Origin of the sequence: Prosthecobacter sp., from assembly GCF_046154365.1 — a bacterium.
Classification (GTDB): Bacteria; Verrucomicrobiota; Verrucomicrobiia; order Verrucomicrobiales; family Verrucomicrobiaceae; genus Prosthecobacter.
Genome location: NZ_JBJXFV010000101.1, coordinates 1 through 41,404, shown reverse-complemented (window position 1 = coordinate 41,404; position 41,404 = coordinate 1). Strand labels below are relative to the sequence as shown.

Here is a 41,404-nt window from a genome sequence, read left to right as displayed (position 1 = left end):
GCGGTTACCTGGTTTTAACCGCAGAGGATGGACGGTCGCAGAGGGATCATTGGTTTTCCCATCGTTAGATAAGAATGCGGTCAAAGATGGGGCCGGGGTCAGGATGTCAGAGGTTAGGAGTTAGGTGTGCCATAACTCTTAACCCATAACTCATCGCTACCGCCGCAGCGCCAGAATCAGCTCATCCAGCTTGTTCACGATCTGCTGCATCTCCCCTTGCGTCGGCGGATCGCTCACCGTCATGCCCAGCGTACTCACCATATTGCTGAGATTGCTCGTGCCGTTGATCGCCGTGGTCAGTTGCGCATTCGTCACCTCGCCCGGCGCTCCCTGTTGACCCGCTTGCCCCTCTTGACCTCGGGGTATTCCGAAGCTCAGCCGCACATTGCTGCCGTCAAAGCTCACGTTCACCGTTGCGGGATCACCAGGGTTGAGTGTGCTCACACCATCCACGACGAAGTTCGTGAACGGCGGCCCCTGCGGCCCCGGCTCCCCCTGCGCACCCGTGCCACCGTCGTTGCCGGTAAAGCCACGCGGCAGGTTGAAGATCATCCGCACCGCGCTGCCATCAAACGTCGCCTGCGCCGACGCGGGATCAGTCGGGTTCAGCATGTTCACCCCATCGACGATGAAGTTCGTAAACGGCGGCCCTTGCCCGCCATCGTTGCCGTTGCTGCCGTTGCTGCCGTTCGTACCGTCATTCCCACGCGGAATACCGAAAAGGAAACCCACACTCGCTCCATTGAAGCTCGTCTGCACCGTGGCCGGTTCACCGGGATTCAGCGTGCTCACGCCATCCACGATGAAGCTCGTGATGGGCGGACTGCTCACGCCATCCTGACCTCTGGGTATCCCAAACGTGAACCGCACATTGGCCCCGTCCCAGCTCACGCTGGCCTGCGCCGCATCGCCGGGATTGAGCGTGTTCGTGCCATCAATGATCGCACCGCTGACGCTCGTCCCATCGCTGCCGTTTTGGCCCGGCGGCCCGACGGGAATGGTATCAATGAGGTCTTTGAGACCATTGAGTTGGCCGCGCATCTCCGCAGCGGTCGCGGTGGTGTTGTCGGTGGGTTTATTGGGATCGAACATGGTGGTCTGGATGTTTGATTCTCGATACTGGATTTTCGTTCTCGTCCTCGTTCTCGTTCTCCTCCTCGTCCTCCTCCTCGTCCTCGAACTCGTCCTCGATCACAGCGCATCAATGAAAGCCAAGACCATCAAGCAACCCTGAAGCGTAGTGATCATGGGCTTGGTTGTCATGAGCGTCAGCGGAGCGTCAGCATCGAGGACGAGTAGGAGTAGGAGGACGAGTAGGATTGAGGCGGTCATGGGGCGATGATGCGCGCAGCATGAATCGTCCTCGTCCTCCTACTCGAACTCGTCCTCGATCACAGCGCACGCATCGAAGCCAGCAGAGCCGAGCTTGCCAGTAAGTGCCCTTGGCCTGGGTTTGGTTGTCATGGGTGTCAGCGGAGCGTTAGAATCGAGGACGAGTAGGAGTAGGAGGACGAGTAGGAGTAGGATTCATCCTTCGCAGTAGCTGCTACGGAGAATGGAGGACGAGTAGGATTGCGTCTGCTACGGCTAAGTCACCGTGATTTGCATCTCCGGGCTGGGTGGGGCATCGCCGCCGTCGTTGAAGGCGATGATGCGGATCTTCACCACTTGACCCACCGTGAAGCCTTTGAGGATGACCTCCAGGTCCTTCGCGCTGGCCTTGTTCTGCCACTCGGTGTCCACCCCCACGATGAAGGTCTCCACCCGGTAGCGCGTGGCACGGGTGGCATAGGGCCAGCTCACATCCAGGCGGCTGTTGCTCAGGGTGCTGGCTGTCACGCTGGCCACGGACTCAGGGGCGCGTGGGTTGGCCGGGATGCTGAGACCAAAGTCCTCCCAGCGTGCATCATCCGCCGGGAGCACGATGGTGAGTTCCTCGATCAGGCCACGGACGCGCTTGCGCAGCGCATCCTCAGCCGTAGCACGTGTGGCAAAGGCCTTGGTCTGCTCACTCTCCGCGTGGTCCACTGCGGCTTGGGCGTCAGTGATGGCGGTGTGCTGGGCCAGACAGAGGGCAGCGGTGGCACCCATGTCCACGCTTTCGTCCGCAGGCTTCGCCGTGAAGTAGTTCTTCAGCGCGTCCAGCAGTGTCAGGCGGGTAGGTTGGTCATCGGGAATGCCGGTGGATTGATTCGGAAAGCCCGTGGGCTCCCAGTTCACATTCCAGCGCTGGCCGTACAGCTTGGCGATGCGCAGCTTGCAGTCCGTCAGCATCGAAAAGCCGGCGTTGTCGGCGGCTTGCAGCGCATCGTAGGCGGCGGCCACCTCCTTCTTGCGCAGGCCCAGCGCCGTTTCAGCGGCGGAGAGCCCGCCGTGGGCCGCCAGCATCACGGCCTCCGTGTTTTGTTTGATGCCGAGGGGGACTTCATGCATTTTGCAGCCCTTCGCCATACGGGTGCAGAGGGCGCGCAGGATGTCTGGATTATCAGGCGTTGGATTTGAGGCCATGGTGTGTCGATTGATTTTCTTGCGTTGCGTTATCAGTGGGGGAGCCGGATCATCCGGGCTATCCCAGACAAAGTGGTCCCAAATCGTGGATGGAGATCCCCAGCGCATCAGGTCAGGCGGCGGGGGGGCGCGGCGGCCCGCCGCGCCGGGTAGCAGCGCCTGCGGCAGGCCAGGCGGGGATTGCGTGCGGCAGGCGGGCCGCTCTGCCGCCGTGGTGCGGCATGCGGCAGCGCCTGAATGAGGGTCTGTTTCTCCGTGCCGGATGCCGCCGCAGCTCCCGGCAGTCTCCCCCGACACACGCCGGATTCCGGCACTGAAAGGTACCCAGTGGCGCAGGCCACGCCGGAATCCGGCGCAGCAGGTGCGGAAGTACCCCGCGCCACGCCGGCATCCGGCAGCGCAGGTCCGCGAGTGGCACCACCCACGCCGGAATCCGGCGTCACCTGGGGAAGCTGGGACCATGCCACGCCGCCATCCGGCGTCACAAGTGCCAGAGCCCACCCTGCCGCGCCGGTTAGCGGCGTCACAAGTCCGAGAGTAGCACCCGCCACGCCGCCATCCGGCACGGCAGTGCCGAGAACGGCCCATGCCACGCCGGAATCCGGCGTCAGCTTCCCGAGACTCCCCCGACCCGTGCCGGAATCCGCCACCGTGAATCCGCGGCGGCCTCCCGCCGCGCCGGAATCCGGCACGCCAGCATCGAGGCCGGGGCAGGGCAGTTGGAAAAGCAGCGTCGCGTTCATGGGCGCAGTGTCCCCCGATCCCGGCAGGAGTCGATGACTCTATCGAGACACTTCAGCGCGCAGGGTAAAGAAGCCCAGCAGGTAGAGTTCGATGGCCTGCAGGCCAAAGGCAGCCGCCAGCCGGGCCACAATGCGCGTGGAAGGTTCCTTCTCCATCAGGAGGATGCCGTGGATCATGGAGCGCGCCACGCCGGTCAGCTCATGCAGGCACTTGATGCAGCAGTGGAACTCCGTCATCAGGTCCAACAGCGCCAGCGCCACCCCCGCGTCCAGCAGCTCGCGTTCCTTGGCCAGGCAGCGCGGCACCACCGCCTCCCGCCGGATGGGAAACTCCGGCGCCCTGCGTTCCCACAGTGCGCAGGTAAACACCGTCCCCCCGCGCGGCAAAGGCATCCGGTGTCGCTTCGATTTCATGGGGAAAAAGAGGGTGGACTAGGGATAAAACCAGATTTCCGCGCCGAACGGAAGCAAAAAAAACAAAATCTTACGCAGGGCAGGCGCTCAGAAGGCCAGAAGATTCTTGCCGCCATCAGGCGCAGTCCCTATCATCACCCCACTATGAACCGCATTTACCAGGGCAGAGTCACGCAGGTGCAGCAGCGGCAGGCAAAGCCAGCGGAAGAAGCGGGCGACCCGCCCAAGGCACCTGCCCGCAGTACTACGCCGAGCACAGGCGTTGCAGGCGGGCGAAAGGGCACGGAAACAGAGTGGGTGAAGATCGAGGACGGGGAAGCCCTGCTCTGGCGGCATCATGAGCTGTTTCAGGATGCAGTGAATTATTACACACTGTGTTTGGCAGCCATGGCGGAGGGCATGGATGATGAGTCGTTTGTCGATGTCGCACTAGAAATCGCGAGGAAAAAAGCTGCGAGTGATCCAAAGCACCAGACTGAGGCAGCACGAATCAAGGCTGTTACTGATGCGGCGGAAACAGCGAAGGCAATGCTCACTGCTGTCAAGGGATGGCGAGACGCTGTGAGGGAGATTTGGATTCAAGGAGAGCGGCGTGGAAAGAAAATCGCAGGCGGTTACGAGACTGTCGCGCCAATCTTGAAGGTGCCTGTTGTCAAGACTGATGATCACGGTGCTGCGTTTGCCAAGTGCGCGGCCGCGGCACTGAAAGACAGCCGTGCATCCAAACAGCAGCGGGCAGCCGCACTGCTTGAGTTGCTCGAAGAAGCAGCGGTTAATTCCGACCTCAGTGTCCTCGTCAATGATCGGCTTGGCTGGTTCTGCTCGCCGAAAGGGATGAATGACAAGACACCTAAGAGCATGTCATCTTCACAGGAGGCGAAGCGCCAGCGCCTGGCATGTGAGATTCGGGACTTGCCGGATGAGCTGGCGATTGCACACGCTTCAACACTTGATCTCGGCCTGTTCCTCACCACGCCGCCGAAGGAGGAAATCATTGGCAAGGATGCGGAAAAGACTTTGAGGGAGTATTGGGCAAAGGCATTGAAAGCTCATCCAGACATAGCCAGCGCCACCAAGTTGCTGGATGTGATCGCTCCTGAAGTGACAAAGGGAAGGAAACCACCCGCACAACAGGCTGCTGAATGCGGTGAACCTCTCCGCATTCCTGCTCCGGGCCGCAAGCCGAGCGGGCTTTATCCCGTCGCCGCCGTTTTTAGGTTCCTTCCGTGCGTTGAAACGCTTGTGGCTTTTCGCGCGGCAACCGCGCCACTGTGCAAGGCGAAGGAGAAACAAATCGTGGAAGACGCCATCGCTGATGCTCGTGTCGATGACACGCCGCACTTTGCTTATTTCACCAATCTGGCTTTTCATCGGGATGGTGATGCGAAGCAGCAAGCCGCATGGAAGGAATTCGACAGCGCGGCCTTGGTGGAAGCGGTGAAGTCTCCGCATCGCTATTATCAGGACACTCAGAAGAGGCTCGCGGCGGCAACGGAGCTTGAGCAGGAACTCAAGATGATGGAGAGCAAGGGGCGCGCTGGCGGCGCGGATGAAGGCGAGGGTGGAAAACACGGGCTTGATGGATTCGCTGACGATCACCGGATTGAGCGATTGATTTCCGTGCTGTACAGCGACCTTGGACATCTTGGCGAGGTGGATTCACCTGATGACAATGGACTGGAGCGAAAGTTCATCACGGCCACGATTGCACGTCTCGAACTCAAGCTGCCGGAGCACTCCCGCGAGTACACGCTGCGCGAACGAACGCTGCGAAGCTGGCGCGCCGTGCGTGATGCCTGGCGTGACCTTGCGCAGACCATGAAAGATAAGGGAAAGGGCGAGCCGACCCAGGAGGAGCTTTGGGCGGTGGTCGCCAAGGAACAAGGGGAGCACAAAAAGGATTTCGGCAGCGCCCGCTTCTATGAAGCGCTCACGGAGCCTGCGAATCAATGTATCTGGAAGGAAAGAGGAAGCAGTGACTTCCATGCGGACGATCCTGTTTCTGCCTGGGCCGAGTACACCGAGTTGCGACGCGAACTGCGCGACAAGCAGCGCGCCATTCGCTTCACGCCAGCGCATCCGACCGAGTCGCCACGCTTCTTCATCTTCCCGAAGAGAGCCTCAGCGGGTGGCAAGTGGGGGTCGTCCCATGAACTTGCAGCCGAAAGCGGTGCCATGACCGAGGAGATGGCTGGAACACTCGCCTTCACGGCAGGCATTGCGATCAACGAGGGCGAAAAGTGGCAAGCCGTCATGACGCGAATCATTTATCATGCCCCGCGGCTCCGTCGTGACGAAATGCGGCGTGATGGAGAGACCAGCCTTGAGTCCGCGCCTTGGTTGCAGCCGATGGTGAAAGCACTCGGGTTGGCGGAGCCGCCCATGCAGGACTTCGGCAACTGCCGAATCACACTCCAGCCCCGTCCTTTTGAAGACAAGGACGGCAAGGAGCGATACAGCGTCCAACTCACTTTTCCCGTGGAGGTTCAAGCGGAGGCTTTGATCGCGCAGCTTGGAAAACAGAGTCTCTGGGCCAAGCGCTTCAATCTCACCCCTGATGGAGATAAGTTTCGGGAGTCCACGCTCCGCCGAAAGCACGAGAAGCAGCCCAAAGACCCGCCGCGACCGCTTGAGGAACTGGTGCAGCGGTTCACCTTTGGCAGCCTTGATTTCGGACTGCACGCGGATTCATGGGCGATGCATGAGGCGCGGCTGGATGGCATTTTTAGCGACACTAAGAAGGGCAAGCCGATCGTTTCCCGTGCCATCACAACCGGGGATGAAGCACCGTGGCGGCTGGCGACGCGTGAATTGAGAAAACTCCGCCTGCCGGGCAGCGATGCCAAAGTGTGGCGCGCGCGCAGCAAGAAGGATGAGGACGAGAACGCGGGATTCGACTGGCGGGAGGAGCTTTCCGGGGATCGCGGACGTTCAGCCTCTTTGAAAGAGACTGAGGAGTGCAGGGAGTTGATGTGCGAGTTGCTTGGTGATCCGTCGGCTTGGGAGTTTGCCAGCCATCAGACTGTCACTGCCAAGAGTCCAATGCCTGATGAATGGAAACGGCAGATGGATTTGTTGCTCCAGAAGTTTTCCTTTCCTGAGCAGAACGACAAACTGATCGTTGTCGCCCGCCGGGCGCAATCACGGCTCGCTCGTGTCGCCCGCTGGCGGTCAGGAGCGGCGGACGATTCGCGATGGGAAGCCGTCCTGAAAGAGCTTCGTCAGACATGCGGCCTTGAGGACGAGGAAGGGAAACCATTGGAATCGAAGCCCGACGGTGGACCGCTCGGGGAACAGTGGATTCCCGCAACCATCCGAGAAGCTGTGGGCGCAAAAGACAGGGCCGCTTTGAAAGCGGAGACGAGGAAGGAGCAGTCGCGATTGATTGAGATGCTTCCACCGCTCCTGGTGCGAACCGCAAACCGTGTGCTGCCGTTGCGCGGACGCTCCTGGAACTGGCAGACGGTCAAGGATCGTGAGAAAGAGGGCCGCTTGCATGGCCTGGAGCAGACCGGCCCCAAGATCACCGACGTTATGCTGGCCGGACAGCGCGGTCTTTCAATCATGCGCATCGAGCAGATCGAGGAACTGCGCCGCCGTATACAATCCTTCAATCAGACGGAGCGTCGTCATCATGCGGCGGAGCAGGTGGAGGAAGGTGTATGGCAGGCGGACTTTGCGAAGCATTGGGTTCGGCGTGACTTCACCGATCCCTGTGCTGACGTGCTGGAGAAGCTCGACGAAATGAAGACGCAGCGTGTGAACCAATCGGCGCACATGATCCTCGCGCAGGTGCTCGGCGTTCGGCTTGCTAAACCACCGGAGAACAAAAAGGCACTGCGCCAAGATCGGGATCAGCATGGGGTGTATGAGAAGTTCCGCGAGCCAGTGGACTTCGTTGCCATCGAAGACCTGTCACGCTACCGCGCTTCCCAAGGCCGCGCTCCGCAGGAAAACGGCCGCTTGATGAAATGGTGCCATCGCGCTGTGCGCGACAAACTGCGCGAGCTTTGCGAGCCTTTCGGCATCCCGGTGCTCGAAGTGCCTGCCGCATACTCGTCGCAGTTCTGCTCGCGCAGCGGAGTCATCGGTTTCCGAGCGGAAGAGGTTACGGAAGGTTTTGAGAAGCGCGCACCGTGGCTGTTTCGTCTACGCGTGAAGGATGGAGAGGAGGAAACCCAGGAGCAGCGCGGGATGCTCAAGCTGGCGACGGATCTCTGTGATGCACAGCTCATCATGGAAAAGATGTGGCGTGAGAAACACAATGCCGGCCAGCCGCCGAAAGTTACTGTCGTGTTGCCGAAACAAGGAGGTCAAATCTTCGTCCCGGTTGTGGCGGCAGAAGCGAAGGGGAACCGGCTTGCCGCCAAAGTCGCTGACGCTGATCTGAACGCCGCCGTCAACATCGGTCTTCGAGCCGTGGCTGATCCCCGTATGTGGGAGTTCTTCCCCCGGCTGCGAACCACGCGTATTTCTGGCGAAGTAAGCCACAAGGGACGCATAAAGAAACCAAAGCCAGAGGCAAAGGCCGATGAGGTTGCCTCAGTCGAAGTGAAGATTGCACTTCGCGCTCGGGAGAAGAGGAAGTATGGCGAAACCGGGCCTGATCTCGATCTCTCGCTTGGTGAACTTCCCAGTGGCAGTGCTGCCCGTGAAACAAAGCAGCCAAACTACTTTGTGGATTACGCCAACATTGCCAAGTGGGACAAGGCATGGGTTGATGGACCAGCCAAATCAGGCCGTGTTGAGGTTGTGAGTGCCAAATCACTTTTCAAGGCACTGCGAGATATCCAGTGGCAGCGCTGTCAGGAAATCAACGCCGCCCGCATCGCGGCTTGGAAAGCGAAGGCTGCCAAGCTCGATCCCTCCGACGAGATTCCCTTCACTTGATCCCTGCCTTGCCAATCCCAATGCATCCCCTATTCTATGCCGCATGAACTGGAAGGAGAACATCGCCCGCTGGCGCAGCCTGCCGCCGGAGGAGAAGCTGCGCCGCAACTGGGAGGCGATTCCGCTGGATGTGGCGCAGAGCATGGCCTTCGAGCGGGAGCCGGTGCCGATGACCCGGATAGCCGCGACACTCGCCCGGATCGAGCCACCCGCTTTGTTGAAACCACGCAAGGCGTCCTGAGTTACGCGGAGCTGGCACCGCTGCTGGCAGACCGGGTGACGGTGGTGGAGGCGGCGATCCTGGCCGGGGACTATGCGGCGCATCCGCTGGATGAAGCGCTGGTGCTGGAACTGCACCGGCGCGTGTGCGCCGATCTGGTGCCGGAATGGGCGGGGAAGTGGCGTGACATCGAGGTGAGCGTGGGCCGCCTGCAACCGCCGCCGCCCTTTCAACTGCCGATGCTGATGCGGGATTATGTGAGCGATCTTCAGGCACGCTGGGCGGCGGCAGCGGCGGTGGTGGGTGAGCTGACGCTGGAGTTTCTGGCCTTTGCGGAGGGGCGCTTCCTGACGATCCACCCGTTCCGGGATTTCAACGGGCGGACGATCCGCCTGTTCCTGACGGAGTTGCGGCGGCGTCTCGATCTTCCCCGCGTGGAGTTGGCCCCGGAGGGTGATCCGGAGCGAGCTGCGTACTTTCTGGCGCTGGAGGCGGCAGACGGGCTGGACTGGGGACCGCTGACGGCGCTGTGGCGGGCGCGGTTTGATGCACGATCTACCGCCCATGAATAAAGCCTTCCGACTCGTCGATACCGCTGCCTTTGATGCCGCAGGGGCTATGCGCGCTGGAACCCACCGGGTGCGGACACTCATGGGCGTCGAAAGATCAGCGCTGATCTTTGGACGGATCGGGACGGGCGGCTGGTGGTCCGTTTTTCCTGCGTGCGTGCCAGCCTGCGTTATGTGGATGATTTCGAGATCATTTCGGCCAGCGGGGCTGCGATGGCGGCAGCACAGGAGGATGAGTTCGTGACATGGTTGTCGGACAAGCTGGCGGTCTGGAGCGTGGAAGACTTTGAAGCGGAGTGCGTGTGGGACGACGAGATTCCGATGACTTGATCCCTGCCTTGCCAAGGCAGCATTTGAGATTTCAGGATTTGAGATTTCAGAGGCAAGGCTCCGCAGACGAGATATCGATGGGGGGGGCGCAGGGCGGCGATTTGAGATTTCAGGATTTGAGATTTCAGAGGCAAGGCTCCGCAGACGAGATGTCGATGGGGGGGCCGCAGGGCGGCGATTTGAGATTTCAGGATTTGAAATTTCAAAGGCATGCTCCTCGGACGAGATGCCGATGGGGGGATGATTTGAGATTTGAAATTTGGGATTTGAAATTCTGAGCCGCTGGCGAAGTTCGGGGCATGACGTACCAAACCTTTGAAGACCTGCCGGTCTGGCAGGAGGCGATCCGGCTAGCGGAGTTGTGCGAGGAACTGCTGGATGAGGCAGGCGATGTGATCCGGCGCGGGAAGCAGGATCAACTGGACCGCTGCTCGCTGAGCGTGAGCAACAATGTGGCGGAGGGTTTTGAGCGGGGCTCGACGAATGAGCTGCTGGCGTTCATCTACATCGCCCGAGGTTCGGCGGGGGAGACGCGGAGCATGATGCGGTTCTTTGCGCGGAGGCCGAGGATGAAGGCCTGGCTGCCGCTGATCGAGAAGACGGCGAAGGTGGCGGAGTCGTGCTCGCGGCAACTGCGGGCGTGGGCGGACTCGCTCCAAAATTCGGACATCAAGGGGCCGAGGCATCTGAACGACAAGAGCCGCGAGGAGTATGGGAAGCGGAAGGCGGCGGAGGAAGGACAGAAGAAGTATGAGGCAATGGAGCGCGCGGTGCTGGCGAAGATGCCGGACGGGCATCCCTTCAAGGAGTCGATGCGAAGGAAGGGGAAGATCTAGGATTTGAGATCTGAAATTTGAAATTTGAGATACGGAGGCTGGGGAGCTTGACAGGTGCGCTTATAGTACCCGCCGTCATGAATGCCGCTGCCCCGATTCAAACGCAGGATGATGCCATCGCCGTGCAGCCGCCGCTGCCGGTGCGCCGCCTGCACAACTTTATCTATTGCCCGAGGCTGTTCTACTACCAGTGGGTGGAGAACTTGTTCGAGGAGAATGCGGACACGGTCGCGGGGAGCACGGTGCATCGGAATGTGGACAAGCCGTCGGCGTTTGCGGATGAGAAGCAGGCGGCGCTGGCGGAGGGACTGCCGGAAGGGGCGCGGCTGCGGAGTCTGAAGCTGGAGAGCATCGCGCTGGGGCTGGTGGGGGTGATTGATCTGATCGAGGGCGCGGGGGATGATGAAATCCCTGGTTTGGATTCGCCACGCTCCGTGGAAGTTGTCGATTACAAGAAGGGCAGCGCGAAGCGCGGGGCGAACGGGGAGCGGGTGGCGAAGGAAAGCGATGCGGTGCAGGTGATGGCGCATGCGCTGCTGCTGGAGGAGGAAGGGACGCGGGTGACGCGGGGCTGGATTTATTACACGGAGGACAAGCGCCGGGTGCCGGTGGAGCTGACTGCCGAATTGCGGGAGCAGACCTTGCAGTCATTGGCCGCAGCGAAGGCGCAGGCGGCGAGCGGGCACTGCCCGCCGCCGCTGGTGAATGATCCGCGCTGCCTGTATTGCAGCGCGTATCCGATCTGCCTGCCGAATGAGAGCCGCTGGTGGGCGGCGGGGTTTGCGGAGAAGGTGGATCACGATCAGATGGCCTTTGTCTTCGCGGACGTGGCCGCGAAGACGGATTTGAAATCTGAGATTTCAGATTTCAAATTGCCAGCGGAGCTGGTGCCGCCGCGACCAGACGGGGACGCGGGGGAGATTCTGGTGGTGCATACGCCGGGGGCACAGGTGGGCCAGCGCGGGGATATGTTCACGGTGAGCATCAAGGGCGAGGTGGTGCAGAAGATGCCGGGGCATCAACTGCGGGCGATCTATCTGTATGGCGCGGTGCAACTGACGGCGCAGGCGGTGCAGACGGCGCTGGAGCTGGACATTGATGTGTCCTATTTCTCGCCAGCGGGCCGCTTCCTGGGACTGCTGCGCGGGCTGCCGACGAGCGGGGTGGATGCGCGGATGGGCCAGTATGAGTTTTTCCAGAAGCCGGTGATCCGCCTGCGGCTGGCGCGGGAGATCATCCGGGCGAAGATTCATAACCAGCGCGTGCTCCTCATGCGCAACGGCGATGCGCCGGACAGCGTGCTGAAACGCATGGCAGAACTGCGGGACGGTGTGGCGGAGGTGGAAGACCTGACGGTGCTGCTGGGCTATGAGGGGATGGCGGCGGCGTTTTACTTCGAGCATTTCACCAGCATGCTGAAGGGCCGGGGCGAGGCGTGGAAGTTTGACTTCCAAGGGCGGAACAAGCGTCCGCCCCGTGATCCGGTGAACTCCTTGCTCTCGCTGGCTTACTCGATGCTGGCGAAGGAACTGACGGGCGTGATCCATGCGGTGGGGCTGGACCCGTTCCTGGGCTTCCTGCATCAGCCGCGCTACGGCAGACCGGCGCTGGCGCTGGACCTGATGGAGGAATTCCGCCCGCTGATCGCGGACAGTGTGGTGATCTCGCTGATCAACCGGGGCGAGCTGGGGGTGGATGATTTTGTGCGGAGCGCGAACGGCACGTTCCTGAAGGATGCCGGGCGGCGTGCCTTCTGGGAGGCGTACTTCCGCCGCATGGATTCCGAGGTGAGCCACCCGGAATTCGGCTACAAGATGAGCTATCGCCGCATGCTGGAGGTGCAGGCCCGGCAGCTCTGGCGCTACCTGCGCGGCGAGGCGGCGGGGTATCATGGCTTTACCACGCGCTGAGGCGCGTGGATTTCAAATTTGAAATTTCAGATCTCAAATCACCATGCGAACACGATTCCTCGTCAGCTATGACATCTGCCATCCCAAGCGCCTGCGCCGGGTGGCGAAGGCGATGGAGGGCTACGGCGTGCGCCTGCAATACAGCGTCTTTGAATGTGCGCTGGATGAGAAGCGGGTGAACAAGATGAAGGCGGAGCTGCAACCCATCCTGAACCACGACGAGGACCAGGTGCTGTTTGTTAGCCTGGGGCCGGAGGACAGCGCCCACGGCCTGCGGATCGAAGCGATGGGCCTGCCGTATCTGGTGCGCAGCCGGGTGACCATCGTCTGACGACGATGATTTGAGATTTCCAATTTGAGATTTGAAATGCCGCGAGGATGCGGCAGCATCCGTCCGGCCATGTGCCACCGACCACCCTTCTTCCGCCATTGGAACGGGCAAACTCTCCAAAAACGTGCTCCGGCACGGATCTTTGACATCGTGATGACTGATGAGCGGCCCTCCTCGCGAGCGCGGAAGTGCTGAGCCTGTGCTCACACCGCGCTCGCGAAGGGCGTCACACCCTATATTAAGCGGCGATGCCGGGCGGAAACCCGCAAGGCCGCCAAACTCCACGCCAACTGCCCCAAATAGACCGCACCTCGCACCTTGGCTCAAGACTGTTTGAGCCGCGAGGAGCGGCTCTTGGGGCGTGCCGAGGGGGTGGACAAGGTCTGTGCGTTCTTGCACGCCCCAAGGGACGCTCCGAGCCGAAATTTTTTTTGGAAGGGGAGGGAAGGAACATTGAACATTGAACATTGAACTTTGAACTGGCGGGCGGGAAGGGTATCTTGGCACCAGGAAGACGCTGGAGGAGCTGCCGATCAAGATCGACCGCCTCACCGAATACCGCCCCACCAAGCCAGCCTTGCCACTCCGCCATGAGCCGCACACGCCACCAGCCTTACCGGAAGAGCCGGGCGTTTGATCGGTCCTGCCGCTGCCATGGGAGCTGCGGGTATTGCCTGCGGAACCGGATGCACCGGCACCACCAGCGGGTGCTGGATGTGGCGCAGCAGGTGGGGGAGAACGACACGCCGGTGGCATTTGGTGCGGCGATTGGTGGACGCCATGCGCCGAGACGGGTGCGGCAGGTGCGGCGGAAATGAACCCCAGTACCCGCCAAGACGGATTGATGATTGCACGAAGCCCGATCTCTTTTATTTTATGAACGATGAAACTCCGCCTCGATCTGCTGAAGCACCTGACCACGGAAGACGTGATGGAGGAGGCGGTGGCGACGGTTCACCGTTTCAAACCCGAGCCGCTTTTCTCCACAACTGGGACTGGCAGTCTGTCGTCCGCATCAACGCAGGAACGTGCGCGCGAGGAGGCGCACAGCATGGAGTTAATTCAGAGGCTGGAACAGCGTGCGCGGCAGTCTGGGCAGAGCGGCACGGACAAGAAATGACGTTGGCGGCGGCGTTTGACATGCTGCGGGAGTTCCACAAGCGCGCTCCGTTCCTGTTCTTCAATGGGAACACCTTTGCGGCCATCGGGCGGGAATTGAGCTATGTGATCTTTGGCGATCTGCCCATGTCACGGAAGCGCGAGGTCGGCTCCGCGACAGCCCACTACATCGCGGGGGTTTTGGACCGGGAGGCGATGGTGCAGGTGGTGGAGAGCCTGTGCGCCTCTGCCGATCTAGTGCCGGGGACGCGGGTGAAGACGCTGCGTGGCAGCACGCATGGCGTGGTGCTGCGGGTGCTGGAGGACGGGCGCATCGTGTGGCGGACGGAAGGCGGGACGGAGCTGATCGCGCTGCCGGAATCACTGGCGGTGGGGGACTGACGAATGGGGATGCTGAAAAACAACCGCAGACCCCAGCCAACCATGGCCGCTTCCACCGCCTACGCCGCCACTTCGGCTGCGACTTCCGCGAGCGCCACGCGGCGCTGGCCGGCGGGGATGCCGTGGGGAAAGTCCACTGGGAAGGTCTTCACGCGCTCATCCACCTTCAGGGTGATACTGGCGACCATGGGCCGGGCGTCCTCGATGAGCGCTTGCTTGAGGATGATGAAGTCCGACCCCATCTGGGCCAAGGGCACATCCTGCGCTCCGAGGTGGAGAACCATGCTGACCTGGGCAGAGTGGGCGGGACGGGAAGTGAACATGGAATCCAAAAGGCTATGAACTTGGGGAGCGGGCGAGTCAATCGGTGGTGGCAGAAACGGGTCAGGGGGCGATTCCTGAGTGCAGGCAGGAGGCAGGAGGCAGGAGGCAGGAGGCAGGAGGGGGGACGGTTGTCGGTGGGCAGTGAGCGGTTGACTGAATACTGACGCACTGATTGCTGATCCAAGCTTCGAGGAAGAGACGAGACGAAGCGGTCGGGGGATTGGGTTGGAGACCCCATGGCGAATGGGGCCGCCGCTCCGTAGTCTTGCGTTGGGAACACTCCCAACCTGTCAGCTACCCCAACCCTCTACCTCCACCCTGATGAAAACTTTTCCTTTGCTCGCTTCCAGCCTGACGATCGCTTGTGCACTCGCATCCTGCGGCTACGACAACCGCCCTTATGGCTACACGCCTGCGGGCTACAGCTCGCCGGGTTACGTCACCACTTACCGAGCTGCCGCCGTTCCCTCGTACTACGGCAGCGGTTACTCTGGCTACAACGCGTCGACGTACAGTTATCGGTCGTCTTACCCAGGCACCTACACGTCGAACCGCCACCTGGCGCCCGGGTACACGCAGACGTATGTTTCGGGCTATCCGCAGGACCGGCACATGTCGGTGGGCGGGTACGGTTATGTGCCGCCAGCCCCACGGCCGGCTCCTTGGCCGCTGCGGTAAGGAATCACTGATTTAATCAAGCTTTCACCCTCACCCGGGCTTGTGCTTGTGCTTGTGCTTGTGCTTGGCACTGAGCACTGAGCACTGAGTTCGAGGACGAGGACGAGGACGAGAACAAGACGGCTTACTTGGCGGCGGCAGCGGTGACGAAGGGTTTCACGATGGCGGTGAGCAGCTTGTAGCCGGCGTCGTTGAAGTGCAGCATGTCCGCGACAAATAGGTCGGGGCGCACCTTGCCATCCAGGTCGAGGCTGAGGGTGCGGGTGTCGATGTAGGTGATGCCGGTCTGCTCTTTGGCCCAGGCGGCGATGAGGTCGTTGAGCTGGTTGCCAGCGTCGATCTGCTTGAGGCGTTTGATCGTGGGGCTGAGGCCGATGTAGTAGATGGGCACGTTCGGCAGATGCTCGCGCATCTTGGCCACGAAGGTCTTGAAGTCATTGAACACGTCTGCCACCGGCCACCCGGCATTGATGTCATTGCCACCGGCACGCAGGAAGATGGCCTTCGGCGCATAGGGGAAGATCATGCGCTCGGCATAAAAGGTGGAGTCCTTGATTTGATTGCCGCCGAAGCCACGGTTCAGCACCGGCACGCCGGGGAAGTCTTGGCTGAGGGTCTTCCAGCGCACGATGGTGGACGAGCCGACGAAAAGGAGGCTGCCCTTGGCCGGGGGCGTTTTCTTGTCCGCCTCCTCGAAGGCCGCGATGGTTTTCTCCCACTTCTGATAGTCGTGTGAGGTTGGCTTGGGCTTCGGCCAAGTATCGGGGGCGGCTGATTTTTTCGCCTGTGCCTGGAGTGCGGCAGGCGCGGTGAGGCAAAGGACGGCGAGGAGACGAAGGAGAGTGGAGCGATTCATCGTGGACGCATGGAACGTGCGGCCACGGGCCGTATTGCACCGAACCCGTTGCCGTGGTGCTGAAACGTGACGCGGAGGAACCCAAAGTACTTGGCCTTGGCGGCGTTCTAAGGTGTAATGACACCCATGAGCCAGAACATCATCGCCGCGCCTGCCTTCGCCCCTGTGGCGCAGCGGGTGCGGGTGTGGGTGACGCTGCGGCGCTGGCTGGCGGTGCTGCGCATGACGCTGATTCCGGCGTCGCTGGTGCTGGTGCTGCTGATTCTGGCCACGCTGCGCGGGACGAGTGCGGTCTTCACGCCGTGGCTTGGTTTGCTCATGTGGCTGGCGGGTGGGCTTGCTTATGCGTGGTGGCAGCGTCCGGGTGCGTTCAGTGCGCTGGCGCTGTGGGATCAGGCGGCGGGACGGCGTGAGGCGTTCGCTTCCGCGTGGTGGTTTGAGCAGCGTGACGAGGGCGGTGATGCCGCCCTGGCGCACATTGCCGCGCAGCGCGAGGTTTTGCCGCAGGCGTTGACGGCCTTGAAACAAGATCTGCCGCTGCGGCCGGATCGCTGGCTCGCGGTGCCGCTGCTGATTGCGATTCTCGGCAGTTTTATCAGCGTCGTTACGGCACCGCCATCCGAAGTGGTGGCGATGGATGCGGAAATGACCCGCAAGGCCGCTGAGGAGGCCCAAAAACTCGCACAGACTGACTGGGAGAAGAAAAAACTCGCCGGTCTCAATGAAGACGAGAGCAAGCAGGTCGAGGACTTGAAGCAGAAGCTGCAAAAGACCGCCACCGACCTCGCCAATGCGGGTGGGAAAGATGCACGCGATGTTTTGGCTGAACTGGAGCGCCGTGCGCGTGATGCGGAGAAGCTGGCGGATGATCTTGGCAATGGCAAGGAGGCCTGGGCGTCGGAGAAACTCATCGAAGCCCTGCGCAAACATGCCGACACCGCCGATCTCGGCGACTCAGTGGCCGCAAAGAATGCGCAGTCCGCCGCGAAGGCCGCTGACACGCTCGCCAGCCAGCTTAAATCGCCGCAGCTCGGTGCGGAGGCGAAGGAGCGCATGAACGAAACGCTCAAGGATGTGCAGCAGCAGTCGGACAAGGAAGATCGCCAACGCACCGTCGGCCAGAGCGTGCTCGCGGCAGGTGATCAAATGCAGCAAGGCAAACCGGCAGGTGCGGGCGCAGAATTTCAAAAGCTTGCCGACAAGATGCGCGATCTCGCGTTGCGTGAGCAGTTGCGCAAGGAGCTCCAGCAGCTTGCGCAGCAGTTGCGGGATTCAGGCAGCAACATCGCCGGGCAGAATGACAGCGATGGAGCGATGCAGCAGATGAGTCAGGCGGGTCAAAGCGGCCAGCAAGGACAGCAGGGCAGCACGCCGCAAGTCGGGCAGGCGCAGAATCCGCAGCAGCAGCTCAGTCCGCCCGGCATGGGGCAGCCGCAGCAGGGCCAGCAGAATCAGATGCAGCAACCACAGGGCGGTCAGGGACAAGGACAGCAACAAATGCTCACGATGGGGCAGGGGCAGCCAGGTCAACCCGGACAGCAGGGGCAGCAAGGCAGCGGCCAGCCGATGCTGCTTGCTCCTGTACCCGGTGCGGCGAAGCCGGATAACAATGCGCCCGTCGTCATCATGCCCGGCGATCCGAGTCCCGATGACGCCAAAGGTCCCACGATTGCCATGCCAGGTTCAGGCCAGGAGCCCGGTGTCGGCAAGGCCGACCTCAATAACACGCCCACGCCGAAGTTGGAGCGCGGCAATCAGATCGTCGTGCAAGGCCAGCAGAACAATGAAGGTCAGAGCACCGTGCGCAGCGTCGAAGGTGGTGCCCGTACTGAACAATCCACCCGCACTGCCACCCAGGCCGCTCTGGAGTCCATTCAAGCCGAAGAAGCCGCGCTCGACGAAGCCGCCTTGCCTCCCGCACGTCGTGAGCAGGTGCGGCGTTACTTCAATGAGTTGCGGAAGCGGTTTGAGGCGAAGTGAGGCGCTACTTCTGATAAATCGGCAGGAAGTGATGATGCACGGAGAGGCTTAGCAGCGCGAGCGAGGTGGCATAGACGGCACCGGCGCTTTTTTCGTTGCCGTTGCGCGGATACCAACTGCCGTCCTGTGACTGGGCGGCGATGAGGGTTTTCTCCGTTTTCTCGCGTGCGGTGGCGGCGTGGTCACCACCGCGTTGATACATACCCTGCGCGTAGTAGTAACAGCCGTAGTAGAACCAGGGTTCGTTCAGTTCAGGCGGTGATTTGAGCAGCCACTTCGCGGAGCCGATCACTTCGGGTGCTTCATACTGGCCGCAGACTTGCAGTGAGAGCAGACCAGCCGCCGTGGTCGAGAACGTCTGCCTGCCGCCGTAGGGTTCGTAGCTGAACGCAGCGGAATCGCTCTTGGGATTGCCGTTGGAGTCACGCTCGACGCGGTAGCTGCGTTTGATGTAAGCGATGGCGTTGTCGATGGCCTCCTTGGGCACTTCAAAGCCCGCATTTTTCGCGGCACGCAACGCCATGACCTGCCAGACACTGACGGAGATGTCGCTGTCGCTTGAACTCGGCTCGTAGCGCCAGCCACCGCGATTTGCCTCGCTCTTGGGCACCTGCTGGGAGCGGATGATGAGTTGAATCGCCCCCTTCAATTGGTCGCGCAGGCGTTTGTCGGTCGCGTCATCCGGCGAGTGGCCGATCATCTCGCCCAGCATCAGGGAGATGATGCCGTGACCATACATGCGGGAGCGGTCACTGCGGCCGAGATAGCCGTTTTCATCGGCCTCGACGCCTTCCACGACGAAACGCAATGCTTTGCCGCAGGCCTGGCCTTCGGGCGTGGGATCATCCGGCATATGACCGACTGAAGCGAGCCCCATGAGTGCCAGCGAGGTCATCGCCGCGCTGTGGGAGGGGAGATCGCCACGCTTTGGCTTTGCGTCCGATTTTTCATCCACGATGTGCCCGGCGGACTTCTGCTGCCGCATGAGCCAAGCCACAGCCTTTTCCACCGCTGCTTTGACCTGAGGGGAGATCAGTTCGGGTTTCGGCGTCTGGGCGGTGAGGGAGACAGTTGCCGTGAGGAGGATAAAAAGTGGCCGAAAAATGCGCATGTGGGACAAAAACGGACCCATGCACCCTCATCGTGCGTTCATCCATGGAATTTGCGGCTCATGGCGCAATTGCTTCCAGTTGTTCCAGGCCAGCATGCCAAAAAAGATCAGCGTGAACATGCCGCCACCGACACGTGTGCCAGCACGAATGTCGAGCAGTCTCAAAACACTGTTCTGCAATCCCAACCAGAGATCACGCTCAAATGAGATTGCAGCCATGGCTGCCGCGCAGACGAGGCTGATCGTCAGCGCCTGCCGCTGTTTTCCTGGCCCGAGCCAGGCCAGACAGAGCCTGCCGCCATCCAGTGGCACGATGGGCACCAGATTGAGCAGCGCCCAGAACAGACTGATGACCGTGAAGGCATCGAGCATCTCATGCAGCCACGGCGAGGACACTCGCCACAGCGTGATCGACCAGCCCACTGCGAGCCCGAAGAGAATCTGCAAACCGGGGCCGGCAGCGCTGATGATGAGGTCCTCTTTGCGCGTCAGCATGTTGCTGCCCTGTGCCAGACCGCCGAACGCATACAGCGCGATGCTCACACGCCGGTCGCCGTAGTTTCGCATCGTCAGCGCATGGCCCAGTTCATGAATGAGGATGGACAGAAACACCGCCACCATCCAGCCCAGCAGTCCGCGCAGTTGTTCCGGTGAGTTCGCACTCAGCGCTCCGCCCATCAGCGCCGTGTTCAGCCAGAAGATCCAGTGGATGAGAATGGGGAAGCCGAAAAGTGTGAAGCGCAGCATGAATGGAGTTTAGAGGTTCAGGGTTCAAAGTGCAATGTTCGTGGTTCTTCACCGGAAATCTGTTTGCCGAATGAGCGCGGGCGGTTACTATCGCGCCCTCACGTTCCTGCCTGCATAGCTCAGTGGTAGAGCAGCGGTTTTGTAAACCGCAGGTCGTCGGTTCGACCCCGACTGCTGGCTCCATTTTTCGCATGTCTGATTTCATGAAAATCGGCGCTTATTTGGATTGTTGCCGCATCGCTGGAGAAAGGATCGAATAACGATCCATGATGTGGTGAAAGTATTTCAGCCCGAAGGGGTCAATCTGGGTCTGCTTGGTGTCGTGTTGGCTGATTCTGACGTGAGGTTTAAATTACAATTATTCTGGAGAGCGCCATTAATAATAGAATATCCTCGTTGTGACCCTTTAACAATCAATGCAAACATGTATGCGTGATATTTCACAAAGTCCGATGAAGCTTTTTCTCTGCGCCTTTCTGCTTGTCCTTCTTGGACATGGCTTTGCGGCTGACTCGAATGGTTCGGTTTCGATTGCCGTTGGCAGTGTCACCCTCGTTCCAGTCGGCGGCGGTGCTGAGGTTCCTCTCAAAGTGGGTGATGCTGTGCCGGTGGGTTCGACGGTGAAAACGGGCGTGGCCTCCCGGGCGGTCATCAAAACGACGAAGCAATCCGCCGTCAGAATCGCCGAGAATTCCCAGGCCATCTTCATGGAACTGGTCGATTCAGATGCGACACCCAAAGTGCTGATCGATTTGAAGGCAGGCAGCATGGGGGCGTTGATCCAGCCACAGGCGCAATCGGTGATGGACTTCAAGATTAAAACTCCCACTGGCATCGCGGCGGCACGCGGCACGATGTATGCGGTGTCGGTCGAAGACGGCAAGGGCTTCGTCAAAGTCGAGCATGGCAAGGTGGATGTGATACCAACCAATGTGCAGAAGCAGGTGCCCGAGACCGGCAAGGTGACAGTGGTGGTGGGCAAAGTGACTGAGACTCCAGCCGGTGAGGCCGAACATCCGTTGAAGGAAGGTGGCATTGTCACCTTGGGCAGCACGATCAAGACCGGTCCTGAATCGCGTGCGACTGTGACCATGACGACGACGTCTGCGGTTCAAATCGGCCCCAATTCTGAAGTTGTCGTCAATGAGATCGTAGAATCCAAAGATGCACCCCGGGTGCTGCTGGACCTGAAGAACGGCACGATCGGAGCCTTGGTGAATCCTGGGGCGAAGGGGAAAACGGATTTCAAGATCAAGACCCCCAGCGGTATCGCCGTGGCAAAGGGTGCCTTCTATTCTGTCGCAGTCGAAAATGGCAAAGGTTATGTGCATGCCAAGGAAGGCGAAGTGGTCGTCGTTCCTCTTGCCACCACAGGTGCCGCCCCGTCCGCTGACAAGCCAAAGCAGTAATCAATACTCATGGCACCGGGGCGTCCATTTTTGTGGAGAGTCCATGCCCCTAGCTGGGTATGTACGTGGATTTGCGCCCTTGGTGTGCAGATTTCGTGTCCTGCAAATCCCATCGGTGGTGTCGTGACCCTCGGTGATGCGCAGATTCAAAACAGCGTGCCCGGCTTGACGACGATTGTGCAGAGCACCGATCGTGCAGTCATCGACTGGCAGTCATTCTCGATTGGAGCGGGTGAACGAACGAATTTCATCGTTCCTGATGCCACCTCAGCGACGTTGAACCGCGTGCTGGGTTGTGATCCTTCGATCTTGAATGGAACGCTGACCTCCAACGGTCATCTTTTTCTGCTCAACTCCAATGGCATTATTTTCGGCCAGGGATCGACGGTGGATGTGGGCAGTCTGACGGCTTCGACCCTGGATCTCGATAATGGCGCGTTCATGGCCGGTGGTGAAATGGTCTTCAAAGGCTCTTCGGAGGCGGCGGTGAAGAATGCAGGCATGATCAATGCCTCCACGGGGGATGTGTTCTTGATCGGCTACCAAGTCTCCAACTCTGGCACCATCAGGGCTCCCAACGGCACGGTGGGACTAGCGGCGGGTTCTGAAGTGCTGATCATGCCGGTGGGTGATGAACGCGTGGTGGTGCGCAATGCCGCAGGCTCCAGAAAAAAGACCGGCGTGAGCAACAGCGGAGTGATCGAAGCCAATGTGGCTGAGATCAAGGCGTACGGCGGCAATGTGTATGCGCTTGCCATTCGCAACACCGGACGTATCGCCGCTACTGGTGTCACCAGGCAGGGCGGGAGAATCTTGCTCAGTGCCAACGGCGGAAAAATCGAAAACAGTGGTAGTTTGGTGGCCCGTGGCACCTCGGGCAATGGCGGGCAGATCAAGGTCAGCGCTGGAAGCAAAGGCAAAGTGACGATCAACGGACGCGTGGATGCAGACGGCCCCGATGGCTCTGGCGGCCAGGTTTCAATCACGGGTGAACAAGTCACGATTCGGCGTGCCATATGGGTCAGTGCCGATGGAGCAACCGAAGGTGGTCGCGTTAGCATCGGGTCCGATGCTGAAGCTGGCACTGATGAGGCAGCGGCCTCGAAAACGGTCATCGAAGGAGTCATCAGTGCCAACAGCAGCCAGGGAATGGGCGGAGAGATTCGCTTGGGCGGCAACTCACTCACACTTGAGGGAGAATCTGTGATCAGTGCGAGCGGTGCGTTGGGTGGTGGACGAATTTTCGCTGGCGGCGGCTTTGATGGCAGTCTGGTGAATTCGACCTGTGTCTTGGTCGAATGCGGTGCGCTGCTTACTGCGAATGCGCTCGAAAATGGCAATGGCGGCAAGGTCATGGTTTTGGCCAGCAAGGAACTCACTTTCCAAGGCAGTTTGCAGGCGTTGGGCGGTGTGAACTCCGGCGCTGGTGGTTATGCCGAGTTGTCAGCCAAGGAATCGCTGAGTATCGCCCAACTCGGCGGATATTTGGACTTGAGCGCGTCGAATGGCCGTGCTGGCAGCCTGCTGATTGCCTCTGGTGGCATGCTGATCCTCAATCCTGGCAACTGTCCGCCGCAAACCAATTTCCTGGATGCTGAGGATGTCTCCAATTTTCTCAACACGGCCAACCTCACAGTTCAGACCGACCGCAGTGGTGATGGCAGCGGCAACATCGTGGTGAGTGGCACGGTCGCCTGGTGCTCGGCGAATTCGCTCACCATCAATGCGGACTGCGATTTCAGCATGATCAACACCGATGGAGGTGTCGGCATCATCGATTCTCAAGGTGGAGGCAACGTGACGATCAGTGCCACGGGTTCCGTCTTGCTTGAAGCTGAAACATGCATTGTTACAAGCACCGGCAATGTGAGTCTTACGGGAGTCGGAGTAACGAGCATCGGGGGGACGGTAAATGCAGGAAGTGGAACGATCCTGCTGGATGGCAACGATGGTGCGATTCACTTGGCGGGAGCGCTGACGACGACAAATGGGACGGGCACTGCGGTACGGATCATCGATGCGACAACGGTGACTTTGGGCGACATCACGACGGGAGCAGCAGGGACAGTGGTGCTCGGCGAATCGGGTGGAGACACTCTGAGTGGCGCGGTGACGCAGACGGGAGCCATCAACGCGGGCACAGTGATTGGGAACACCGGCAGCACCGTGACGTTGGACGGCAACAACACGGTTGGCGGCTTGGGAGCGTTCACGAGCACCGGGGCATTCACGTTCAATGACACAACCGGCGGCTTGAATATGACGGGCAGCGTGGAGACTCGTGGCGGCGCGGCGGCGATTTCGACGATGGGTGGCGTGCTGGCTCTAGGAAGCAACAGCATTACGACGAGTGGTGGTAATGTGAGCCTGACGGGAACGGGAGTGACGAGCACCGGCGGAACGGTGAATGCAGGAGCGGGAACGATCTTGGTGGATGGCAACGATGGGGCGGTCAATCTGGCGGGAGCGCTGACGACGACGAACGGCACGAGCACAGCGGTGCGGATCATCGATGCGACGACGGCGAGCTTGGGCAACATCACAACGGGAGCGGCAGGCACGGTGGTGCTCGGCGAAGCCGGAGGAGACAACTTGAGTGGTGCGGTGACGCAAACAGGATCCATCGATACTGGCACACTCACTGGCAACGGCGGCAGCACGGTGATGCTGGATGGCAGCAACAAGGTGGTCAATCTGGGGCCGCTTACGAGTGTTGATGAGTTTGTGTTTAAAGACACGACCGGCGGCTTGAACGTGACGGGTAACGTGGAGACCCATGGCGGCGCGGCGACCGTTTCGACGGCGGGTGGAGCGTTGGCGTTGGGTAACAGCAGCATCACGACGCAAGGCGGCAATGTGAGCCTGACGGGAGTCGGTGTGACGAGCAGCGGGGGCGCCGTGGACGCTGGAGGCGGAACGATCTTGGTGGATGGCAACGACGGCGCGATCAATTTGGCTGGAGAGCTGAAGACGACGAACGGGACTGCCAGTGCGGTGCGAGTCATCGACGCGACGACCGCAAGTTTGGGCAACATCACGACGGGAGCGGCAGGAACGGTGGTGTTGGGTGAGGCCGGAGCAGACAATCTGAGTGGAGCGGTGACGCAGACAGGCGCTATCGACGCCGGCACGCTCACTGGCAACGGTGGCAGCACGGTGACCTTGGATGGCAGCAACAAGGTGGTCAATTTGGGTCCGCTCACGAGCGTTGATGCGTTTGTGTTCAATGACACGACCGGTGGCTTGAACGTGACAGGCAACGTGGAGACTCGTGGCGGTGCAGCGACGGTTGCGACGGCCGGTGGAGCGTTGGCGCTGGGCGGCCATAGCGTCACGACGAGTGGTGGCAACGTGAGCCTGACGGGTGAGGGTGTGTCGAGCACCGGGGGCGCAGTGAATGCTGGAAGTGGAACAATCCTGGTGGATGGCAACGATGGAGCGATCAATCTGGCCGGAGCGTTGACGACGACGAATGGGACGAGCACGGCAGTGCGGGTCATTGATGCGACGACGGCGAGCTTGGGCAATATCACGACAGGAGCCGCAGGCACGGTGGCGCTGGGCGGAACTGCGGGAGACAATCTGAGTGGCGCAGTGACGCAGACGGGTGCCATCAAAGCAGGGGGCTTAATCCTGGCAGGGAATGGCGATTTTACTCTGACAGGAGCCGCCAACGCGATTGGTGTGGTGGCCACGGCTGGCCCCGTTGGTTCCTTGGCACTGGCGAACAGCATAGGTTTGACGATCGGCGGCGTTGGTGCTGCCAGCGGACTGAGTGCCATGGGGGATATTCGTGTCGCCGTGACTGGCACAGAGGGTTTATTGATCCAACACGACATCACTTCGCAGGGTGGTGTGATCTCGATGAACGCTGCCGGCATTGCGGTGAACAGCGCCACGATTTCGAGTGTCGGGACCGCCGCCGTGACTCTCACGGCAAATCAGTTTGTGTTGTTGAATCAACCCATCATCCAAGGCGTGCTCAATGGGGCCGGCAGCACGGCGCAACTCAGCCTGAGTGATTCCAATCTCACGACCGGTCAAAACTACATCGTCGGCGCAGACAAAATCACCGCAGGCAGCCGGATTTATTCCTTCCAGAACATGTCTGCCCTGCGCCTGGATCTCGGTTCAGGAAATGACAATGCCGACACGAATTTTTTCAGCTTCACGCAGCACTTCAACGCTGGTGGTGGCTCCAACAAATTCGTCGTGGACGGCAAGGTGGAGACGAATTCACCGCTGACCCGCCCAGGCTTCGGTACGATCACGTTTACCGAACTCCTAGTCCCGAATACAGCACCCTTTGGCGCTGTGCTGCTGCAAAACGCCACGCCGGGCAGCGGCCCGGGATCGGGTTCATCGTCGCAGACCAACAATTTTAACTCGACCGGGACGTCAGGCGCGACATCGGGTGCTTCGCTGGCTGGTCTCGGTGCTGGTGGTGCGTCCGCAGCTTTGTCTGGCGGTCTGACGGCGAGTTTGAGCGGATCGATTGGTCAGAGTCTGGGCCTGGTTTCCGCAGGCGGCGGAGCGCCGCCAAGTTTTGGGCTGCAATCGCAGATGAACGCCACGACCTCGGCGGCGACCGAAAGTGAGCTGAGCCTGGCATTGGGCGGTGACGGCACGATGGGCGTGCGCTCAAGTACCGGTCTGGTTGCAGTGGATCCCAGCAGTGGTCCGCCCACGCCGAAGGCGATGGCGCAATTGGATGAAGGTTTCAGCCTGCTGGCTTTGAGCGAACTGTCCTTTGGCGCGATTGGTTTGAACCAAGTGACGGTGACGAGCCAGCTCGGTGTGCAGTCGATGGTTCTGGGCGGTCCGCCGCCGAACACCGCCCTGCTGCAACTGATGGCGAAGACCGCAAGCCCCGAGTCTTTCAGCCAGCTCTTTGCGATGCTGGGTGGTGATGGCACCGCGCGCATCGACAATCTCGCAGGCAGCGTTGCCGTGGACTTGCTGGGAAAGGGTGTGCCTGGATACATTCAATCCATCCTGGCGGCTGTCATCACCCCCGGCGCGTTTGGGGAGCTGTCTCATGCCCTCGGCGGCACCGGTGAGTTCATCGTGAATGATGCCTATGGCCTGGCCATCATGGATCCTTCAGGTGCTCCCGCTGGACAGCAGGTGTCAGCCGCAGCGCTCGCCATGCTTGCAGCGGGAGCAAACAGTGAGTTATCGCTGGTGTTGGGTGATGAAGGCGCTGGTCTGGTAATGGCTTGGGATGGCATTCAGAGCACCGCCTTCGACACCGCTCTGCCAAGTCCGCTGGTGATCGCTCAGTTGAATGCCGCAACCAACCCCCAAAGCCAGGAGGAACTCGACACCGCGACACGCTGACCGCGTTGGTCATTGCCTTATGAAAACGTCTTCATTCATTCAGTTCATCTGTGTTCTCCTGCTCATGCATGGGCTAACTTTCCACAGCTTCGCTCAAACGAGCAGTGCTGGAAACTTGGTGGACCGAGTACAGCCGCCGACGGCTCAGAAAGAAGCTCCCGCACCCTCCGCCGCGCCTGCGACCACGCCGTCAACGGCCAAAGCCAATGATGAAGGCGATCCCAAGCCGTTGGGGGTGAATCTGCGCGGCTTGCAGTTGATTTCCAAAGCCACCAAGCCGCTGCCCAAGGACATGCGCGGCGTCATGGTGGTGGACCCGGCCTTGCATCTGCCGCCGCAGCTCGCAGAAAATTTGCAGAGCGAGTTCATGGGACAGCCGCTCAGCATGGCGCTGCTCAATCGCATGGTGAAGAAGATCAACAAGGCGTATCAGACCACTGATTTCCCGTTGGTGGACGCCTATCTGCCGCAGCAGGACATCACCAGCGGTCAGGTGCAGGTGATGGTGCGCGAGGCGGTGCTCGGTGCGGTGCGTGTGGAAGGCGCGAAGCACTCCAACACCGGTTACATGATGCGCCAGGTGCAGTTGCAGCCGGGCGCTCGCATTGACACCGCCATGATCGGCAAAGATGTCGCATGGCTCAATGAGAACCCCATTCGCAATGTGAAGGTCGTGTATGAACGTGGTAGCAAGGAAGGTTCCAGCGATGTCATTTTGAAGACGAAGGAGGTCAACCCCTTCCAAGTCTATGCCGGCTATGCCAACTCGGGTCTCGCCGCCACCGGCTTGAACGAAGTGTCGGGCGGCCTCAATTGGTATCAGGTGCTCGGCACGGAGCAGTCGCTCGCGTATCAATTCTCCGGCAACCAGGAACTCGACGCTCTCAAGGTGCATGCGTTGGTCTGGGGCATTCCGTTTCCTTGGCGGCATCGTTTGCAGTTGATCGGTGTGATGGCGGACAATGCGGTGCAAACCGGACCGCCTGGCGCTCCGCTGGGCATCAATGGTCAGAGCCGACAGCTCACCGCCGCCTACACCATTCCCATCGCCAGTGCCTGGAGCAAAGTGCGCCACAAGGCGACCATCGCCGCCGACTATAAGAGCACGACGTCAGACATCCTGTTCGGCGGCCAGTCACTGGCGACGAATGACGCCGAGGTCATGCAGTTCCGTGCCGGCTACGATATTGTCATCAATGACAAGCTCGGGTTCACACGCCTGGCCGCCACCGGTGTTTACAGCCCTGGCAACTTGCTCGGGCGCAACACGTACGCGGCCTTTGATCAACTCCGTGCTGCTTCTCAAGCGGACTATTGGTATGCCATGGCGGAACTGGACCGGCTGCTGCGCCTGCCGAAGGGCTACTCCGTCGCACTGCATGTGGCCGGTCAGTATTCCAAATACCGGCTCCTGCCGACCGAGCAGGTGCTCGCAGGCGGCTATCGCACGGTGCGTGGCTATCTGGAAAGCTCGGCGCGTGGCGACTCCGGCATCAAAGCCAGCATGGAATTCAACTTTCCGGCCATGCATTTGACGAAATGGGGCGGCGAGGACGACAGTCTGAACACGTTCGCATTTTACGACTGCGCCTACCTCACCAGCGTGGGTTCGCTCACCTCGGAGCCTGATCAGAACCTCCACAGCGCCGGTGTGGGCCTGCGTTACAGCGTGAGCAATCACTTTGACCTCCGTCTGGCCTATGGCTGGGCCTTGCAGCACTCTGGCATCGCGTACGCGCCGACCGGACGTTTGCATTTCGGCATGAACATGAAGTATTAGCCGCCGGACCGGCTTCACTCATCTCCCTGAACCCATCGCATCACATTCCATGCAAAAGCAGCGCCTCGGCAGTTTGAAATTTGTGGTCAAACTGCTGCCTGCGGTGCTGCTGCTGGCGCTCGGCCTCAGTTATACTCGGCTGGGGGTGGAATTGGAGAATCTCACGCTCGACTGGCGTTTTCAGGCGCGTGCGGCGGCAGATCCGGCGGCGCATGCCAAGGTGCTCGTTGTCGGCATTGATGAGGATGCGCTGGCCAAGTATGGCCGCTGGCCGTGGTCGCGTGATGTTCACGGCAAACTGATGACGCAGCTTGCTGCTCGTCCTCCGGCGGCTGTGGCCTTCGATCTGCTCTTCACCGAACCCAGTGCCGATCCGGTCATGGATCAAAAGTTTGGCGATGGCTTGGCGCTCCTGCCTTCCTCCATCACCGCCGCTGCTGCGGAAACATTGGAACACGTCGCGAAGTTCACCGCCGAGTATGCGGGTAACACGAAAGCGATTACGCACTTCCAAGGTGATCCTGCTCGTCTTATCGGCAACGATACCGGTCTGCTGCCCGTCCAGATCATTGCCGAGAGTTCCCACACCGGTTTTGTGAACTCACCGCCCGGCCCGGATGGTGTGCGTCGTCTTTTGCCGCTTGTCGTGCGTTGTGGGACGCGGGTTTTCCCCAGCTTGGTATTGCAGGCATTGCTGCAAAGCGAAGGACTCGACACCGATGCCGTGGATGTCGTGCTCGGCCAGCAGGTGCGTGTCAAAGGTGCCAAGCAGGCCTGGAACATTCCCATCGATGAAGCCGGTCAGATGACCGTCAACTATCGTCGTCCTGACAGCTTCACCTTCTTTCCGTATGCCGGCTTGGTGTCGCAGTTGGAGGCGCAGCAGGGCAGGGAATGGCCCAAAAACTTCCCACCCGTCGAAGGGCAGATTCTTTTCGTCGGTCAGTCCGCTGCCGGTCTCTCCGACCTTGGCCCCACGCCACATGGTCCGCAGATTCCACTGGTGCTGATTCATGCCAATGCCCTCAGCAACATCCTCAGCCAGGATTTCATCACGTATCCCGATCTTCGCATCGTCATCGCTGGCTGGATCCTCCTGGCGCTGCTCACCAGTCTGCTGCTGCGGCATGGTGCCATCTGGCTTTCGGTGTTGGTGCCAGCGCTGATGATCGGTGCCTATGTGTTCGCCGCCTTTTATCTCTTCCAGGCTGCGAGCCTGCAACTGCCCGTCGTGTGGCCCATCTTCGGCTTTGTCATGGTGCAGGGTGGCTCCATGCTCCACCGCCTGGTGATCGAACTGCGCGCCAAGAGCCGCATCACCGGCATGTTCGGAACCTTCGTCGCACCGCAAGTGGTCAAACAGATGATCTCGTCCGGCGAGGAGCCGAAGTTGGGCGGCCACCAGGCGGAGATCACCGCCTTCTTCAGCGACATCGCCGGCTTTTCCTCCTTCTCAGAAAAAATGTCCGCCGAACGCCTTGTGCTCCTGATGAACGACTACCTCACGGAGATGACCGACATCCTCCACGATAATGGCGGCACGCTCGACAAATTCATCGGCGACGCCATCGTCTTCATGTTCGGCGCTCCGCTGGCCTTTGCCGGTCATGCGTACAGCGCCTGCCGTGCCGCCTTGCTCATGCAGAAACGTCAGCTCGAACTGCGCGAGAAATGGCGCAAAGAGGGCGATTGGCCCGACATCGTTTTCGAAATGCAGACCCGCATCGGCCTCAATTCCGGTCAGGCCATCATCGGGAACATGGGTTCCCGCCGTCGTTTCAATTACACCATGATGGGCGACACCGTGAACCTCGCCGCCCGCAGCGAAAGCGGCGCGAAGAGCTACGGCGTCTATACCATGATCACCAGCGAGACCAAGACCCTCGCCCAGGCCTTCAAGGACGACATCACCTACCGTTTTCTCGACCGCATCATTGTCAAAGGCCGCAGCACGCCCGTCGAAATGTATGAACTCGTCGGTTTCGATGCCGAGATCACCCCCGAGACCCAGGAATGCCTCTCTTTGCACAAGCGCGGCATGGAGCGCTACCTCGCTCAGGACTGGGACGGCGCGAAGACCCTGTTCCAGTCTTCCGCCACCCGCGAAATCCATAAAGACTCCAATCCCTCCCTCGTCATGATCGGGCGTTGCGACGCCCTCAAAGCCGAGCCCCCGCCCGCCGATTGGGATGGCGTCTTTGTGATGAAGACGAAGTGAGGCGTTGCCTCAACCCATCATGAAGTGGTCCGCACACTCCGGGTGCGGCGTCCCTGTTCCAAGCAACGCAAAGAACCTGACAGGCAGTAACGAAAGTGAACACGAACGGCGAGTGCGGTGCCTCACTGGTGCGGTTTCGGAACATCCGCATCAAGGAGTTGCCCCACGCGAAAGAGTGCGCATGCCCGGTGATAACGAGCCGTGCCACCACCAGCTTCTCGCCATGAGGCGCGACATCTCGGCAGATCATTCCAAGGATTGGTCATCAATAGCGCAGGGCTTCACACGCTCCGCTTTCCGGCCCTCAAACTGAATTGGTGGATTGGTGGAAACATCCGTGGCGTGGCAGTCGTTACGCGGCTTCCATTTTACCATGAAACGATTCCTGCTCTCCTTCCTGCTGTCTTCTTCCCTGCTGGCCGATGATGCGGCTGATCTGATCGCGCAATCCGGCGTCAAAGGCGGGATCGTGGTGCATGTGGGCTGCGGGGACGGGAAATTGACGCAGGCGTTGCAGGTGAATGAGCGCTATCAGGTGCAGGGATTGACGCAGGACGCGACGACGGTGCCGGGAGTGCGGGAGGTGATTCATCAAGCAGGGAAGTATGGAGCGGTAGCGGTGGAGAGCTGGGATGGGACGCATCTGCCGTACATCGAGAATTATGTGAATCTGCTTGTTGTCGAGGATGCGGCGGCCGTTTCAAACGAGGAGATCGACCGCGTGCTGACGCCGCTGGGCGTGGCGATGGTGCGCAAGGCGGGCGGGGGCTGGGAGAAGATCACCAAGGCGTGGCCGAAGGGCATGGATGAGTGGACGCATTATGCGTATGACTCGAAGGGCAACCCAACTTCGAAGGATGCGCTGGTGGGGCCGCCGTCGCGCATGCAGTGGGTGGGAAACCCGCGCTGGAGCCGCCATCATGACCGTATGTCTTCAGTGAGCGCACAGGTGAGCGCGGGTGGTCGGATCTATTACATCATGGATGAGGGCAGCCGCATTTCGATCCTGATGCCGGCGAAGTTTGCATTGATCGCTCGTGATGCGTTCAATGGCACCGTCTTGTGGAAAAAGCCGATCCCGCAGTGGAGCACGCATCTGTGGCCGCTGAAGTCAGGGCCGACACAGCTCACGCGTCGTCTCGCGGCGATTGGTGACAAGGTTTACGTGACGCTGGGCATCACCGACCCGATCACCTGCCTGGATGGTGCGACGGGTGAAGTGGTGCGCGAGTATGCGCAGACGAAGGGCGCGGAGGAGCTGCTGTATCGCAATGGCACGCTCTATGCGTTGGTGAATCCGGAGGCGTGGCGCTTGAACGAGGAGTTTGCGGTGAAGCAGCAGAGCGATCAGAAACGCGTGGAGACGGAATTCAACTGGGATGGCAAGCCACGCAAGCTGTTCGCCATCGAGGCGGCGAGCGGCAAGACCTTGTGGCAGGTGGAGGACAAGATCGGGCCGATCACGCTGGCGCTGGATGATCAACGTCTCGTCTATTACAACGGCGACGGGCTGACCTGCCGCGAGGTGAAGACGGGCACGGTGAAGTTTGCCGACGTGCCGGAGAACCGGCGCAAGCTCTATGAGTTCAACTTCGCGCCGCGTGTGGTGCTGAACAACGACGTGATCCTGTATGCGGGCGGTGATGGCCTGATGAAGGGCATCAACGCGGACACGGGCAAGGAGCTGTGGAGTTCATCGCACGAGAAGAGCGGCTACCGCAGTATGGAGGACGTGATCGTGGCGCAGGGCCTGGTGTGGAATGCGGGCACGACGAGCGGGAATCAAACGGGCGAGTACACAGGCCGCGATCCGCTGACGGGTGAGGTGAAAAAGCAGTTCTACCCCGATGTGCCGGAGGGGACGTACTGGTTTCACCATCGCTGCTACATGGCGAAGGCGACGGAGAAGTTCCTCATGCCATCGCGCACGGGCATCGAGTATGTCGATATGGAGAAGCAGCACTGGGATCTGAACCACTGGGTGCGCGGTGCGTGTCTCTATGGCGTGATGCCATGCAACGGCCTGACGTATGCCGGACCGCACAACTGCGCGTGCTATCCTGAAGCGAAGCTCGACGGCATGAGCGTGATGGCCTCCGCGCCGCGTTATCCCATGCCGGCCTACACGGCGGACAACGCGCGTTTGACCAAGGGGCCGGCGTATGCGGAAGCGATCACTGAAGTGGCGGCGGATGCGAAAGATTGGCCGACGTATCGCGCTGACAATGCGCGCAGCGGCTTCTCGAACCAGGATTTGAAGAAGGATCTCGGCATGGCCTGGGAGGTGAAGCTGACGCCGCCGCTGAGCACGACCACGACCGCCGCAGGGCTGACGTTTGTCTCGGAAGTGGACAAGCACACGCTGCATGCGTTTGACTCGGCGACGGGCAAGGAAGCGTGGCATTTCATCGCGGGTGGCCGCGTGGATTCACCGCCGACGTACTGGCAGGGCAGGGTGTTCTTTGGCGGCAAGGATGGCCAAGTTTATTGCCTGCGTGCCAAGGATGGCGCGCTGGTGTGGAAGTTCCAGGCCGCGCCCGTCATGCTGAGCCACGGGGCGTGGGAAATGATGGAGAGCGTGTGGCCGGTGCATGGCAGCGTGCTGGTGGAGAACGGGTTGGTGAGCTGCATCGCCGGGCACTCGTGCTTCCTGGATGATGGGCTGTGGTTCTACCGCCTCGATGCGAAGACCGGTGCCATGAAGGTGAAGACGCACTACGATGATCGCGATCCCGACACCGGCGGCGATTTGAACGACCGCCACAAGACGCTGCAGATGCCAGTGGCGCTGAACGACATCTTGAGCAGCGATGGCAAGTGGACCTTCCTGCGCACGCAGAAGATCGGCACGGATGGCGTGCGCGTGGAGGTTGGGCCGATCTCGGGTGAATTCGACAAGCAGGCCGGGGCGCACAAAGGCGAAGGCTCGCATCTGTTCGCACCGATGGGCTTCCTCGATGATTCAAACTTCCACCGTAGCTACTGGGTGTATGGCAAGAGCTTCGCCGGCGGTCATGGCGGTTACTTCCAGGCCGGCAAGTATGCGCCGGCGGGCCGCATCCTCGTTCACGATGACAAGAACGTGTATTCGTATGGCCGAGAGGCGCAGTACTACAAATGGACGACGACGATGGAGTACACGCTGTTCGCCACGCCGAAAGCGCCGCCGGAACAAGCCTATGATCTCGCCGGCGCAACGACTGAGCGCAAAGGTAACAGCGTGGTGCTCGATGCCGCAGGCAAACCACTCGCCGTGCAGCCCAAAGGCGAAACGCAGGTCGGTCACAGTGAGACCCTGAAGGCCCAGGCGGAAGCGAAGAAGAAGGGCAAGGGCAAAAAGGCGGAAGCCAAGGCTGCGGCGAAAGTGAAAGGCGCTCCAGTTCCTGGCAGCGTGCAGTTCCCCGATGTGGCGGTCCTTGATCCGACGAAAACGCCGATCAGCGTCGAGGCCTGGGTGCTGCCTGACACTGCGAACGGCACGATTTTGAATCACGGTGGTCCGCGGCAGGGTGTGGCGCTCGATATTCGCGACAAGAAGCCGCAGTTCCATGTGCGCAGTGAAAGCCAGCTCAGCAGCATCGTTTCTGCAGAGGCGCTCACCGAAGGCTGGCATCACCTCGTTGGTGTTCTCGCTGCCGACAAGAAGATGACTCTCTATATCGACGGCAAACTTGTCGCCGAAGGTGCGGCGAGCGACCTCGTCGCTGCGAAACCGGCGAATCCACTGTTTGTGGGCAATGGCAATGGTGTCGCCGAAGGCGAAACTGGAGGATTCAGCGGCCTGCTCGATCAATTCGCGCTGTATCATAAGGCGCTGACCGCCGCCGAGGTGCAGCAGCGCTTCGAAGCACCCGACACTAAGCCCGCTGATGCCGTGCTCGTGTGCAACTTCGACAACGGCGACTCGCGCGACAGTTCCGGCAACGATGCGCATGGTGTCGGCGCTGGGCTGGAGACAGGCAAAGGCAAGGTCGGCGGTGCGCTGTGGTTCAAAAGCGGCGCTGCCGGTGGCAAGCCCGGTAAAGCAGGTGGCAGCTTCGTGCAGCACACTTGGGACCGCTTTGTGCCGATTGTTGCTCGCAGCATGGCGCTGGCGGGCAAGACCGTGCTCGTCAGCGGTGCGCCGGACATGATTGATGAAGAGTACGCCTTTGAACGTCTCGCCGCCAAAGATCCCGCCATTCTCAAAGAACTCGACGAGCAGAACGAAGCGCTGGAAGGCCGTCGTGGTGCCAAGATGTGGGCCGTGAACGTTGAAACGGGTGAACAGAGTGCCGGTCTCGAACTCACCAGCCCACCGGTGTGGGATGGCATCACGGTGGCGCAGGGCCGTGTCTATGTAAGCACGATGGATGGCAAACTTCAGTGCTTCGGCAGATGATGCGCCTGCTCACCCTCATTTCCACGCTTTATGCCAGTGGCGTGTGCGCCTGCACGATTCCGGTGTTTCGCTATGCGCTGGATCGTTGGGAGGCGGATAAGTTTCATCTCGTGCTGCCTGCGAGTGCGGCGCAGGATACGGCGTTGCAGGATCTGCTGCGGCCGTTGCGGGCGAATGGAACGGCGAATCTGGACATCATGTCGTCGCGTGATGTCTCGGTGACGATGGCGGAGTTGCGCAATTCGCGTGAGAGCAGCCGACTTGTCTGGTCGGGGGCGCTGAATGAGGCGGCGTTGGCTGCCTTGCTGGATTCGCCTGCGCGGAAAAAGATCGTCGCCAGCATGCTGGCGGGAGATTCCTTCATCTGGGTCATCGCAGACAGTGGATCGCCTGAGGATGCGGTGGAGGTGGAGCGCATCGAGCAGCGGTTACGATTTCTGGAGCAGGTGGCGTCGCTGCCGATTCAAGATCCGAATGACCCAGACAGCCAATTGGGGCCCGGACCGCCCTTGCGGCTGAAATTCACCACGCTGCGGCTGCGACGTGATGATCCCGCTGAAAGTGTGCTGCTGCGCATGCTTGCAGGGCCGCAAGGCAAGGTTGATCCCGGCACGACCAGCTTTGCCGCTGCCGTATTCGGGCGGGGCAGGGTGCTCGGTGCCTGGCCGCTGGCTTTGCTCGATGATGCGGCACTTGAAGACGCCAGCATGTTCCTGGTGGGCCGCTGTGGCTGTCGGCTGAAGAACGAAAACCCCGGCTGGGACATTTTGCTTAATGTGGATTGGGAGAAAGCGCTCCAATCGGTCGTTTCAGCCGCAGAACCATCCGCCAGCGTCACTTCGGCTGTTCCAAAGGCTGCGGCGGTTCCAGAAGTCGTGAGGATCTCAGCGGCTGATGACGGCGAGGCCGCAGCATCGAAATCTGGTGCGATCATCATGGCCGTTGTAACTCTGGGGACCGTTTTACTCGGTGTTTTTTGCCTGCGACCGAAGAAAGCTGGTGTTTGAGCTACCGGGCAGGAAAATGCCTGTTTTTGGCATTACTGGCGATAGCAGGGCCTGTTTGGAAGGATGAGGCATAGCGAGTGCCAGGAGTGAAAATCTCAAAACTGCAAAAAAGATTTGCCGAATCTATTGATTTGAGAGATTATTTAACTTATCTGAATAATCAATAAGTCCTCCCGCTTACCATGAAAAGGATTCTTTTTAGCGCCCTGAGCTTCAGCGTCGCCCTTTGCCACAATGTCCTTGGTCAAGGGGCACCGCCTCCCGGTTATGGGGTCATGGGGGTGCCGCCGCCTGGGTATGGCGCTCCGCCACCGCCTTCGGTCCCTGCTTATCCCAATTCGCTCCCGCCACCGACGGTCTCTGCGGGGGTGGTGGCCCCACCGCCTTACATTGATCCATACGCCTCTGCGCCGCCGCCCGGCCAAGTGTCCTCCTATTCACCTCAAGGAACGGGAGCCTATGGCGCACCGGCTCCTGGCGCGGCGAATTACGGTGCCAAACCCGGCCCTAATTTGGTCAACTTTGACAGTCTGGAAGTTTTCTATCGCTATGTGGATCCAAAGAACAAAGAGCTTGATGGGGCGCATACCATTGGCGGCGCACTCACTGTCGCTTTGTTCAATCCGCTGTATTTGAAATTTGGGGCCTCGTGGGGCAGTGGTTCGGGAGGGGCCAGCACAGTGGGTGGGGCGGCGAATGCGGATTACGATTTTGCCAGTATTCAGGCCGGCGCAGGTTTCCATACGGCACTGATCCACGATCGTCTCACTTTCGTGGCTGAGGCTGGTCTGATTTACTCCAGTCTGCGTGCCACGAATTCGGCCCTGAGCTTCAGCGATGGCTCGATTTATATTCGTCCTGCCCTGCGGTTCACGCCTTTCGACTTCATGGAAGTGCAGGCGGGCGTCACGGTCACCAGTTCGGACAGGTATGACAGCAAGGTGCTGGATGTCTCGACTTACTTCCGGCTGCTGCCCATGTTTGATGTCGGTATTGGGGCTGATTTGGGTGATGCCTCACGTGCTTTCCGCACCAGCCTGCGTCTGCGTTGGTGATCCTGCCGAGTTTTCCTCTGCTCAAAGACTGGCACCCTGTCCCCGCAGGGTGCCTTTTTTTATGCCCTGCGGGTGCGGAGTGACTTCTGGCGCTCTGGGAAACAGGTGCGGCAGATTTCACAGACAGTGCCGTCGCAGCCACGCGCGGTGCAGTGCTCGCGTCCGTAATAGATGATCTGGAGGTGCAGCCGGTTCCATGATTCCTCTGGAAACAGACGTTTCAGATCGCGTTCGGTTTGCAGGACTGATTTCCCCGTCGTCAAAACCCAGCGCTGCGCGAGACGATGAATATGCGTGTCCACCGGAAAAGAGGGCACACCGAAGGCCTGGGCCATCACGACCTGAGCCGTTTTATGACCGACTCCCGGCAGTCGCTCCAAGGCTTCCAGGGAGGCTGGCACTTGGCCCTGATGTTCGGCAAGCAGCATGCCTGACAGCATTTTGATGGCCTTGGCTTTCTGTGGTCCCAGACCGCACGGGCGCACAATAGCCTCGATCTTTTCGAGCGGGGCGGCGGCGAGTGCGGCGGGGGTGCGTCCAAGTTGAAACAACGCCGGAGTCACCTGATTGACGCGGACATCGGTGCATTGCGCTGACAGCAAAACCGCCACCAGCAGCGTGAACGCATCCGCATGATCCAACGGAATCGGCGGTCGTGGATACAATTCGCCCAGCCGTTTCAGAATATACCCAACACGCTCCTGCTTGATCACTGGATGCGAGTCTCCTGGGACTACGAGCTGCCTTCAATACGCGCCACCATGCGGCGAATGTGGGAAAAGCGGGTGCGATCTTTCATGATGGACAGGCTCTTGGAGAACGAGCCCCATTTCAGCACTCGAATGTTCACATTGCGCACGCCCCAGGCCTTCATGGTCGCTTTGTCGGGCTTGTAGAGGTCGATGGTGTTGGTGCCGACCAAGGCAGAGCCATAGTCATCGACCTGATATACGTAGGGCAGTCCTTCAATCTGGAAGATCGTTCCCACCGGATACACCGACCAGTCAGCGGCGGCACTGCGGACGTTGCCATACTTGAGCTGCGTTCCCACTGCTGTCCGGGCACCATAAACGATGTGATCAGACTCCCCGTGGGTGTACGCAGTGGTGCGGACGGCGTTGATGCGCGTGGCGTTTTTATTGAGCGGGCTCGAGCCGAACACTCCAGACGAGGAGCAGGAAGCAAGCATGCAGGCAGCAAAGCCGAGAAGGAGGAGGATGGGAGGGCGCATTGTTATCAACAATATGCTGATTATTAACTTTCCTTTTAGACTACTTATTCTGGGGTAAGCGCCCACCGAAAGCAATCTTTGATTTCAATCCCGCCTTTTTTCGACACGAGATAGCCACACCCAAAACCCCACTTTCTTATGGAAAATCGGGGGCTGTATCGCCAGAGGCCCGTCTTTGCGGCCATGAGGGCCGCTCAGTTCACGCTCACCGTCTTGGCCGCTGCTTTTTTCAGCACCTGGGTCAGTTTTTGGGCGAATTCATGGGGCGACGACGCGCCCTCCTGCTGGTCGATGACCTTGCCGGTGGAATCCAGAAACAGCAGGTGCGGCACCGACTCCAGCTTGTGGCTTTCGAACAGCTTGGTGTTGGCCGCCACATCAATGTCGAGATAGGCCCAGTTGAATTGGTCGTGAAACGGCTTCACCGCTGCGCTCGGATAAACATCCTTCTTCATCTCCTGGCACGGGCCGCACCACGAGGCGGAGAACACCAGAATCGTGGGTTTGCCGTTCGTTGTAGCGGCGGTCATCACTGTGTCCGCGTTGGTGGCGAACTTGGGACTGTCTGCGGGAAAGTCAGAGGCGTGAAGACCGACAGCCAGAGCGGCGGTGGCGATGAGGAACAGGGCTTTTTTCATGGAGAGATTATAAAGGTCGTCGGAAAAACGTTTCGATGGCGGTCATAAGATGCATGATTCCGCGGGATATTCCAGCACGCGCAGGTAGGCCATCCACACCGCCACCTCAGACTTCAATACACAACGCGAGGGCCAGAGGTTCTTCGGGAACGCTCATGAGACGAACAAAAATCAGCGGGCGCTTGCCATCCAGCGCGTCACGCGTCCGCGGGAGAATTCCACCACGCCCGCCGTGTAGGGGATGTAGGTCACTGACGGGCCGCCGCCCATGTAAGGATAGCCGCCGTAGCCATAGGGGCCGTACCCGCCGTACCCAAAACCGCCGTAGCCAAATCCCATGCTCATGTTCATCGTCCGCACCGGTTGCTGATCCACATAGGTCCAACTTTCCAGCTCACGACCGTGGCTGGTGCCCATGGTGACACGATCCGGGCGGCCCCAGGCGAGGAACACCGCGTCGCGGGTCATTCCTTCACGGATCACCCCGCTCGTGACGAGTTGGCGGTCCTTGGTACTGAGTTGCGCGAACAGTTGCGGATTGCGTCCGATGCGTGACTGCGGCGTGGAGGAGGCACATTGGGTCAGCAAAGCTGCGGCCAACAGGCCAAGGCAGGAGCGGAGGAGGGTTTTCATGGTGAATGATAATACGTTTGGATACGGTAAAAAGTCGAGCACGTCTAATGACGCGCGCCAAACCCACTTCGTTCATCTGCCGAAGTGGGAAAACGCCGCAGCCACAGCCAAGCATCTGCCTGTCTTCCAATCACGAGCTAAAGCTCGCAACTACTTTGATGAGTGCCAAGGCATTCATCACGGCCTTGGGCACGAAGGAATCCGGTTCGACGTATTCGGGCAGCTTGGAGCCATCGGCGCTGCGTTCGGAGCAGTGGGCGTTGCCGCCGTGGGGACCGAGACCGTCAAGGGTGGGGGCGAGCTGCCAGAGGTGGTTGGCATCGCTGAGGCCGCCGCGTGGAACGGAGACGGCGGTGAGATTCATGGCGGCGGCGGCTTCGTGCCAGAGATGAAACAGAGCTTCGGATTCCACGCTGCCGGGCCAGGCATTGGTGTGGCCGGTGCGTGCGGCGATGAGCTTCGCGCCATTGGCAGCGGTGCCGGTGAGTGAGGCAAAGAAGTCATCCGCACGTTGCAACGCAGCGGGCGCGGTGGCGCGGCATTCCCATTCGGCAGTGGCCTCGTGCGGGACGCGATTGACGACGGTGCCGCCGTGAATCATGCCGATGTTCACGGTGCGTTCTTCGGCGGCGCTGGTCCGCGCAGCGATGTCGGGCAGCACCAGCGCGAGAGCGTCGATGGCGTTGATGCCTTCATGGTGCTTGCTGCCAGCATGCGCGGCTTTGCCATCCGCCGTGAGCTGCCAGGTGCTGCGGCCCTTGCGCGAGGTGACGATGTGCCAGCCTTGGGCATCGACGGGACCGCCTTCAAACACGAGCACGGCGCGTGCCTTGCCGCCGCAGCGCTCGATGGTGGCGTGGCCGAAGTCATCCCCAGTGATTTCTTCGGCGGCGTTCGCGGCGACGAGCCAGTGTGTTTGCGCAAAAGCTTCAGGCGCGCAGTCGCGGAGGATTTGCAGAATGAGCCAGATCAAGGCAGTGCCGCCTTTGTTATCGACGGTCCCGGGGCCGTAGATGCGGCCTTCATCAGGGCGTTCGTCCCACTGGAAATCATTGCGCTGCTCTTCCTCGGGCGGAAACACGGTGTCGGAATGCGTGACGAGCACGATGGGACCGCCACCGTTGCCGCGATGCGTGAGGAAAAGATGATGACCGGTGCCTGGCGTGGAGCAGGGCGCGAGTTCGGCGGAGAAACCGAGCGCTTCGAAGGCTTCGGCGGTCAATTGGGCGACAGCGTCAACGCCAGCGGCATTCGCGGTGAAGCTGTTGATGGCGACGAGACGACGCAGGAGGTCGAGCGTGGCGGGGAGGTGCGACTCCGCTGAGGATTGCAGGCTTGAGGCAAGGGGAGACATGGAAATGATGAAAGGACGAATGCGCGAACAATGTGCATCTACGTCAGGCCATTCGTCTTTGGAAATTCGTCATTTTTCACGGCTCCGCTGCTTGGAGGCATCTTGACAATTTCTTCGGCGGCTTACCCCCGCTTGAAGCCTGCGGACCACCGTCGGAATCGCCGCTGCAGCTGCTGGATACTTGCTTGTAGGTTTCGGCAGCCCGCAAACCGCCGCTGGAGCCAGGCACACCGCCTTCGGAAGCCTGCTACCATCTGCTGGAAGATCACCACGCGAAGCTGGAGCCTCGTGCGCTGTGGAGCGCCACAACCCTCCGAGGTGGAATACCTCGGCCATCTGGAACCGTGTTCCGGGTGAGAACTTAAAGTAACTGCGTCGCCGTGAGGCGGGGTGGAGAGCAACCAAAAGAAC

General features: G+C 60.4%; 32 protein-coding genes and 1 tRNA gene. 20 read left to right on the top strand and 13 right to left on the bottom strand.

The features are described from left to right. Positions 1-156: 156 nt before the first annotated feature. On the bottom strand, positions 157-1,092 hold the full coding sequence (locus ACKVY0_RS13075; RefSeq protein WP_409215268.1) for a hypothetical protein: 936 nt from the start codon (positions 1,090-1,092) through the stop codon (positions 157-159). A gap of 10 nt (positions 1,093-1,102) precedes the next feature. Here ACKVY0_RS13075 and ACKVY0_RS13070 point away from each other — a divergent pair, with 10 nt between their 5' ends. Beyond that, complete coding sequence (locus ACKVY0_RS13070) at positions 1,103-1,234, top strand: hypothetical protein (protein ID WP_409215267.1); 132 nt, start codon at positions 1,103-1,105, stop codon at positions 1,232-1,234. A gap of 353 nt (positions 1,235-1,587) precedes the next feature. On the opposite strand, the gene ACKVY0_RS13065 is transcribed toward ACKVY0_RS13070, so the two are convergent. The 3 genes from ACKVY0_RS13065 to ACKVY0_RS13055 all read right to left on the bottom strand — a co-directional run bounded on the left by ACKVY0_RS13065 (position 1,588) and on the right by ACKVY0_RS13055 (position 3,665). After that, positions 1,588-2,508 carry a fibronectin type III domain-containing protein gene (locus tag ACKVY0_RS13065; RefSeq protein WP_409215266.1) on the bottom strand — a complete coding sequence of 307 codons (921 nt, stop codon included), beginning with the start codon at positions 2,506-2,508 and terminating at the stop codon, positions 1,588-1,590. 107 nt (positions 2,509-2,615) lie between these two features. Further along, positions 2,616-3,251: a hypothetical protein gene (locus tag ACKVY0_RS13060; RefSeq protein ID WP_409215265.1), complete on the bottom strand. Its 636-nt coding sequence runs from the start codon at positions 3,249-3,251 to the stop codon at positions 2,616-2,618. A gap of 39 nt (positions 3,252-3,290) precedes the next feature. Then, positions 3,291-3,665 carry a hypothetical protein gene (locus tag ACKVY0_RS13055; RefSeq protein ID WP_409215264.1) on the bottom strand — a complete coding sequence of 125 codons (375 nt, stop codon included), beginning with the start codon at positions 3,663-3,665 and terminating at the stop codon, positions 3,291-3,293. 144 nt (positions 3,666-3,809) lie between these two features. On the opposite strand from ACKVY0_RS13055, the gene cas12b reads away from it, so the two are divergent. The 9 genes from cas12b (at position 3,810) to ACKVY0_RS13010 (ending at position 14,251) form a co-directional block, all read left to right on the top strand. Then, entirely contained in the window at positions 3,810-8,555 is a 4,746-nt protein-coding gene (gene cas12b, locus ACKVY0_RS13050; RefSeq protein ID WP_409215263.1) for a type V CRISPR-associated protein Cas12b, read from the top strand. Positions 8,556-8,598: 43 nt separating this feature from the next. After that, positions 8,599-8,796, top strand: coding sequence for a hypothetical protein (locus ACKVY0_RS13045; RefSeq protein ID WP_409215262.1), 198 nt, complete (start codon positions 8,599-8,601; stop codon positions 8,794-8,796). Between the two features lie 35 nt (positions 8,797-8,831). Next, positions 8,832-9,347, top strand: a complete 516-nt coding sequence (locus ACKVY0_RS13040; RefSeq protein ID WP_409215261.1) for a Fic family protein — start codon at positions 8,832-8,834, stop codon at positions 9,345-9,347. A gap of 150 nt (positions 9,348-9,497) precedes the next feature. Next, complete coding sequence (locus ACKVY0_RS13035; RefSeq protein ID WP_409215260.1) at positions 9,498-9,674, top strand: hypothetical protein; 177 nt, start codon at positions 9,498-9,500, stop codon at positions 9,672-9,674. Between the two features lie 299 nt (positions 9,675-9,973). Beyond that, complete coding sequence (locus tag ACKVY0_RS13030; protein WP_409215259.1) at positions 9,974-10,510, top strand: four helix bundle protein; 537 nt, start codon at positions 9,974-9,976, stop codon at positions 10,508-10,510. A gap of 77 nt (positions 10,511-10,587) precedes the next feature. Beyond that, the gene (gene cas1 / locus ACKVY0_RS13025; RefSeq protein WP_409215258.1) at positions 10,588-12,420 is read left to right on the top strand and encodes a CRISPR-associated endonuclease Cas1; all 1,833 of its coding nucleotides are present in this window, start codon (positions 10,588-10,590) and stop codon (positions 12,418-12,420) included. A gap of 43 nt (positions 12,421-12,463) precedes the next feature. After that, the gene (gene cas2, locus ACKVY0_RS13020; protein ID WP_409215257.1) at positions 12,464-12,751 is read left to right on the top strand and encodes a CRISPR-associated endonuclease Cas2; all 288 of its coding nucleotides are present in this window, start codon (positions 12,464-12,466) and stop codon (positions 12,749-12,751) included. A gap of 883 nt (positions 12,752-13,634) precedes the next feature. Beyond that, positions 13,635-13,871 carry a hypothetical protein gene (locus ACKVY0_RS13015; RefSeq protein WP_409215256.1) on the top strand — a complete coding sequence of 79 codons (237 nt, stop codon included), beginning with the start codon at positions 13,635-13,637 and terminating at the stop codon, positions 13,869-13,871. Next, the gene (locus tag ACKVY0_RS13010) at positions 13,868-14,251 is read left to right on the top strand and encodes a hypothetical protein (RefSeq protein ID WP_409215255.1); all 384 of its coding nucleotides are present in this window, start codon (positions 13,868-13,870) and stop codon (positions 14,249-14,251) included. Before ACKVY0_RS13015 ends, ACKVY0_RS13010 begins: the two co-directional genes overlap by 4 nt. A gap of 59 nt (positions 14,252-14,310) precedes the next feature. Here the strand turns inward: ACKVY0_RS13010 and ACKVY0_RS13005 are convergent, their stop codons facing one another. Beyond that, positions 14,311-14,535: a hypothetical protein gene (locus ACKVY0_RS13005; protein ID WP_409215254.1), complete on the bottom strand. Its 225-nt coding sequence runs from the start codon at positions 14,533-14,535 to the stop codon at positions 14,311-14,313. A gap of 361 nt (positions 14,536-14,896) precedes the next feature. Between ACKVY0_RS13005 and ACKVY0_RS13000 the strand changes: the two genes are divergently transcribed. Beyond that, complete coding sequence (locus tag ACKVY0_RS13000) at positions 14,897-15,253, top strand: hypothetical protein (RefSeq protein ID WP_409215253.1); 357 nt, start codon at positions 14,897-14,899, stop codon at positions 15,251-15,253. Positions 15,254-15,377: 124 nt separating this feature from the next. Here the strand turns inward: ACKVY0_RS13000 and ACKVY0_RS12995 are convergent, their stop codons facing one another. Further along, entirely contained in the window at positions 15,378-16,109 is a 732-nt protein-coding gene (locus ACKVY0_RS12995) for a GDSL-type esterase/lipase family protein (RefSeq protein WP_409215252.1), read from the bottom strand. Positions 16,110-16,235: 126 nt separating this feature from the next. On the opposite strand from ACKVY0_RS12995, the gene ACKVY0_RS12990 reads away from it, so the two are divergent. Beyond that, positions 16,236-18,089: a hypothetical protein gene (locus ACKVY0_RS12990; protein ID WP_409215251.1), complete on the top strand. Its 1,854-nt coding sequence runs from the start codon at positions 16,236-16,238 to the stop codon at positions 18,087-18,089. Between the two features lie 4 nt (positions 18,090-18,093). Here ACKVY0_RS12990 and ACKVY0_RS12985 read toward each other — a convergent pair whose 3' ends face one another. Both ACKVY0_RS12985 and ACKVY0_RS12980 read right to left on the bottom strand, forming a co-directional pair. After that, positions 18,094-19,200 carry a hypothetical protein gene (locus tag ACKVY0_RS12985; protein ID WP_409215250.1) on the bottom strand — a complete coding sequence of 369 codons (1,107 nt, stop codon included), beginning with the start codon at positions 19,198-19,200 and terminating at the stop codon, positions 18,094-18,096. A gap of 27 nt (positions 19,201-19,227) precedes the next feature. Next, the gene (locus tag ACKVY0_RS12980; protein WP_409215249.1) at positions 19,228-19,947 is read right to left on the bottom strand and encodes a site-2 protease family protein; all 720 of its coding nucleotides are present in this window, start codon (positions 19,945-19,947) and stop codon (positions 19,228-19,230) included. Positions 19,948-20,055: 108 nt separating this feature from the next. Between ACKVY0_RS12980 and ACKVY0_RS12975 the strand changes: the two genes are divergently transcribed. The 8 genes from ACKVY0_RS12975 to ACKVY0_RS12940 all read left to right on the top strand — a co-directional run bounded on the left by ACKVY0_RS12975 (position 20,056) and on the right by ACKVY0_RS12940 (position 37,137). Then, a tRNA-Thr gene (locus tag ACKVY0_RS12975) sits at positions 20,056-20,130 on the top strand. 269 nt (positions 20,131-20,399) lie between these two features. Then, positions 20,400-21,356: a FecR domain-containing protein gene (locus ACKVY0_RS12970; RefSeq protein ID WP_409215248.1), complete on the top strand. Its 957-nt coding sequence runs from the start codon at positions 20,400-20,402 to the stop codon at positions 21,354-21,356. Between the two features lie 9 nt (positions 21,357-21,365). Further along, positions 21,366-26,696: a beta strand repeat-containing protein gene (locus tag ACKVY0_RS12965; protein WP_409215247.1), complete on the top strand. Its 5,331-nt coding sequence runs from the start codon at positions 21,366-21,368 to the stop codon at positions 26,694-26,696. Positions 26,697-26,715: 19 nt separating this feature from the next. Further along, a complete protein-coding gene (locus ACKVY0_RS12960; RefSeq protein ID WP_409215246.1) occupies positions 26,716-28,476 on the top strand; it encodes a ShlB/FhaC/HecB family hemolysin secretion/activation protein in 1,761 nt (586 codons plus the stop codon). A 49-nt stretch (positions 28,477-28,525) separates the two neighbouring features. Then, positions 28,526-30,694, top strand: a complete 2,169-nt coding sequence (locus ACKVY0_RS12955; protein WP_409215245.1) for a CHASE2 domain-containing protein — start codon at positions 28,526-28,528, stop codon at positions 30,692-30,694. Between the two features lie 373 nt (positions 30,695-31,067). Then, entirely contained in the window at positions 31,068-35,075 is a 4,008-nt protein-coding gene (locus ACKVY0_RS12950; protein WP_409215244.1) for a PQQ-binding-like beta-propeller repeat protein, read from the top strand. Then, positions 34,997-36,082, top strand: a complete 1,086-nt coding sequence (locus ACKVY0_RS12945) for a hypothetical protein (RefSeq protein ID WP_409215243.1) — start codon at positions 34,997-34,999, stop codon at positions 36,080-36,082. The genes ACKVY0_RS12950 and ACKVY0_RS12945 overlap by 79 nt, the downstream gene beginning before the upstream one ends. Before the next feature lie 512 nt (positions 36,083-36,594). Beyond that, positions 36,595-37,137, top strand: a complete 543-nt coding sequence (locus ACKVY0_RS12940) for a hypothetical protein (RefSeq protein WP_409215242.1) — start codon at positions 36,595-36,597, stop codon at positions 37,135-37,137. Between the two features lie 59 nt (positions 37,138-37,196). Here ACKVY0_RS12940 and nth read toward each other — a convergent pair whose 3' ends face one another. The 5 genes from nth to ACKVY0_RS12915 all read right to left on the bottom strand — a co-directional run bounded on the left by nth (position 37,197) and on the right by ACKVY0_RS12915 (position 40,993). Next, positions 37,197-37,850, bottom strand: a complete 654-nt coding sequence (gene nth / locus ACKVY0_RS12935) for an endonuclease III (RefSeq protein WP_409215241.1) — start codon at positions 37,848-37,850, stop codon at positions 37,197-37,199. A gap of 20 nt (positions 37,851-37,870) precedes the next feature. Then, on the bottom strand, positions 37,871-38,326 hold the full coding sequence (locus tag ACKVY0_RS12930; protein ID WP_409215240.1) for a 3D domain-containing protein: 456 nt from the start codon (positions 38,324-38,326) through the stop codon (positions 37,871-37,873). 236 nt (positions 38,327-38,562) lie between these two features. After that, a complete protein-coding gene (locus ACKVY0_RS12925; RefSeq protein WP_409215239.1) occupies positions 38,563-39,006 on the bottom strand; it encodes a thioredoxin family protein in 444 nt (147 codons plus the stop codon). Between the two features lie 171 nt (positions 39,007-39,177). Continuing rightward, positions 39,178-39,639 carry a hypothetical protein gene (locus ACKVY0_RS12920; protein WP_409215238.1) on the bottom strand — a complete coding sequence of 154 codons (462 nt, stop codon included), beginning with the start codon at positions 39,637-39,639 and terminating at the stop codon, positions 39,178-39,180. Between the two features lie 130 nt (positions 39,640-39,769). Next, positions 39,770-40,993 (bottom strand): M20/M25/M40 family metallo-hydrolase, encoded by a 1,224-nt coding sequence (locus ACKVY0_RS12915; protein WP_409215237.1) that lies wholly within the window; start codon positions 40,991-40,993, stop codon positions 39,770-39,772. Positions 40,994-41,404: the final 411 nt, after the last annotated feature.

Coding starts and splice junctions, on each gene's coding strand:
- ACKVY0_RS13075 (WP_409215268.1), bottom strand. CDS start 1,092: ATGTTCGATCCCAATAAACCCACCGACAACACCACCGCGACCGCTGCG.
- ACKVY0_RS13070 (WP_409215267.1), top strand. CDS start 1,103: ATGTTTGATTCTCGATACTGGATTTTCGTTCTCGTCCTCGTTCTCGTT.
- ACKVY0_RS13065 (WP_409215266.1), bottom strand. CDS start 2,508: ATGGCCTCAAATCCAACGCCTGATAATCCAGACATCCTGCGCGCCCTC.
- ACKVY0_RS13060 (WP_409215265.1), bottom strand. CDS start 3,251: ATGAACGCGACGCTGCTTTTCCAACTGCCCTGCCCCGGCCTCGATGCT.
- ACKVY0_RS13055 (WP_409215264.1), bottom strand. CDS start 3,665: ATGAAATCGAAGCGACACCGGATGCCTTTGCCGCGCGGGGGGACGGTG.
- cas12b (WP_409215263.1), top strand. CDS start 3,810: ATGAACCGCATTTACCAGGGCAGAGTCACGCAGGTGCAGCAGCGGCAG.
- ACKVY0_RS13045 (WP_409215262.1), top strand. CDS start 8,599: ATGAACTGGAAGGAGAACATCGCCCGCTGGCGCAGCCTGCCGCCGGAG.
- ACKVY0_RS13030 (WP_409215259.1), top strand. CDS start 9,974: ATGACGTACCAAACCTTTGAAGACCTGCCGGTCTGGCAGGAGGCGATC.
- cas1 (WP_409215258.1), top strand. CDS start 10,588: ATGAATGCCGCTGCCCCGATTCAAACGCAGGATGATGCCATCGCCGTG.
- cas2 (WP_409215257.1), top strand. CDS start 12,464: ATGCGAACACGATTCCTCGTCAGCTATGACATCTGCCATCCCAAGCGC.
- ACKVY0_RS13015 (WP_409215256.1), top strand. CDS start 13,635: ATGAAACTCCGCCTCGATCTGCTGAAGCACCTGACCACGGAAGACGTG.
- ACKVY0_RS13010 (WP_409215255.1), top strand. CDS start 13,868: ATGACGTTGGCGGCGGCGTTTGACATGCTGCGGGAGTTCCACAAGCGC.
- ACKVY0_RS13005 (WP_409215254.1), bottom strand. CDS start 14,535: ATGGTTCTCCACCTCGGAGCGCAGGATGTGCCCTTGGCCCAGATGGGG.
- ACKVY0_RS13000 (WP_409215253.1), top strand. CDS start 14,897: ATGAAAACTTTTCCTTTGCTCGCTTCCAGCCTGACGATCGCTTGTGCA.
- ACKVY0_RS12995 (WP_409215252.1), bottom strand. CDS start 16,109: ATGAATCGCTCCACTCTCCTTCGTCTCCTCGCCGTCCTTTGCCTCACC.
- ACKVY0_RS12990 (WP_409215251.1), top strand. CDS start 16,236: ATGAGCCAGAACATCATCGCCGCGCCTGCCTTCGCCCCTGTGGCGCAG.
- ACKVY0_RS12985 (WP_409215250.1), bottom strand. CDS start 19,200: ATGCGCATTTTTCGGCCACTTTTTATCCTCCTCACGGCAACTGTCTCC.
- ACKVY0_RS12980 (WP_409215249.1), bottom strand. CDS start 19,947: ATGCTGCGCTTCACACTTTTCGGCTTCCCCATTCTCATCCACTGGATC.
- ACKVY0_RS12970 (WP_409215248.1), top strand. CDS start 20,400: ATGAAGCTTTTTCTCTGCGCCTTTCTGCTTGTCCTTCTTGGACATGGC.
- ACKVY0_RS12965 (WP_409215247.1), top strand. CDS start 21,366: ATGGCACCGGGGCGTCCATTTTTGTGGAGAGTCCATGCCCCTAGCTGG.
- ACKVY0_RS12960 (WP_409215246.1), top strand. CDS start 26,716: ATGAAAACGTCTTCATTCATTCAGTTCATCTGTGTTCTCCTGCTCATG.
- ACKVY0_RS12955 (WP_409215245.1), top strand. CDS start 28,526: ATGCAAAAGCAGCGCCTCGGCAGTTTGAAATTTGTGGTCAAACTGCTG.
- ACKVY0_RS12950 (WP_409215244.1), top strand. CDS start 31,068: ATGAAACGATTCCTGCTCTCCTTCCTGCTGTCTTCTTCCCTGCTGGCC.
- ACKVY0_RS12930 (WP_409215240.1), bottom strand. CDS start 38,326: ATGCTTGCTTCCTGCTCCTCGTCTGGAGTGTTCGGCTCGAGCCCGCTC.
- ACKVY0_RS12925 (WP_409215239.1), bottom strand. CDS start 39,006: ATGAAAAAAGCCCTGTTCCTCATCGCCACCGCCGCTCTGGCTGTCGGT.
- ACKVY0_RS12920 (WP_409215238.1), bottom strand. CDS start 39,639: ATGAAAACCCTCCTCCGCTCCTGCCTTGGCCTGTTGGCCGCAGCTTTG.
- ACKVY0_RS12915 (WP_409215237.1), bottom strand. CDS start 40,993: ATGTCTCCCCTTGCCTCAAGCCTGCAATCCTCAGCGGAGTCGCACCTC.